Annotated in this window: 42 protein-coding genes (1 of these 42 cut by a window edge); 19 read left to right on the top strand and 23 right to left on the bottom strand. The window is 41.9% G+C overall.

The window, feature by feature from the left end; translation table 11 throughout:
- A protein-coding gene (locus FTV27_RS07995) for a hypothetical protein (protein WP_180077899.1) crosses the window boundary here: on the top strand, positions 1 to 81 show its end. It extends 303 nt beyond the left edge of the window; the window shows 81 of its 384 coding nt (coding positions 304-384); its start codon lies beyond the left edge, outside the window; it ends in the stop codon at positions 79 to 81.
- Between the two features lie 65 nt (positions 82 to 146).
- Here FTV27_RS07995 and FTV27_RS08000 read toward each other — a convergent pair whose 3' ends face one another.
- Entirely contained in the window at positions 147 to 1,277 is a 1,131-nt protein-coding gene (locus tag FTV27_RS08000) for a glycerate kinase (protein ID WP_180077901.1), read from the bottom strand.
- An 83-nt stretch (positions 1,278 to 1,360) separates the two neighbouring features.
- On the opposite strand from FTV27_RS08000, the gene FTV27_RS08005 reads away from it, so the two are divergent.
- Positions 1,361 to 1,810, top strand: coding sequence for a carboxymuconolactone decarboxylase family protein (locus FTV27_RS08005; protein ID WP_180077903.1), 450 nt, complete (start codon positions 1,361 to 1,363; stop codon positions 1,808 to 1,810).
- A 77-nt stretch (positions 1,811 to 1,887) separates the two neighbouring features.
- Here FTV27_RS08005 and FTV27_RS08010 read toward each other — a convergent pair whose 3' ends face one another.
- The 7 genes from FTV27_RS08010 to FTV27_RS08040 all read right to left on the bottom strand — a co-directional run bounded on the left by FTV27_RS08010 (position 1,888) and on the right by FTV27_RS08040 (position 8,821).
- Positions 1,888 to 2,460, bottom strand: coding sequence for an HdeD family acid-resistance protein (locus tag FTV27_RS08010; RefSeq protein WP_078189701.1), 573 nt, complete (start codon positions 2,458 to 2,460; stop codon positions 1,888 to 1,890).
- A gap of 126 nt (positions 2,461 to 2,586) precedes the next feature.
- Positions 2,587 to 3,345 (bottom strand): hypothetical protein, encoded by a 759-nt coding sequence (locus tag FTV27_RS08015; protein WP_180077905.1) that lies wholly within the window; start codon positions 3,343 to 3,345, stop codon positions 2,587 to 2,589.
- Between the two features lies 1 nt (position 3,346).
- Positions 3,347 to 4,150: an NYN domain-containing protein gene (locus FTV27_RS08020; protein WP_180077907.1), complete on the bottom strand. Its 804-nt coding sequence runs from the start codon at positions 4,148 to 4,150 to the stop codon at positions 3,347 to 3,349.
- Positions 4,151 to 4,240: 90 nt separating this feature from the next.
- Entirely contained in the window at positions 4,241 to 6,883 is a 2,643-nt protein-coding gene (gene topA / locus FTV27_RS08025) for a type I DNA topoisomerase (RefSeq protein WP_180077909.1), read from the bottom strand.
- A 38-nt stretch (positions 6,884 to 6,921) separates the two neighbouring features.
- Positions 6,922 to 7,371: an ammonium transporter gene (locus FTV27_RS08030; RefSeq protein WP_180005286.1), complete on the bottom strand. Its 450-nt coding sequence runs from the start codon at positions 7,369 to 7,371 to the stop codon at positions 6,922 to 6,924.
- Between the two features lie 70 nt (positions 7,372 to 7,441).
- Positions 7,442 to 8,443 carry a hypothetical protein gene (locus tag FTV27_RS08035; RefSeq protein ID WP_180077911.1) on the bottom strand — a complete coding sequence of 334 codons (1,002 nt, stop codon included), beginning with the start codon at positions 8,441 to 8,443 and terminating at the stop codon, positions 7,442 to 7,444.
- A 132-nt stretch (positions 8,444 to 8,575) separates the two neighbouring features.
- A complete protein-coding gene (locus tag FTV27_RS08040; protein ID WP_180077913.1) occupies positions 8,576 to 8,821 on the bottom strand; it encodes a SlyX family protein in 246 nt (81 codons plus the stop codon).
- A gap of 34 nt (positions 8,822 to 8,855) precedes the next feature.
- On the opposite strand from FTV27_RS08040, the gene FTV27_RS08045 reads away from it, so the two are divergent.
- From FTV27_RS08045 to FTV27_RS08060, 4 genes are all read left to right on the top strand, one after another.
- Entirely contained in the window at positions 8,856 to 10,760 is a 1,905-nt protein-coding gene (locus tag FTV27_RS08045) for an ATP-binding cassette domain-containing protein (protein WP_180077914.1), read from the top strand.
- A 186-nt stretch (positions 10,761 to 10,946) separates the two neighbouring features.
- Positions 10,947 to 11,708 (top strand): 3-oxoacyl-ACP reductase, encoded by a 762-nt coding sequence (locus FTV27_RS08050; protein ID WP_180077917.1) that lies wholly within the window; start codon positions 10,947 to 10,949, stop codon positions 11,706 to 11,708.
- An 87-nt stretch (positions 11,709 to 11,795) separates the two neighbouring features.
- Positions 11,796 to 12,731, top strand: coding sequence for an LpxL/LpxP family Kdo(2)-lipid IV(A) lauroyl/palmitoleoyl acyltransferase (lpxL, locus tag FTV27_RS08055; RefSeq protein WP_180077919.1), 936 nt, complete (start codon positions 11,796 to 11,798; stop codon positions 12,729 to 12,731).
- A 32-nt stretch (positions 12,732 to 12,763) separates the two neighbouring features.
- Positions 12,764 to 13,876, top strand: coding sequence for a glycosyltransferase family 4 protein (locus FTV27_RS08060; RefSeq protein WP_180010178.1), 1,113 nt, complete (start codon positions 12,764 to 12,766; stop codon positions 13,874 to 13,876).
- A 159-nt stretch (positions 13,877 to 14,035) separates the two neighbouring features.
- On the opposite strand, the gene FTV27_RS08065 is transcribed toward FTV27_RS08060, so the two are convergent.
- Together FTV27_RS08065 and FTV27_RS08070 are read right to left on the bottom strand one after the other, a co-directional pair.
- A complete protein-coding gene (locus tag FTV27_RS08065) occupies positions 14,036 to 14,341 on the bottom strand; it encodes a hypothetical protein (protein WP_257227488.1) in 306 nt (101 codons plus the stop codon).
- 370 nt (positions 14,342 to 14,711) lie between these two features.
- A complete protein-coding gene (locus tag FTV27_RS08070) occupies positions 14,712 to 15,839 on the bottom strand; it encodes an endonuclease/exonuclease/phosphatase family protein (RefSeq protein WP_180077923.1) in 1,128 nt (375 codons plus the stop codon).
- A 185-nt stretch (positions 15,840 to 16,024) separates the two neighbouring features.
- Between FTV27_RS08070 and asd the strand changes: the two genes are divergently transcribed.
- The 5 genes from asd to truA all read left to right on the top strand — a co-directional run bounded on the left by asd (position 16,025) and on the right by truA (position 21,929).
- Positions 16,025 to 17,143 (top strand): aspartate-semialdehyde dehydrogenase, encoded by a 1,119-nt coding sequence (gene asd / locus FTV27_RS08075; RefSeq protein ID WP_180005293.1) that lies wholly within the window; start codon positions 16,025 to 16,027, stop codon positions 17,141 to 17,143.
- A 143-nt stretch (positions 17,144 to 17,286) separates the two neighbouring features.
- Positions 17,287 to 18,717: a hypothetical protein gene (locus FTV27_RS08080; RefSeq protein ID WP_180077925.1), complete on the top strand. Its 1,431-nt coding sequence runs from the start codon at positions 17,287 to 17,289 to the stop codon at positions 18,715 to 18,717.
- 75 nt (positions 18,718 to 18,792) lie between these two features.
- The gene (locus tag FTV27_RS08085) at positions 18,793 to 20,103 is read left to right on the top strand and encodes a fimbrial protein FimV (protein WP_180077927.1); all 1,311 of its coding nucleotides are present in this window, start codon (positions 18,793 to 18,795) and stop codon (positions 20,101 to 20,103) included.
- A gap of 49 nt (positions 20,104 to 20,152) precedes the next feature.
- Positions 20,153 to 21,115, top strand: coding sequence for an asparaginase domain-containing protein (locus FTV27_RS08090; RefSeq protein ID WP_180077953.1), 963 nt, complete (start codon positions 20,153 to 20,155; stop codon positions 21,113 to 21,115).
- Between the two features lie 16 nt (positions 21,116 to 21,131).
- Positions 21,132 to 21,929 (top strand): tRNA pseudouridine(38-40) synthase TruA, encoded by a 798-nt coding sequence (truA, locus tag FTV27_RS08095; protein WP_078189716.1) that lies wholly within the window; start codon positions 21,132 to 21,134, stop codon positions 21,927 to 21,929.
- A gap of 131 nt (positions 21,930 to 22,060) precedes the next feature.
- Here the strand turns inward: truA and FTV27_RS08100 are convergent, their stop codons facing one another.
- Positions 22,061 to 23,068 (bottom strand): AraC family transcriptional regulator, encoded by a 1,008-nt coding sequence (locus FTV27_RS08100; protein ID WP_078189717.1) that lies wholly within the window; start codon positions 23,066 to 23,068, stop codon positions 22,061 to 22,063.
- A gap of 231 nt (positions 23,069 to 23,299) precedes the next feature.
- Here FTV27_RS08100 and infA point away from each other — a divergent pair, with 231 nt between their 5' ends.
- From infA to FTV27_RS08115, 3 genes are all read left to right on the top strand, one after another.
- Positions 23,300 to 23,521: a translation initiation factor IF-1 gene (gene infA, locus FTV27_RS08105; protein ID WP_001284370.1), complete on the top strand. Its 222-nt coding sequence runs from the start codon at positions 23,300 to 23,302 to the stop codon at positions 23,519 to 23,521.
- A 154-nt stretch (positions 23,522 to 23,675) separates the two neighbouring features.
- Positions 23,676 to 24,050: a hypothetical protein gene (locus tag FTV27_RS08110; protein ID WP_180077929.1), complete on the top strand. Its 375-nt coding sequence runs from the start codon at positions 23,676 to 23,678 to the stop codon at positions 24,048 to 24,050.
- 114 nt (positions 24,051 to 24,164) lie between these two features.
- Positions 24,165 to 24,611 (top strand): hypothetical protein, encoded by a 447-nt coding sequence (locus FTV27_RS08115; protein WP_306669970.1) that lies wholly within the window; start codon positions 24,165 to 24,167, stop codon positions 24,609 to 24,611.
- A gap of 74 nt (positions 24,612 to 24,685) precedes the next feature.
- Here FTV27_RS08115 and leuB read toward each other — a convergent pair whose 3' ends face one another.
- The 5 genes from leuB to FTV27_RS08140 form a co-directional block, all read right to left on the bottom strand.
- Positions 24,686 to 25,765 carry a 3-isopropylmalate dehydrogenase gene (gene leuB / locus FTV27_RS08120; RefSeq protein WP_078192754.1) on the bottom strand — a complete coding sequence of 360 codons (1,080 nt, stop codon included), beginning with the start codon at positions 25,763 to 25,765 and terminating at the stop codon, positions 24,686 to 24,688.
- A gap of 41 nt (positions 25,766 to 25,806) precedes the next feature.
- The gene (locus FTV27_RS08125) at positions 25,807 to 26,370 is read right to left on the bottom strand and encodes a hypothetical protein (RefSeq protein ID WP_078189720.1); all 564 of its coding nucleotides are present in this window, start codon (positions 26,368 to 26,370) and stop codon (positions 25,807 to 25,809) included.
- A gap of 109 nt (positions 26,371 to 26,479) precedes the next feature.
- A complete protein-coding gene (leuD, locus tag FTV27_RS08130) occupies positions 26,480 to 27,130 on the bottom strand; it encodes a 3-isopropylmalate dehydratase small subunit (protein WP_078189721.1) in 651 nt (216 codons plus the stop codon).
- Between the two features lie 24 nt (positions 27,131 to 27,154).
- A complete protein-coding gene (gene leuC, locus FTV27_RS08135; protein WP_180077931.1) occupies positions 27,155 to 28,603 on the bottom strand; it encodes a 3-isopropylmalate dehydratase large subunit in 1,449 nt (482 codons plus the stop codon).
- A gap of 157 nt (positions 28,604 to 28,760) precedes the next feature.
- Complete coding sequence (locus FTV27_RS08140; protein ID WP_180077932.1) at positions 28,761 to 28,961, bottom strand: hypothetical protein; 201 nt, start codon at positions 28,959 to 28,961, stop codon at positions 28,761 to 28,763.
- On the opposite strand from FTV27_RS08140, the gene FTV27_RS08145 reads away from it, so the two are divergent.
- Positions 28,960 to 29,196, top strand: coding sequence for a DUF2061 domain-containing protein (locus FTV27_RS08145; RefSeq protein WP_180077934.1), 237 nt, complete (start codon positions 28,960 to 28,962; stop codon positions 29,194 to 29,196). The two genes, FTV27_RS08140 and FTV27_RS08145, sit on opposite strands and share 2 nt — an antisense overlap.
- 128 nt (positions 29,197 to 29,324) lie before the next feature.
- Here the strand turns inward: FTV27_RS08145 and FTV27_RS08150 are convergent, their stop codons facing one another.
- Positions 29,325 to 29,534 carry a hypothetical protein gene (locus FTV27_RS08150; RefSeq protein ID WP_111884091.1) on the bottom strand — a complete coding sequence of 70 codons (210 nt, stop codon included), beginning with the start codon at positions 29,532 to 29,534 and terminating at the stop codon, positions 29,325 to 29,327.
- Between the two features lie 469 nt (positions 29,535 to 30,003).
- Here FTV27_RS08150 and FTV27_RS08155 point away from each other — a divergent pair, with 469 nt between their 5' ends.
- Positions 30,004 to 30,867, top strand: a complete 864-nt coding sequence (locus FTV27_RS08155) for a LysR family transcriptional regulator (RefSeq protein ID WP_078189725.1) — start codon at positions 30,004 to 30,006, stop codon at positions 30,865 to 30,867.
- A 198-nt stretch (positions 30,868 to 31,065) separates the two neighbouring features.
- On the opposite strand, the gene FTV27_RS08160 is transcribed toward FTV27_RS08155, so the two are convergent.
- The 3 genes from FTV27_RS08160 to FTV27_RS08170 form a co-directional block, all read right to left on the bottom strand.
- On the bottom strand, positions 31,066 to 31,308 hold the full coding sequence (locus FTV27_RS08160; protein WP_078189726.1) for a DUF2789 family protein: 243 nt from the start codon (positions 31,306 to 31,308) through the stop codon (positions 31,066 to 31,068).
- 96 nt (positions 31,309 to 31,404) lie between these two features.
- Complete coding sequence (locus tag FTV27_RS08165) at positions 31,405 to 31,878, bottom strand: DUF2628 domain-containing protein (RefSeq protein WP_180077936.1); 474 nt, start codon at positions 31,876 to 31,878, stop codon at positions 31,405 to 31,407.
- A 92-nt stretch (positions 31,879 to 31,970) separates the two neighbouring features.
- Positions 31,971 to 32,627, bottom strand: coding sequence for an HAD family phosphatase (locus tag FTV27_RS08170; RefSeq protein WP_180034967.1), 657 nt, complete (start codon positions 32,625 to 32,627; stop codon positions 31,971 to 31,973).
- A gap of 181 nt (positions 32,628 to 32,808) precedes the next feature.
- On the opposite strand from FTV27_RS08170, the gene FTV27_RS08175 reads away from it, so the two are divergent.
- Both FTV27_RS08175 and ptsP read left to right on the top strand, forming a co-directional pair.
- Positions 32,809 to 33,288: an RNA pyrophosphohydrolase gene (locus tag FTV27_RS08175; RefSeq protein ID WP_078192761.1), complete on the top strand. Its 480-nt coding sequence runs from the start codon at positions 32,809 to 32,811 to the stop codon at positions 33,286 to 33,288.
- A 77-nt stretch (positions 33,289 to 33,365) separates the two neighbouring features.
- A complete protein-coding gene (gene ptsP / locus FTV27_RS08180) occupies positions 33,366 to 35,660 on the top strand; it encodes a phosphoenolpyruvate--protein phosphotransferase (protein ID WP_180024480.1) in 2,295 nt (764 codons plus the stop codon).
- Position 35,661: 1 nt separating this feature from the next.
- Here ptsP and FTV27_RS08185 read toward each other — a convergent pair whose 3' ends face one another.
- Together FTV27_RS08185 and FTV27_RS08190 are read right to left on the bottom strand one after the other, a co-directional pair.
- The gene (locus FTV27_RS08185; protein ID WP_078192875.1) at positions 35,662 to 35,847 is read right to left on the bottom strand and encodes a hypothetical protein; all 186 of its coding nucleotides are present in this window, start codon (positions 35,845 to 35,847) and stop codon (positions 35,662 to 35,664) included.
- 193 nt (positions 35,848 to 36,040) lie between these two features.
- The gene (locus FTV27_RS08190) at positions 36,041 to 37,702 is read right to left on the bottom strand and encodes an acyl-CoA dehydrogenase family protein (protein ID WP_180077939.1); all 1,662 of its coding nucleotides are present in this window, start codon (positions 37,700 to 37,702) and stop codon (positions 36,041 to 36,043) included.
- 91 nt (positions 37,703 to 37,793) lie between these two features.
- Between FTV27_RS08190 and FTV27_RS08195 the strand changes: the two genes are divergently transcribed.
- Positions 37,794 to 38,402 (top strand): TetR/AcrR family transcriptional regulator, encoded by a 609-nt coding sequence (locus FTV27_RS08195; protein WP_111884098.1) that lies wholly within the window; start codon positions 37,794 to 37,796, stop codon positions 38,400 to 38,402.
- 491 nt (positions 38,403 to 38,893) lie between these two features.
- Here the strand turns inward: FTV27_RS08195 and FTV27_RS17345 are convergent, their stop codons facing one another.
- On the bottom strand, positions 38,894 to 39,283 hold the full coding sequence (locus FTV27_RS17345; protein ID WP_180077941.1) for a hypothetical protein: 390 nt from the start codon (positions 39,281 to 39,283) through the stop codon (positions 38,894 to 38,896).
- Positions 39,284 to 40,430: the final 1,147 nt, after the last annotated feature.

Consider the following 40,430-nt stretch of genomic DNA (forward strand, 5'->3'; position numbering starts at 1 on the left):
AATATAAAAAACATTGAAAATATAATTCCAAAAAATCAAAAACCAATGGAAAAATATTGCAAAGATTCTCAACCAAATTAATCTTATTTTCCAACTATGATTATCTTAAAACTCGCTAGATGCATTCATAAGTTTTACCTTGATTTTTATTTCAAACATCTCATCACATTTCGACAGCAATGCTCCAAATTTAGTTCCGCATTTTTTAATGCATCTTCCAACTTACAATCTGGTGGATTAATCCCAACAATCTGTGTGAAACCTAAATCATAGAGTTCTGCTATCCCCTCACCCACTAGACCAGCAAAGGCGATCACGGGTTTATTAAACTTTTTTGCAACCTGCGCCACACCAAATGGTGTTTTACCTAACTTGGTTTGATGATCAATTTTCCCTTCACCTGTCAGCACATAATCTGCCTGAGCTATTTTTTCCTTCAACTGACTTTGTTCAATGACCAATTCCACACCTGATTGCATCGATGCACCTGCAAAAGCCATCAACCCAAAACCTAATCCACCTGCAGCACCTGCACCTGCGACATCACGTAAAGTACAACCCAGTGTCGCTTCAACGACATTGGCATAATGATTGAGGTTCTGATCTAACTGACGCACCATCTCCTGCGTTGCGCCTTTTTGCGGGCCAAAAATATGGGATGCACCATTTTCACCACATAATGGATTCATGACGTCGCTGGCAATGATAATTTCTGTATGCGCTAAACGTGAGTCGAGCTGCGTCAAATCAATATTGTTAATTTGATCAAGACAACCACCACAAACTGCTATTTCCAAGCCATTTTCATCTAAAAATTGCGCCCCCAATGCCTGTGCCATACCTGCACCGCCATCATTGGTCACACTCCCGCCCAAGCCAATGATAATTTTACTTACTCCGAAGTCTAGAGCAGCCTGAATCATTTCGCCCGTACCATAAGTTGACGTCAGTAAAGGATTTCGCTGAGCCATATCGACAAGATGAATACCATTGGCTTTTGCCATTTCAATTACCGCAGTTTTTCCACCGTCGATCAAACCGAAATACGTCGTCACACGTTGATTGGGCAAAGGACCTGTAAGCGCTATCGTCACTTTTTGGCCGTCGCAAGCACTGAGTAACGCATCTACAGTTCCCTCACCACCATCTGCCATTGGCACAGCGATGACATTTGCATCTGGTATGAGCTTTAAAATTGCACGCTGCATCGCGTCACAGGCTTGTTGAGCACTCATACTTTCTTTAAATGAATCGGGCGCAAGAACAAAAGTGGTCATCTAAATGCTCAAAATAAAATTTATCCTCAACCATAACGGTTTTAAAATAGCAGGTATATCTAAAAACATCTGAAAGGTTCGAAATGTCACGAATCAACCTAGGTCAGTCTGCACCTGAGCTATATAAAAAAGTTGCAGAACTTGATGCACTGGCAATGCAAAAAATAAATGAAGCTGGCCTAAGTGAAGGATTAGCTCATTTACTCAAATTACGTGCATCCCAAATCAACGAATGTGCCTTCTATATTCGTATGCATGCACACGATGCACTGAAAACTGGTGAAAGCATTGAACGTATTAGCCTACTCAATGCATGGCGTGAAACTGCGTACTACGATGAAAAAGAACGTGCAGCTTTGAGCTTGATCGAAGCGATCACGTTAATTGCTGAAGGCCAAGTTCCCGATGCAGTTTATGAAGATGCTTTGCCCTTTTTAACAGATGAGCAAATCAGTGCCGTGGAATGGCTGGCTATTGTGATCAACACATGGAACCGAATTGCAATTAGTAGCCGCTATAGCGTGAAACCTTAACGGGTTGTACACATTAAAAGTGAATAAAAAAAGAGTACCTCAGCACTCTTTTTTTATTTATCAGATCCGCAAGCAGTTTACTGCTCTGCTGAGCTTTTCGGCACTTCACGTCGAATATAAGAAGCCAAAGTAAGGTAGTTGACCCCTTGGAATAAAATATCAACCGCCAAGAATAATCCTAATACCCAAAATGGCGCATCAGGCGACATCAAAATGATCACACCCGTAATCAAGGTCAATAGACCTGAAAATAGCGTCCATCCCCAACCTTGAAATGCTCTAAATAGCACAGCATTAAAGATACGAATGACCCCTGCAATGATCAAGATAATCGCCAATAAATTGGTCAGGACAATGGCTGTTTTGACAGGCGTTGTAAATGCATAATAGCCTGCAACCAAATACAGCACACCAAATAGTGCCCAGAACCAGCGGTAACCGCCTTCAAAAATTTTAAATGCTGCGATGAAGTGAATTACGCCACCTAACATCATCAGCACACCAAAAATATAAATTACCGTAAGTGTCGCAAATGGCAAAGCTGCCAAAAGGACCAATCCGAAGACCACCAATAAAGCACCTAAACCGAGATACCACTTACGGTTTTCATGGAGCTGACTGCGAATTAAATCGTTGCCTACTGTTCTCATGTTTTTTCTCAAGTTATTCGTTATTCAATGGATTATGCAACTTCATGATGAAGAAAAATGAAAGAAAAGTCCAAATCTTATCCACACTACCAATTGAAACTGTGGATAAGATACGTTTTATCCACATTATTTTTTCCATCCTACTTCAATCGCTGTGACGTCATTCACCACAGTATCAGCTAAATCTTCAGGCATTTTACTTTGCGTCTGTGAGGTAGGAATATGCCCCGCCATTAATTCAGCTTTGCTTTGTGGAAACAAAGGCTGCCGCTGGGGATCTGCATAACCGACAGGGAAGATTGGCTGACCTGTGGCCAAATCATATTTATCAGTTGCACCAAAAGCGTGTAATAACTCATGGGCTAAAACGATTTTATTCTGCGCTGTCTGTTTACTCGATGCAAATAAATTCACCGATCCAATTCGACCATTTTCCAAAGCTGTGGAATGTTTAAGTTCTTTGGTTTGGGTCGGATCGTAATAATTTAAAAATAGCGTGACACTCGAAACACCATCTACATTTTCATGCTGCTGCCAAGCATAGTAGCGGAATTTCAAACTCCATAAGATAACGTCCAACATACCGGCGTCATTGGGTACTTTGGGAGGTAAAACTTTCAGCTCACGACCTAACTTAAAATACACATAAGTCGGTTGCCCTCGGTATTTCTGTGCTGTCGCTTGTAAATATTGTTGAACATCATTTAAATCATTGACAGAGAGCTGCTGTATATAAGCTTGAGTGCTCTCTCGACCATCGGCATTAATTGGATGTAACAATACAAAGATCGGTTTACTCCAGTCTTGGTTTTTGTCTTTATAGGCATTGACTGCGACCACTAGTAGAATCAGCAGTAAACACAGTACCCGAATTTTTTTCCACATTTTAAATCGTACTCTGCTTTTTTATCTTTCTTAAATACATTTGACTCATTTCTATTTTTGTTTCAAATAAATTTAGCGTTTTAATTAGTCCAGATAATTTTGCTCGACCGTAGTTTCTAGAATCAAAGTCAGGTTTGACTGCGCTGATATATTGCCCAACCATACTTAAATTGGCCCATCCATTTTCATCCGCATTATCTTTCACAGCTTTATAAATCAAATTTAAAGTGGGTTTATCAATGATTTCAGTGATTGTATTCTCTTTAATCTGCACAGATGGCTTTGGTTCACTTACTTTTGTATTTTCAATGACTTCTTTAATTGGTGAATTAATAAGATCTTCTTCAGTATTTTTTAGCTCATTATCTTGCAGTAAGTTTTCAACATAAATAAATTTATCACATGCTTTTTTAAATGCCTCTGGCGTCGACTTTTTTCCAAAACCGTAAACACTTAGCCCATTTTCACGAATTCTAGATGCTAAAGGGGTAAAATCACTGTCGCTTGAAACAATACAAAAGCCATCCAATGCACCTGCGTACAGCAAATCCATCGCATCAATGATCAAAATCATATCCGTTGCATCTTTGCCCTTTGTGTAAGCAAACTGCTGAACAGGTGTGATTGCATGAGGAAGTAAGACTTCACGCCAATTTTTTAAGGTTTCGCTGCTCCAATCTCCATAAACTCGTTTAACACTTGCGATTCCATATTTTGCAACCTCTTCCAACACAGATGGAATAGCATTGGTCGATGAGTTATCCGCATCTATGAGTACAGCAAACTTTTTCGTTTGAATTTCCACTATTCCCCCAATCATTTTTATCATTTAAATTTTGATTAATTCTGACATAAAAAATGCCGACCGAAGTCAGCATTTTATTGATTTTAAAGCTTAAGCCTCAACCCACTTACCGTCTTGGTACACCAAAGACCATTTGGTTTGTTTTCCTTCAGCATTTTCAGAACCAATATATTGCGCTTGGTTCTTACGGCTGAATTTCACCAATGTTGGGTTTCCTTCAGGATCGACATCCGGCGCTTGCAAGATGAACTGATATTTTGCATCCAACTGATCTGCGACAGAACGTAGTTCAGCCACTTTCGGTGCACGAGTTTCACGTACTTTCGGGAACTTACTTGCAGCTAAGAATAAACCTGCTGCGCCATCACGAAGGACAAAGAAGTCATCATGTTTTGTTGAACGTAAGTGCTCCATTTTAATTGGATCTACACGTGGAGGTGCAGGCTGACCGCTCTTCAACACTTTACGTGTATTGTCACAGCTATTACATGCAAAGTAAGGACCGAAACGGCCTGTCTTCAATTGCATTTCGCCATCACATTTGTCGCACGGAATGGTTGGACCATCATAACCTTTGATTTTGAACTCACCTTCTTCAAGCTCAAAACCAGCGCAGTCTGGGTTATTACCACAGATATGCAACTTACGCCCACCATCAATCACATAGCTATCCATGGCTGTTTCACAGATTGGACAGCGTTTTTTCGACATTAAATCTGCTGTTTCTGCCGAGTCATCGTCAGACAGTGCAGCCAATGATTCTACAGGTGTCAGGTTCAAAGTCCCCTTACAACGCTCTTTTGGCGGTAAGTTATAACCTGAACAACCCAAGAACACGCCTGTAGTCCCTGTACGAATCTGCATCGGACGATCACATTCTTTACAGTGCACAGCATCCACTTCTACAGGTAAATTACGGCGCATGCCATTTTCACCCTGAGCTGTGGTTAAGCGTGTTTTAAAATCACCGTAGAAGCTATTGAGTAACTCTTTCCAATTACGATCACCATCCGCGACTTTATCCAACTGACCTTCAAGATCTGCCGTGAATGCATAGTTCATCAAGTTATTAAAGTTTTCATCGAGACGGTCTGTCACGATTTCACCCATTTTCTCGGCGAACAAACGACGGTTATCGAGCTTCACATAACCACGGTCTTGAATGGTTGAGATAATTGCCGCATACGTCGATGGACGACCAATCCCTTTTTTCTCAAGCTCTTTGACCAAAGATGCTTCAGTGAAGCGCGCAGGTGGTTTAGTAAAGTGTTGAGATGGATCTAATTTTTCTAGCTTCAGTACTTCCCCAACTTTTACGGCAGGTAGCAGTACATCATCATCCGATTTGTTTTGGCCACGCACTTTAGTGAAACCATCAAAGACCAATGTACGGCCTTTGGCTTTGAGTTCAACACCATTGGCATTGACTAAAATCGTTGATGATAAATATTCTGCTGGGGTCATTTGACATGCAACGAACTGACGCCAGATCAGGTCATAAAGACGCTGCGCATCACGCTCTACACCCACCAAACTATCGCCTTTTAGCGCTACATTTGATGGACGAATCGCTTCATGGGCTTCTTGCGCACCAGCTTTATTGCCGTAGCGATTTGGCTTCGCCGGCAGATATTTTTGACCAAATTCAGACTCAATATGACCACGTACCATATTGACTGCGTCATCACTCAAGAATGTTGAGTCTGTACGCATATAAGTAATAAAGCCGGCTTCATATAACCGCTGTGCCAACATCATGGTTTTCTTCACAGAAAAACCTAAACGTGTACTTGCTGCTTGTTGCAATGTAGACGTGATGTAAGGCGCGCTTGGATTAACCTTGGTTGGTTTGTCTTCACGTGCTGAAACTGTGTAGTCGGCATCTTTAATCAGGTTCAGTAAAGCATCCGTTTCAGCTTTATTGTGCAGTTTTAAAGTCTTGCCATTTTGCTTCACCGCTTCTAAGCGGATATCGTCTTTCTTCGACTTGGTATCTGCAAAAACTTGCCAAAATTCTTCTGGAATGAAGGCACGAATTTCACGTTCACGCTCAACCACAAGTTTAACAGCCACTGATTGCACACGACCTGCCGATAGACCACGGGCGATTTTTTCCCATAAGAGTGGCGAGATCATAAAGCCCACAATACGGTCGAGGAAACGACGGGCTTGCTGAGCATTGACTTTATCTGTATCGAGGCGAGAAGGATGTTTAAACGCTTCTTGGATGGCATTTTTGGTAATTTCGTTGAACACCACACGTTGATAACGTGAGTCGTCACCGCCAATCACTTCTTTTAAATGCCAAGCAATTGCTTCTCCTTCCCTATCCATATCCGTTGCGAGATAGACCTCGTCAACTTGCGATGCAAGCTTTTTCAGTTCCGCAACAACATGTTCTTTACCCGGTAGGACTTCGTACTGTGCCTTCCAGTCATTTTCAGGGTCTACACCCATACGATTAACCAAAGCTTTTTGTGCTTTTTTGGCTTTTTCAGCTTCAGTTAATTTTGCACGAGTTACTGGCTTTTTATCTGCTGTTTTACTCGAGCCGCCTGTAGGTAAATCACGGACATGACCCACCGATGATTTTACGATGTAATCAGAGCCCAAATATTTATTGATTGTTTTCGCTTTTGCAGGCGATTCCACAATCACTAACGCACGCTTTTTCCCAGCATCGGCAGATTTTGCTGTGGTACTTTTAGATGTGGACCGAGGAGCGTTCGCCATAGTTAACCATCATTCCTGTTTAATAGGTTTTTTAAAATTTAAAGTTCAGCCAATGAATGTAAAAATGCTTTCATATCTTCAAGCTGTGTGGCTCTTAAGTCAGATTCTTCGTTCCAATAGAGTCCTACACAGTTTGCCTGCATATCAATAGCATAAATGCCCTTTAATGTAATGGCTAAATCCTTGAACTTGTCATCACCATGCACCAGTTCAAGTTTGTCATCGACCACTAAAGCACGCATTAAAGGCAAACGCGCATCTGGAATCAGCACACTGTAATACGCCACCATACTGGCACGTTTTTCAGAAGCCATTGGAATCTTGGTCCAAGCAGGTGCAGCCACTAAACGTGGGTGCAGCCCCATCTTACGCGCCTTCTCGCGCATAATGCCCAAGGCTTTTTCTCTAGGATTTACTCGAAGTCCAAAAATCGACCCAAGTACAAAGACCACAATAAAAACGGTAACCCAGATTCCAGTATTTTCCATAGCACAACCTTTATATTCCTTTATTAGAGTTGCATAAGCGCAATATAAAACGCAAGTTCACTCGATAAAATTAATTCAGGAACATCTCGTGGCTATACAGCACTTCGTGACCATTCCAGTAGATATATCCTTTTTCGATCAACTCTTTAAGTAATAATCGAACGTCAGATTGCGGGAACATTTGCTCCAATAAATCACGTAAGGCGTAGATATCTTTTGGTTTATCTGATTTTAATTCATGCAATTTTCGGATCACTTCCATTTGCACCGGGTCAATTTTATTGAAATTTTTAAATAAGCCTTGCTGTGCAGCCTGAATCATCGACGCCGTATCATCAGTATTTGAGGTTTGTTCTTCGAGTGAAGCAGTAAATGCATTCAGGTCTGTTTTTATGGGCAATGCTGTTTCAGCAGTCGTATTTAAATCTAGCTGCACCCATTGTTTGAGTACTTTTTTTCGAATCGAAATCTGCTTATCAAAGCGTTTGACGATTTTTAGATTGATCAACATACCGACCAAATGCTGAGCTTTTTCGCTAGAGACTTGCAAAATATTCATCAATGAGTTTTTCAGTTTATCTAAACTGTTGGGTTTGCCACTGAGTTTTTCCAGACCATCACAATAGTGTTTAATCAGTAATAAATCAGGTTTATTCCGAATGGTTTCTAGGTCAGGAATCTTATACTTCACTTTATGTGAAACTTCTTGTTCTGACTGAATTTGAATGAGATGTGCACTGAGTCCAGAGCCATCCAATTGTTCCATCAGTAATTCAATATCAGGCATAGCTGAAATGACTTCAATATGCGCATCTAGATCCATCAAGGCCATCAGTTGCCCCACAATCACCGCATATTCAAATTCTTTTTGCGGCGTTTCTGGAATATCCAAAACCACCAATTGACCACTCGCAATCCACCCTGCAATTTCAGTCAAATCTTCAAGTGCATATTCAAATTTTCCGCTGCAGCTAAACACATACAAAGTACTGTAATGCTCAATGATATTGCGCAATAGATTTGCTGTGGGCGGGTTATTTTCCAAATCTAGCAGGACAACTTTTTGACTCATGAGATGAAATAATGGGTTTCGATCAGCAGATGCGGTGCATTAGACCTGTCACGCTGCAAAAGGTCAAATAAATTTACACCAATCCACAGCTTTGGCGCTGATTCGTCATCTGCCTGTCATTCAAAATCGACATTAATAATGCGGTGGGCGGTTGGTCATCGGGTCAAATGCCACGATGCCTTCAGATAAATCTGCCGATTCAATACGACGATACAACATCTGCATTTGTTTCTTTAAATCAGCGATTTCGGCGTTTTGACGCGCAACTTGATCATTCAGTTGGTCAACTAAATCATCTAAAAATGCAATTCGGACTTGCAAATCTTCAATGGGTGCGGAAAATGACGCCTGTTCATCAAGATTTTGTTGTGTAGTCAATTTACACTCCTCATATAAGATTTCAGGAAACATTATGGCCTATATTACTTTAAGGGACGTCCAGCTTGCGTTTGGCGGACCTTCCCTACTCGACGGCGCGAACTTCAGTTTAGAACGTGGCGAGCGAGTATGTCTAATCGGTCGTAATGGTGAAGGTAAGTCTACTTTACTTAAACTGATTGAGGGAACTTTATTGCCAGATGGCGGTGAAGTTTCATTGCAAAATGGCATTACGATTTCAATGCTTGCTCAAGATGTACCCATGGATTCGGGCAAAGTTGCTGATATTGTTGCCGATGGTGCAGGTGAAGCTGCAACTGTTCTACGTGCTTATCATGAAGCCAGCGAAGCCTGCGTACTTGGTGATATGGACGCCTGTGAGCGCATGGGTAACCTACAACATCAGATGGATCAAATGGATGGCTGGTCACTTGAAACCAAAGTGAATGCCATCCTCAGCAAAATGGGCCTAGACCCAGAAGCTGACCTTGCAGATTTGTCTGGTGGTCGTAAGCGTCGTGTTTTGTTGGCACGTGCTCTCTTAACGCAGCCCGATGTATTGCTACTCGACGAACCAACTAACCATTTGGACGTTGAAAGTATTGAATGGCTCGAAAAATTCCTGCTTGATCAAAACAACTTAACCCTGTTGTTTATTTCGCATGACCGTTCATTTGTCGACAACATCGCAACCCGTATTGTGGAACTTGACCGCGGTATTTTGCGTAGCTATGAAGGTAACTATTCACGTTACCTCGAACTCAAAGCTCAGCAAATGGAAGCGGAAGAAAAGCAAAATGCACTATTCGATAAAAAACTCGCTGAAGAAGAAGTGTGGATTCGTCAGGGTATTAAAGCGCGTCGTACCCGTAACGAAGGTCGTGTTCGTGCCCTAAAAGCATTGCGTGAAGAGTCTAAAGCACGCCGTTCACAACAAGGTAAAGTGAGCATGGCAACGCAAGATGCGCAGCGCTCAGGTAAAGTGGTCTTTGAAATTGAAAACTTAGCTGTGCAATTTGGCAACAGCTCACCAATCATCAAAGACTTCTCGGCACTGGTATTACGTGGTGACCGTATCGGCTTAGTCGGTGACAACGGTGTGGGTAAAACCACTCTTATCAAAGCTATTTTGGGTGAGCAAGAACATACTGGTACAGTAAAAACAGGTACACAGCTTGAAATTGCTTACTTTGATCAGCTTCGAAATGCACTTGATCTTGAAAAATCAGTGAAAGATAACGTCTCTGAAGGCTCAGACCATGTCGATGTCAATGGTAGCCGTCGTCACATCTACAGTTATTTACAAGATTTTTTATTCTCTCCAGAACGCGCACGTACACCGGTTAAAGCACTGTCTGGAGGTGAGCGTAACCGTATTCTGTTGGCTAAGCTTCTACTAAAACCATCGAACCTTATCGTGATGGACGAACCGACCAACGACTTGGATATGGTGACGCTTGAACTGTTGGAAGAAATGCTCAGCGCTTACAAAGGCACACTGTTACTGATTTCGCATGACCGTGCCTTTATGGACAACGTGGTGACTTCGACTTGGGTATTTGATGGTAAAGGTCAAATCGATGAATACATCGGTGGTTACCAAGACTATTTGGAACAGCGTCCTGACCAAACTGTCGTGGATCAAAAAAGCGATGTGAAAAAAGCCATGGCTAAAGCCGAAGCAGCGGCTGCCGCTGCGGTGCCTAAAAAAGTGAAGCTTAGCTATAAAGACCAACGTGCCCTAGAACAACTGCCGACTGAAATTGAAGCATTGGAACAAGAGCAAGCTGAATTGTCTGAAAAATTAGCTGACGGTTCTTGGTTCATGACTGATGCTGATGCTGCGACCAAAGCATCACAGCGTCTTGCTGAAATTGATGACGAAATGCTAGAAAAAATGGAACGTTTAGATGAGCTAGAAACGCTCGCTAAAGGCTAAATCTACAAATATTCCACACAGAAAAAGCCGTATTTCGATACGGCTTTTTTTATGTCATATGACTCGACTGGATGGCTAACCTAAATGACGCTGTTTCAAATTGGAGCATACAGCGTCTGTAAAGACGATTCCGCAAATGTGAAAAGCTTGCTATGGTGACGTTCAATATAAGATTGAGTCACGAGTATGCAAATTTCAGATCAAATTGTCTTGGTTACAGGAGGCGCACGTGGCCTCGGTTTGGCAATTAGCCAAACTTTAATAGCTGAAGGCGCACGCGTGGTCGTGAACTATCTATCCAGTCAAACTGCGGCAGAACAGTTGGCGACCGCATTTCCTCAGCAAGTGTTTGCCTATCAAGCAGATGTCACAGATAAAGCTCAAGTAGAACAGCTTTTTGCCGCAGCAGAAGCACATTTTGGTACCGCGATCACCTCTGTCGTAAATAATGCCCTCATCCATTTTCAATTTAATGGCGATGCCCGTCCTAAAATGGAAGAACTGACTGCACAGCACTTACAGCAACAGTTTGATGGCGCAGTCGTCGCTGCACTCAACACCACGCAAGCGGCGCTTCCCAAGATGAAAGCACAGGGTTTTGGTCGCATTGTCAATATTGGTACCAACCTGGTACAAAACCCTGTCGTGCCTTACCACGACTACACTGCAGCAAAGGCAGCTCTGTTGGCCTTCACCCGCACAGCGGCGCATGAGCTAGGTGAGTTTGGGATTAACATCAATATGCTTTCAGGTGGCTTATTACAAAGCACCGATGCCAGTAAAGCCACACCCGATGCCGTGTTTGATTTAATTGCGGCATCGACACCTTTACGCACAGTGACCACGCCTGAAGAATTTGCTGCGGCCATCATGATGTTCTTGTCCCCTTACTCACGTGCGGTCACCGGGCAGAATTTGATTGTCGATGGCGGTTTAGTCAAAGGTTAAGTCTGATGCAGCATGAGGTTGAACTTTCTCTTTCAATTCAGCTTCATGCTAAACTGAACCCTATTTTTTAATCTTTGATTTAGCCCTATGAGTCAAAAGCCAACATATCAACCCGGAAAATTCCAATGGTCTTTCTTACTTCCTCAGTATTGGGGAATTTGGATAGGGATTGTATTTCTTATGATTTTGGCGATTCTTCCGTGGGCAATTCAGTATCGACTTGGGCAATTCCTCGGTTCTGTCGCATTTAAAAATCTCAAATCACGTCGTAAAACCACGATTCGCAACTTGGAAGTTTGCTTTCCTGAATGGACAGCAGAACAGGTTGAGGCCAATGCACGACAGGTTTTTATCGACCAAATGATTGGCATTTTTGAAACTTTAAATGCATGGTACAGTCCGCAGTGGTTCAAAAATCGGGTGCAAATTGAAGGCTTAGAACATATTCAAAATGCACAAGCTGAAGGCAAAGGTATTTTACTCCTCGGCACACATTCTACCCTGCTCGATGCTGGTGGCTACTTATGCGCACAGTTCTTTGAGCCGGATGTGGTTTATCGTCCGCAAAATAATCCGCTGTTGGATATGTTGATTGTGCGTTGCCGTGCCACCATCTATGCCAACCAAATCGACCATGACGATATGCGTGGCTTGATTCGCAATCTGAAAAATGGCCATGCCATTTGGTACAGTCCCGATCAAGACTTTGGTTTAAAACAAGGGGTCATGGCACCATTTTTTGGTACTCCAGCAGCCACTGTTACTGCACATCGTCGCTTATTAAAAATTGCTAAAGCCGAGGCGATCCCGTTGTATTTTTATCGCGATGGCGACATCAGCAACCCTCAATATCATGTGCTGATTGAACCTGCTTTGGATAATTTTCCGAGTGAAGATGAAGTTTCGGATGCTGTTCGAACCAATAAAATTATTGAAAATCAGCTACGAATCGCACCGACACAATACATGTGGTTCCATCGCCGCTTTAAAACCCGCCCACAAGGCTATGACAAAATCTATTGAGTTCAACTCAGCACATAAAAAAGAGAAATGCTATGAAAGTAATGCAGCTTTTACCTGAATTGAACAGTGGTGGTGTCGAGCGAGGAACCTTAGAAATAGCTCGTGCTTTAGTGACCGCCGGTCATGAGTCCTTAGTGGTTTCAAATGGTGGTCGCATGGTAACTCAATTGGAAGCTGAAGGTTCAACTCACCTCACGCTCGCAATCCATAAAAAAGCCTTATCAAGCTTATGGCAAATTCGTCCTCTACGTAAACTGATTGAGCAACATCAACCAGACATAGTGCATGTGCGCTCACGTGTCCCTGCGTGGCTCACGCATTTTGCCCTCAAAGGGATTCCTGCAAACAAGCGACCTCACCTGATTTCAACTGTACATGGTTTTTATTCGATTAATCGCTATAGTCAAATCATGACGCAGGCTGAAAAAGTCATTGCGGTCTCGGATAGTGTTGTCAAATACATCACGGACAACTACAAAAACTGTCCTACCAAGGACATTGTGCGTATTTATCGTGGCATTGACCCCGCTGCTTTTCCACATGGTTATCAACCCTCAGCACAGTGGCTCAATCAAACCCTAAAAGATTTCCCTGAACTAGAAAATAAGCGTCTGATTTGCTTACCAGGCCGTATCACCCGTTTGAAAGGTCATGAAACCCTGATCCATTTAATGGAACAGCTACAAACACAGTATCCCGACGTACATGCGGTGGTGGTCGGTGGTGCAGATCCGAAAAAAGCGGCTTATTTACAAGAAATGCAAGACAGTATTGCGGCTAAAGGGCTGAGTGATCGGATTACTTTTGTCGGTCATCGTTCAGATATCCGTGAATGGTTAGCTTTTAGCGATTTGGTTTTATCTTTGTCGAGCCAAGCGGAAACCTTTGGACGGACTGTACTTGAAGCACTGTCTGTAGGTACACCTGTGATTGGTTGGAACCGTGGTGGTGTAGCTGAAATTTTATCCAATGTCTATCCGCAAGGTTTAGTCACTGTCGATGATGAAACACAATTACTCGACACCTTAAAGTTGCATTTAGACCAACCACAACACGTGCAGCCTATCAGCATGTTTAGTTTAAAAGAGATGTGTGATCAGACTTTGGAGTTGTATACGCAAGTGGTCTCTCAGCATTCAGCTTGATTGACTACACGCCATAGATCTTTGCTGTGCAGGATAACGCTCTGGAAATCTTTTTAATTCGGCAACTAGATCAGCATCTAGAAAGGATATTGTGAAATGCACAATATCCTTTTTTATTATGAACGACTCAATGGTTATTATGAATGACTCAATGGTGATTCAACCCTTCCATACACGGTATCGGGCCATCAACCAAAGGATCAGCGGCAACAACATGACATTTAGAATATGTTTCAAACTTTGCCCTATACGCCAAAAGCCTCTATCTAAAATATCATGGCGTGCATTAAACAATTCCAATCCCATTGCGACGACCACAACCGTCCAAATCGCATAAGGTGATTTCAATTGGCGGTGATGGCAAAAGGCCACAAAAAAGAACAGTATTAAGCCAAGGTAAATGGAAAGTGCATCGGTGGATAAGTGTGTAATCTGCAATATTTTTTGGTGCCATTCGGACAGCATAGAACGTCTCATACCTATATTTTTATTGGAAATTCATCGTTTTTTCTTGGCACACTGTATAAAGAAATTGATCAGAAGAAAAGCAAAAAAATCTATATCACAAAAGCAAAACCCGAGTTCTGCATCCTGCAAAACTCGGGTCTATGAGGTTGTGCTTTCACAAGTATTCTTTTTATTTTTTATTGGCTTTCCTTTCCTGCATCCGTTCCGTGATGCTTCCATCGGCTTCGTCTTCCTTAGTGGGATGTTCCGTTCCCAGTTCCATGTGCCGATGAACAAAGAATAAGTCAATACACTTGACCTGACCATTCGTCAGAAGCCGAAAGCTGTGTAAGCTATTTCTTACACTTTTCTCTTAAATCAAACAAAATCAAGGTGCCTTCGTACCATCCTTATAATCACGGGCGATTTCATCAGTCACAATCTTCTCCTCTTCCTCAGCTTTTTCTATACCCTCCTGAATTGCCTCTTGCGCTTCTTGTTCATCTTCATCTGTTTGCTCTAATTCTTCTTGGATTTGCTCAAATACCCTGCCTGTTTGCAGCACCACATAGACTGGAAAATGGTCTGAACCGATATTGGGCAAGCGTTCCATATGTACCAATGCAAAATCTGTACTATGAAAAATATGGTCGAGCGACCAACGCAGCAGTGGATAATTGGCATGAAAGGTATTTACGAAATGACGTCCAACACGCGGGTCTAAAAGCCCACTGATTCGTTGAAAGAGTCGTGTAGTACGTGACCATGCCACATCATTCAGGTCCCCCATAACGATGCAACTTTCATCTAAATCTTTAATCTGATCGCCCACAATCAGCAATTCTGCATCGCGTAAAGTTGAATCTTTGGCTTCTGTTGGACTTGGCGGTTTGGGATGTAAACAATACAGTTGAACCTGATTTCCTGATGCTAAGGTGACTCGGGTATGGATCGAAGGAATTTCATCACTGAGAATAAATTTGACTTCAGTTTCACTAAGTTCTAACTTGCTATACAAATGCATCCCATACAAATTATCCAAAGGTACGGGTACGCGATAAGGATAATCAGCTTCAATCACTGCCAATTCATTTTGCCAAGTTTGATCGGTTTCTAGCGTGAGTACTAAGTCAGGTTGATGCTTTTGTATTTGTGCCAATAATAAGTGATATTGAGTATTCGGCGTAAGTACATTTGAGACAATGATTGAAATTTGTTTCTGTTTATCTAACTGGTCTGAACGAACTTTTTTGACTTGTTTTTTCCAAATAAAGGTATAAGGCAAAACCATTTTTAATTGATATGCCAAGGCAGCAATCAACCCAATTAAAATGATTTCACGCGCCAAGTCCCATTCAGCATTCCATAAAATTAAGCCTATGAAGGCAAATATGCCCAAAGCCAAGATTTGCAGACGCGGAAAATCTGCACCACGAAACCACCATTCATCTCGTGGTATGAGTGACCAAAATGTCAACCAAATGACGAAGCCAGCCAGTATTTCAATCCAAACCATTACGCCTCCCTTATATTCTTTATTTTTTATTGATTCATAAATTTATATCAGTTTTGCATGTAACATAAACAAGATATATTGCACAATATTATTGGTGTTTTCATTATGTAGCGCTTGCAGTTATGCGCCCTTTTGGTACACTCGAACCCCCTTTTTATTTTTTTAACGCACCGAGGCAAAGTGACATGAAAGTAGGTCTGGTCGGTTGGCGCGGGATGGTTGGTTCCGTCCTTATGCAACGTATGGTTGAAGAAAACGATTTCGCTCATTTCGAACCGTTTTACTTTTCTACCAGTAATGCAGGTGGTGAAGCCCCTGCGTTTGGTGGTAAGACTGCCCCAGCACTTATGGATGCAACGGACATTGATAGTCTGAAGCAAATGGATGTCATTATCACCTGCCAAGGTGGCGATTATACGACTGAAGTTTTCCCTAAGCTTAAAGCTGAAAACTGGAATGGTTACTGGATCGATGCTGCATCGACTTTACGTATGGACGATGAAGCAATCATCGTACTTGACCCAGTAAACATGAATGTAATCAAAGACGGCTTAGTAAAAGGTACAAAAACATTCGTGGGCGGTAACTGTACCGTTTCACTTATGCTGATGGGTTTAGGCGGTCTATTCCAAAATAATTTAGTGGAATGGGCAACGTCTATGACGTATCAAGCGGCTTCTGGTGCAGGCGCGCAAAACATGCGTGAACTGATTTCAGGTATGGGCTACTTGTATAACAACACCAAAGACTTGCTGGATGACCCACGTTCACCAATTTTAGATATCGATTCTAAAATTGCACAGTTACAACGTGGCGAAGGTTTCCCATCTGCAAACTTCGGTGTGCCTTTAGCGGGTTCTCTCATTCCTTATATCGACAAACAGCTTGAAAGCGGTCAGTCGAAAGAAGAATGGAAAGGGCAAGTTGAAACCAACAAGATCTTAGGCAACCAGCAAATCGTTCCAATCGATGGCCACTGTGTCCGTATCGGTGCAATGCGTTGTCACTCACAAGCATTGACTTTAAAACTTCGTAAAGATGTTCCACTGGATGAAATCGAAGATATCATCGCAAGTGCCAACGATTGGTCTAAAGTAGTTCCAAATACCCGTGAAGCGTCAATGACTGATTTGACTCCTGTTGCTGTAACAGGCACCTTGTCTGTTCCAGTTGGTCGTCTACGTAAGCTCAACATGGGTAAAGAATACCTAGGTGCATTCACTGTAGGTGACCAATTGCTTTGGGGTGCTGCTGAACCTTTACGTCGTATGCTAAGAATTCTCATTGATTATAAAAATGCTTAAGCATTTTTAAGTCTCTGAACAGGAAGCCGATCACAATTGATCGGCTTTTTTATGTAACTGTCGTGTAAATATTTTACAATTCTTTGACAACTCGCTAATCTATAATTTTCGCCATGCGACATATATTCGAGCTAAAGATTAAGATGACCGTATATAACAAATTAAAGATCGCCATTTTAGCCGTTATTGCATCTCAAAACATTCAAGCGATCAGCATTGATCCTGTACAAGTCCAGTCAGCACCCGGGGAATTGCTGTACGCTGAGATTCATTTTCGCCACTCAAATACATCTGTGCCGCTCAATGCAAGTTTAGCCACTGCAGAGGATTTGTTGAGTATGGGTACAGGGCATCAACCACCGGGGCATTTAAACTTCTTTACGCGTCGTGATGGTGCGGGCAATGGGGTAATTACCATTACCTCTTCGCGTCCAGTGACCGATGCTGAGCTTAATTTTATTGTTAATATTAAAGAAGGTAATGCTTCACGCCTGCAACAAATTCGTACCCCATTAAAACGCAATCCAACCACATCGAATGCGAATCAAACCGCCAATGAGCGTGCTTTAACACCTGTCGTGATTGTAAATGAAAAAGAAATTGCCTTAAATTTACCTGTTAGCACCCTCTACACCGCAAAAGCACCTGTAGCTGTAGAACAACCCTTACTACTCAGCACCAAAACACCGCCGAAGTTAGCACAATTAGCAACGTCAACGCCTGTTGCGATTGAACCTGTCACGCATGTGCAAAATTATAGCGTTGCACCTGCGGAGCAAAATAGCGCAAGTACTTCATCAGGTTCTGAAACATCAATTTCGAAAGTTACAAAAACCAATTCGACCGGCTCTGTCAGTTCAGAAATGCAAGCCACACAAACTGCAACAGCATCAACTGCAAGATCTCAAGACCCATTGGCACAAAAATTTGCTGCGGAGCAGGCAGCACAAAAACGTGAAAATCCAACAACGACAACTCAAACAGCATCTACACCAAAACCAACAAGTACTGCAGCTGCATCAACAGCAACACCTGCGGCAAAATATGTGGTTCGCTCAAATGAAAGCCTTTGGGGGATTGCCTCACGTATTGCGACAGAACAAAACCGCCCTGTCTCTGAAGTCATGCAACAGATTAAAAACAGCAACGAACATGCATTCATTCAGGGCGACGTAAACCGTCTGCGCCGTGGTGCGGCATTAAATCTGCATGGTATGCAGCAAGCAAAACAGCCTGTAAAAGTCTCTGCGGCAGAACTTGCCAAAGTGCCTTCGAAGCAGTCAGGCAAAACCAAATACCGTTTGAATCAAGCTGAAATGAGTCTGGTTGCAGAGAAAGCGCAAGATTCGGCACAATCTTCTGCCAACAGTGCGGCAGAAAAGAATAAAACTTCGAAAGAGTTGTCATTAAAAGTTATGACATCTCGTGAAAAAACCGTTAAATTACAGAGAAACGTAACTCAATTAGAATTGGCGCTAAATCAAAAGGATCACAGAATTCAATTATTAAATGCTCGTCTTGCTCAACTGCAACAACAGTTGAAAGCTCAACAAGCAGATAAAAGAAGCCAATAAACTAAAACGTTACCAATCAAGATTTTATAGGGATGAGTGCAACTTTATATCGCTCTATCTCCAAGGGGTTAAAACATGCTGATTTATGTGATTCCATTAGTGATCTTAGTGATCGTATTGGTTTTTTTAAACAAACGCCAAAAAGGTCAAGAATCAGATAAAGCCAAACCGACATCCACTAAAACCAAGAAAACGGGTGTTTCGGCCAAAGCGACTCCGAAGAAAACTCAAGTGGTTGAAAGCAGTGTCATTGAAAAAAAATCAATGACGCCATTAACGACCGATGCTCGTGGCAAAATTGAAAAATTAATTGCGGAACGTAATTTCTTTTCTGCTGAAGCGCAAATCAATCAATCATTAAAACGTGATAACTCACAACATGAGTTATATCTATATCTATTAGATATTCACATTTTACAAAAAGACGAATTTGCCATCAGCCAATTGCTGAGCCATATTCGTTCACTTGAACTCGATGAAATTTTAGAACAAGCTGAAGCAAAAAAAGTAGAGTTTGAAAATTCTCAAAATGTAAAAGATGATGCCATTAACTTTGTATCACCGATCACTGAAGAGGCTCCATCAAAAGTTCAAAATACCTCTGATTTTGATGCTTTAATGCAAAGTTCAACTGCTGCACCTGTTGAACCCAAAGCAGCAGAAATTAAACCTCTAGATTTTAATTTCACCACTGAAACGCCAGCAAAAGCAGACATTTCAACCCCAGTTGAAAGTGCGCCTGCTGAAAAAATACAGACGCTTGAATTTGACACGCTTTCAATTTCACCAGAACCTGCACTTGAAGTAACACCGAAAACTGAAGAGATTGCTCAGCCATCTCCTGCCGTTGAAGAAATCAAACCGATTGATTTTGTAATGGACTTTGCCCCAAGCACTGAAGCTGCGGCTGAAACCAAAACAGAAACTGTAGAAGAAAAAATCGAGCCTTTAGATTTTTCATTTACAACAGAAACATCGGTTGTAGAAGAAAACAAAGTTGAAGCTCCAACCTTAAACTTTGACTTAGGTGCTTTTGAAACAGCAAAAACAGAAGAAGCGGTTGTTGCTCCTGCAACAGAGTTTAACTTAGAGTCTACACCTGAAGAAAAACCTGCCGCACCTGCTTCAAGTGGTGTGAGTTTTGACATTAGCGGTTTAGGCACACGGTCAACCCCATCTGCTACAGACCAAAACGATCCATTGGTTCAATCTTTCCCTGAACTGGTTGAAGTCAATGAAATTGAATTGAATCTTGAATTGGCAGCGCAATACATTAAACTGGGTGCTTATGACGCTGCACGTGAAATTTTGACTGAAAAAGAAGCTGAGTTTTCTTCAGCTCAACATCAACAAGCAGATCAGTTACTGAATCAAATCGCATCTTAAGCAAAAGAGATTTAAACTAAAGCAGTCTTTCAAGGCTGCTTTTTTTATGATGAAAAAAATTGCTCTTATTTATATGGGTGGTACATTCGGTTGTATCGGTGAACCGTTAAGCCCCATGCCAGCGAATGCGTTTTTACCTAAATTACAGCATGTCCTGCCACTGCACCTAAATATTGAGTGTTTTGTCGCACCTGTCATTCGCGACAGTAGTGCTTGTACTGCACCCGACTGGCTGGCGCTGATTCAGCAAATCCAAAGCTTGCAATTACAACAATTTCAGCATTTCGTAATTATTCATGGCACAGACACGCTTAGCTATGCCAGCGCAGTACTTGCACACTTTATGGCACAGTCTGCTCATATCGTGCTAACAGGCAGCCAATATCCGCTGTTTAATGTGGCTGGTGACAACACCCGTGAATTTACCGATGCCATCGACAATTTAAATTTTGCATTGGAATCGGTACACCAATCGAGTGTTGGGGTTTATTTGGCCTTTCATCATCAACTGATGCATGCTCAATCCGCACTAAAAGTACATACAACCGATCTGAAAGCCTTTGATGGGCTGCCAGCCACACAGCCACTTTCAATGCTGACATCGCCGTATATTGTTCAAGCCAATGATTTAGACAAAGCAGCTCATTTCAATTGCCTGAATTGGATGTGGCAACCGATAGCAACTGATCTACACAGTCAAAATTTAGCCACCCTGCTTACACACACGCCAGATGTTTTAATTTTGCAAGGTTTTGGCACAGGCAACATTGCCGTTGATGCTGAGTTACTCAATGTATTGAAGGCTATACAACAAAAAAATTGCAAAATTATTTTAAGTACACAGGTTGTTCATGGCGGTATAGATCAACGCTATGCTGTGAGTGACTGGGTCAAAGACAGTGGAATATTACTAAGCAATTGTTTGGGTCATGCAGATCTTTATGCCAAATGTTTGAAAATGTATTTACAATACGGCAGTGCCGCAGACTGGACTGCGCATTGGAACGATTAAGTCATTTGAGGTAACTATGCAACGTTTTGCGATTGGGATTGAGTTTTGTGGCATGCAATACAAGGGATGGCAAACTCAGCAACCGGGCGTACCAAGCGTGCAAGAAACCATTGAAACCGTCCTCAGTAAAGTAGCCAATGAGCCGATCATGTTGCATGGCGCTGGCCGAACAGATGCGGGCGTCCATGCAACCAATATGGTGGCACATTTCGATACTCAGGCGATTCGTCCCATTCGTGGATGGTTAATGGGCAGTAATAGCCAATTACCCCGTGATATTTCCATCCAATGGATTAAGGAAATGGATCAGGACTTCCATGCCCGCTTTAAGGCGCAAGCGCGCCGTTATCGCTATGTGGTCTATAACAATCCACAACGTCCAGCTTTACTGCACAAGCAAGTGACTCATGTTTATGCCAAGCTAGATGTGCTAAAAATGCAACGTGCCGCGGCCAAATTTGAAGGCACTCATAATTTCGAAAGCTTCCGTGCCGCAGCCTGTCAGTCCAATCAGCCTGTTCGTCATGTCAGCCATTGCCGTCTGATCCAACACGGATGCTACTTGGTCCTAGATATTCAGGCCGATGGTTTTTTACATCATATGGTGCGTAACATCATGGGCTGTTTGTTGGAAATTGGGCAAGGTATGTATGACGTTGACCATATTGACGATATTTTTGCTGCTGAAGATCGTAAAGCAGCAGGTGTCACCGCACCACCCGATGGACTATATTTTATCCATGCAGACTATCCAGCTCAGTTTGAACTTCCTCAAGTTCCGTTAGGACCACATTGGCTAAATATGCCTGAATAAACAATCCCTCCCAACCTCACTTTCACAGTGGGAGGAGTGTCATTTTCTCCATTATTGCTAAGCTTTAAAATGAAAGTCCCCCTTTGAAAAAGGGGGGATTCTGTTTAGGGAATACTTTTAAATGTTCAACGTTAACGCTGCTTTCGTTTACGATATTCCACAGGCGTTTCATTGGTCCAGCGTTTAAATGCACGATAGAACGTACTTGGTTCAGAAAAACCCGTTAAGTACACAATGCGCTCCACACTTTCATTGGTATTGGCCAATAATTTTTTAGCCAAACGACAGCGATAGTCTGACAAAATTTGCTGAAAACTGGTATTGGCTTCTGACAACTGAGTCCGTAAACGACGCGGGGTAATGTTGAGCTGCGCAGCGACCGTTTCAAGCGTGGTTTCACCACTTTCTAGCGTTGAACCAATAGCACGGCGAACTTCACCGACCAAATCATAACGCGCCAACTCCTGAAGTTTTTCAATCGCCAACTGCTCATGCAATTGTAATAACTCAGGTTCTGCCTGCCACAATTGATACTCTAAAATAGCCGGATCAAAATACAATCGGGTTTCTTTCTGCCCTAAGCTCACAGGGCATTCATAAACACGGAAATACTCATCATCTGGCGCGCCCTGACTAAAGTTAAAGTCGATATAAATCGGCTGAAAACGCCCTTCAGTAATAAACTTAAAGAAACGCAAAACACCGGACATCGCGCATTCAGAAAAATGACGATTCACGATATTTTCTGCCCAAGGCTGATGACCATTGGTCAAATAGCAGCGGTCATCTTCAATCACCAATTGCGCATGAAAGGCATCGCTAATTAGGCGTTGATAGGCCAAAGCCCGCTTTAAACCTTCACCGAAATTCTCAGATGAAATAAATAAGTGTTCAATCACCTGCCCTCGATATAAAGGCAAATGCTCTCCCAGATGCAAACCAATATCAGGATCCTTACTGACTTCTTCTGCAGCCACCCAGAATGCAAATTGTGCATTCAATGGGGTACGGTCATTGGTTTCAACCTGATTTAATGCCACACCCGCTTTTGTTAAAATTTCTTCTGTTGGCAATCCGGCACGACGAATCGCTTGATACCCTAAACGCAACACAACAGATGCATCAGTTAGCTGACCCACTCCAGAACCTTCCTTGTATGTACTTCATTTATACCTAAAAAGATTGATTTTAGATTAACTGCGATTGACCAAACTGACAACAGTTACTGCACATTTTTTGTTGAAAATATTTAACTGAATTGTTCGCTTATTTTACTGACAGTCGATCAGTTCAAAGCCTTTTACGGCTTGTATTCTGAAAAAAAATTGACTATAATTTGCGCCTTGCTAATTTATTCATTCAGGTAGGCTATGGCCAATAAAGAGGAACTCATCGAGTTCGAAGGCGTTGTCACCGAGACGCTTCCTAATACTATGTTCCGTGTACGTTTAGAAAACGGTCATGAAGTGATTGCTCACATCTCTGGCAAAATGCGTAAACACTATATCCGTATTTTGACTGGCGACAGTGTTAAAGTAGAAATGACACCTTATGATTTGACTAAGGGTCGTATCACTTACCGTGCGCGCTAAGTTTTAGCGAAGCGAAAAAGCCACTTTATAAGTGGCTTTTTTTGTATTTATTTCAATACAATGATAAAAATTGACTGCAAATTTGCTTTCCTTTACAGTCTAAAAACATAAAAAATTCGATTATAAAATTCAAAATATAAGGACATAAAATCATATGAAATATCTAGGATTAGTCGGTGCTATCTTTTGTGTTGCTTGCGCCACGACAGGCCAAAAGCAACTCAATCAATCCCTACAACACTATATTGGACAGCCAGCTGATCAAGTTCGTAAAGAGCTCAACTTGAGTCAATTGGGCTACAAAGTGATGGGAGCACCTGTACAAAGCAATGAAAAACTCAGTTATACCATTTTACGCTCAATGCCAATTCCGATAGGTACACCGAATATCGGCACCAGTATAGCCATGGGCGCCCCTATCCCAACGCCGTCTAAAGGTGGTGTCACTGTCGATATGGAATGTAAAATCGAGTTCAAATTACGCAATCAAATAGTTGAATCCATTGACTATGTTGGCAGAGCTTGTTGATCCTACGATAGAATACTAGAGGCTAATCTTGCTCGGATGACCGTGTATCAAATGACTACAGCGTTATACAGACCGATCTGACTAAACTGAATTTATTTCGTGAGAAACTGACCCATGGAATTTATTTTAGAACATCAGGTTTACAAAGATCAGCGTTTTATTCGTCCGATATTGAGCATGGGATGCGTTCTAAGCATTGTATGCTTGGCTGGCTGTAGCACGACATCAACGATATCCTCCGTTGAACGTGAACGCTATTTAACCTCATTTATTGGTCAATCGAGCCAAACGATTCAAGCAGAACTCGACCTCAGCAAACTCGGCTATCAAAGAACCTCTCCCGTAGAGGTCAGTTCAGACTACCTTCGTTATCGTGTTACACGCCCGATCAGTATTCCTTTACCGATGGCGGAAAATCCTGCGATGAGCATGGGCAGCGGCGCTGCTGTGCCGATTCCCAGTGGAAATACACGCTATGAGGTTGAGTTAAACTGCCTTATTCAATTTCGCTTAAAGCATAATATTGCAACTGATGTCCGATTAACTGGTCGCACCTGTTAGCGCATCAATTCTAAGATTGATAATTTCTAGGCACAAAAAAACGCAGCATAAACGCTGCGTTTTTTGATTCGCCATTAGTTCAATGCAGAAACTACAGCTTGACCCATTTCTACAGTACCGACTTGAGTACTGCCTTCTGACATGATGTCACCTGTACGTAAGCCTTGATCTAAGACGTTACCTACTGCATCTTCAATTGCTTTTGCCGCCGCTTCTTCACGGAAGGTATAACGTAGCATCATAGCAACAGACAGAATTGTAGCTAATGGGTTCGCAATGTTTTGACCTGCGATGTCTGGCGCTGAACCGTGGCAAGGTTCATACATACCTTTACCATTTTCATCTAAAGAAGCCGATGGCAGCATGCCGATAGAACCGGTTAACATCGCCGCTTCATCAGACAAGATATCGCCGAACAAGTTACCTGTCACGATTACATCAAACTGTTTTGGCGCACGGACCAATTGCATGGCAGCATTGTCAACATACATATGAGACAAGTTAATTTCAGGATACTGCTCTTCTTTTAACGCAGTTACAGTTTGTTTCCAAAGCTCAGTCACTTCTAGTACGTTGGCTTTATCCACTGAACATACCTTACCACCACGTAAGTTCGCCATTTCAAAAGCAACTTTGGCAATACGCTTGATTTCAGATTCAGCATATACGTCAGTATTGAAACCTTGTTTTTCGCCGTTTTCGAGTTCACGAATACCACGTGGTTGACCGAAATAGATCCCGCCAGTTAACTCACGTACGATCAAAATATCCAAACCTGCTACGATTTCAGGTTTTAAGCTCGACGCATCTGCAAGCTGCGGATAAAGAATTGCTGGACGTAAATTGGCAAATAAATTTAGTTCTGAACGAATTTTTAATAGGCCACGTTCTGGACGAATTGAACGCTCAATGGTATCCCACTTAGGACCACCCACTGCACCCAATAAAATCGCATCAGCAGTCTTCGCTTGTGCTGCTGTTACTTCTGGATAAGGTGAACCGTGCGCATCGATCGCTGCACCACCTAAAAGACCTTGTTCCCAAGTCAAACCTAAGTTGAATTTCTCGTTTACACGTGTCAGCACTTGTTCAGCCGCTTTCACGATTTCAGGACCAATACCATCACCTGGTAAAATCAAAATATGTTTTGACATGAGTCTTTCCATTTATACGCTGGCTTGATTACCAGTCAGATTTAAAGTTTCTTTTCTACAAACTCACCAAGTCCTGTGAGGACATTGTACGGTCGGCAGAAACGTCGAATCGTTTTTGCACCTTGCTTTAAGTCTACACAGAGCGGATCAGGCGCAGATTTATCCAGTAAACTGCCTCTGTTTTTTGAACGCTCACGGTACATTTTAAAGGTGTACTCGTGTTTGGACCTAAAGTTGTGAATGACATGCAAGCGCTCTGCTTTTTCCTGAGAAATTGGATAATAGCGAATCACGACTTCATGCTGACCTGAAGGTACAGACAAATACAAAGGATTAGGCTCAGACAATGAACGACCATTCAACCGTACAATGCCTGCTTTAATCGCAGCACGTTGTACATGTTGATTATTTGGATCAACCACCTGTATTTGATCAAAACGCTCAAATTCACAATGCGCTGTACCTGCACAGTAAATCAGAGCATTATTTTTTGTACTTTCAGTTTCTTTCACATTTTTAATGCGTGCCGTGTCAAAGCTTTGACAGGCAGAGAGCGTTGCGAACAGCGCTCCCGTTACAACCAGCTGACCGAAGAACTTTTTCATTTTTCGAACCCAACCTGATAAATTCTGGCTAACGTATAAATTTTGTTTCGCCTGATATTAGCAAGACTTAAGCCGACTGACTACTAAGAAGTTCTACAGTGACACTGACTTAAGCTTTAATTTCTGCAAATACCCAAGGGCGAGATGCTTTGGTTTTTTCTTCATAAGCACGGATATCATCGGCTGCTTGTAAAGTTAAACCGATATCATCCAAGCCATTCAATAAGCAGTGTTTACGGAATGGATCGACTTCAAATGTAAATGCTTCACCACTCGGTGTACGCACTTCTTGCGCAGCCAAATCAATGGTTAATTGATAGCCTTCAGATGCAGCACATTCTTTAAATAACTGATCAACGATCTCTTCAGACAAGATCACTGGCAACATGCCATTTTTAAAGCTGTTATTAAAGAAAATATCCGCATAGCTTGGTGCAATGACAGTACGGAAACCATATTCTTCTAATGCCCAAGGCGCATGCTCACGGCTCGAACCACAACCAAAGTTTGCACGAGAGATCAAAATCGACGCACCTTGATAACGTGGTTTGTTCAATTCGAAATCTGGGTTAATTGGACGTTTTGAAATGTCCTGACCTAAATAGCCTTCATCCAAATAGCGCAACTCATCAAATAAGTTGGCACCAAAGCCTGTACGCTTAATAGATTTCAAAAACTGTTTTGGAATAATTAAATCTGTATCCACATTGGCACGGTCTAATGGTGCAACGATACCTTGTTCAACGGTATATTTTTTCATGCGATTTGCTCCTATTAGCCCTGATTAGAAGGTACGAACGTCAACGAAGTGACCTGCAATTGCCGCAGCTGCTGCCATTGCTGGACTCACCAAATGCGTGCGACCACCATTACCTTGACGACCTTCAAAGTTACGGTTAGAAGTCGAAGCACAATGCTCACCCGGTTGCAATTTGTCGGCATTCATTGCCAAACACATTGAGCAACCCGGCTCACGCCATTCAAAGCCTGCTTCAATTAAGATTTTATCTAAGCCTTCTGCTTCTGCTTGTGCTTTCACCAAACCTGAACCCGGCACCACCATGGCTTGCTTAATCGATGCCGCCACTTTTTTACCTTTGGCCACTTCAGCCGCTGCACGAATATCTTCGATGCGTGAGTTGGTACATGAACCAATAAATACACGGTCTAATTGAATATCAGCCAATGCCTGACCTGCTTCTAAGCCCATGTAATTGTATGCACGTGTCCAGTCATTACGCTGTACATCATCTTTAGCTTGTTCTAAAGTTGGCACTGCTTGAGATACAGGAATCACCATCTCAGGAGAAGTCCCCCAAGACACTTGCGGCTCAATCTCTTCACCTTGCAACACCACAACAGTATCAAAATGCGCGCCTTCATCAGACACTAAAGTCTTCCAATATTCTACTGCAGCATCCCACTGTTCGCCCTTCGGTGCATATGGACGGTCTTTTACATAGGCAATGGTTTTGTCATCGACAGCCACCATACCCACGCGCGCGCCACCTTCGATCGCCATGTTACACACCGTCATACGACCTTCGATCGACATATCACGGAATACTTGACCACCAAACTCAATTGCGTGACCTGTACCACCTGCCGTACCGATTTTACCGATAATCGCTAAAACCACGTCTTTCGGTGTTACGCCTTGACCCAATTGACCGTCAACACGCACCAACATGTTCTTCATTTTCTTTTGAACTAAGCATTGAGTCGCCAACACGTGTTCAACTTCAGATGTGCCAATACCATGAGCCAAGCAACCAAAAGCACCATGCGTTGCAGTATGTGAGTCACCACACACCACGGTCATACCTGGCAAGGTTAAACCTTGTTCTGGCCCAACCACATGCGCAATCCCTTGGCGTACATCGTTGATGTCAAACTGGGCCACATCAAAAGTTTTACAGTTGTCATCTAAAGTTTGCACTTGGATACGTGAGGTATCATCTTCAATACCCGCAATACCTTCAGCACGCTCCTTAGTAGAAGTAGGTACGTTATGGTCTGGCGTTGCAACGTTAGCGCTTAAACGCCATGGTTTACGACCTGCAAGTTGTAGACCTTCAAAAGCTTGTGGAGAAGTCACTTCATGCAATAAATGACGATCGATATACAATAATGAAGAGCCATCATCTCGTTGTTTTACTAGATGGTCATCCCACAATTTGTCATACAAGGTTTTTTTTGTTTGGGTTTCCGCTTTTTGGGTTTCGCCTGCCATGTCGATTTGCTCCACTGGACTGGGTAAATTCTTTCGTTAAATCGATTATAACCACGTATTCACATAAATCTAATTTATCATTTTTATTAGTTTAAAAACTTATAGGAATGATATTTAACTGCTGATTTCCGCTGCATTTTAAAGACCATTAATGCGTTTAAAACACGCTCACTTCAACACTTTCAGCAGATGAGACTTTAGAATTTTCTCCGACTTTTTGTTCACTTTCTGCCATTTTTAAACAGTAATTTAAAAATTCAATGATCATAAATTGAATTTTCTCTTTTACATTGCAAATAAGAATCATTATTATTAACTCATTGCCAAGATTTATCAATTTAACAAGGAGCATTTTCATGGCACACATTAACAATTTCGTCGAAAATAATCAGCGCATGTTCAAAAAAACCTTGAGCTATTACATCATGCATATCACGGTTGCGATGTTGGTTGGTTATTACGTGACAGGCAGTATTGCAATGGCCATTACCTTAAGTTTACTTGAACCAACTGTTCAAGCGGTTGCCTTTTTCTTCCACGAAAAAGCATGGGAAAAGAAAGATAAAGCTGTAGAGGAAAATATCCCCGCTTAATCCAACCCTGCTCCTTGTAAAAAAACCACCATCACGGTGGTTTTTTAATGACCTTAAAACGTTCTTTTACTCTATCCACTTTAACTTTTTATCGATTTCATCCTATAGATTCAAATGTAGACAGCTCATCAAAGCTTGGTTTTTTGCTGTAAGGCCAGCTGTTCATGCGCCTCAACCAATTGTTCTATCGCAAGAATCAGTTTATTTTTTGCCGCATTACACTCAGCAGCTGCACGGTTTTCGTCGTCTTCATCATCTGCGATTTCATATATCGCACAGCGCTTTTCGACTGTCCCTTCAAAAATATCCAATAAATTTTTAATGTGTTTAATATCCATCGCCTTCTCCCTGTGAGATAAAACATAGCTAAAAGATGCTGCCCTGACTGTACCTGTTGCTATAATTATTCACTGAAAAGTATGTTCTCCAAGCCATCAAAACTTGAACTCATTTTTTGTTCTAGTTTAAAGCTGAGTTAAAAAGAAAAGCCATCTCTCCTCTTTAATTCAAACGGTTAAAAATACTTTTCAGCCCTATATTTTTTATATTATGCATAACTGTGGTTTCTGTTTAAAAAACAACTTTGTAACAGCGCATTTGAGCTGAAAACGTCACAGCTCAATCTCGAATCATGCAACAATCAAGCACTCGAATAACGCTATAGAACTCGGAAAATCCCCTCAGATTTAACGCGTAGTATGGCTTGAACGCCTAGTTTTAAATCAAAAGATACAACTTTTCCTTTGATTTATTCTTAAAATATTATAACAATGAGACTGCGCATAAAAATTCTTTATAGGAATGAAGATGAATCTCGCAGCCTTTGAAGCCTTTGTAAAAGTTATGGAAACTGGTTCGATCTCCTTGGCAGCAGATCAGCTCTTCATTACGCAACCTGCTGTGACCAAGCGTATTCACAGTTTAGAAGAATACTTCGGTGTCAAACTTTTTGAATCAGCGGGTCGTGGTGTTCAAGCGACGCATGCAGCAAACTCTCTCTTGCCAAAAGTGAAAAGCTGGCTGAATGAATTGGGCGATATTCACCATACGCTCAGCCATGAGCAAGGTCAGGTTCAAGGTAAACTGAAAATTGGTACCAGTCATCATATCGGCTTACACCATTTACCAGCGCATTTGCGTCAATATGTGCAACAGTTTCCGGAAGTAACCTTAGATGTACACTTTGTTGATTCTGAACAGGCCCATGAGCAAGTTTTGGCTGGCGACTTAGAATTGGCATTTTTAACTTTACCGCCACAAGGTGACAGCCGTTTAAAATACATCACGACATGGAATGATCCACTGGTATTCGTGGTTGCACCTTTCCATCCTTTGGCGCAAGTTGAGCATTTAACCTTAGAAGATTTGATCCAATACCCAAGTCTATTGCCTGCGGCGCAAACCTATACCAGTCAAATTACCTTAGCTGAGTTTGAAAAGTATGGACTCAAGCCCAAAGTCACCATGAGCAATAACTCACTTGAGTCGATTCGTATGTTGGTTTCCATTGGTCTTGGTTGGTCAGTCCTTCCTAAAACCTTATTGAACCAAGATTTAAAACAACTGAATTTACCTTCAAACATGAATCGTCAATTGGGCATGGTATGGCACCCAGGCCGTACTCAGTCACTTGCTGCACAAAAGCTGGTTGAATTGATGAAACACATCTAATTCATTTTTTTGCCTACAAAATTCAATTATTAATCAAGCCACCGCTATGGTGGCTTTTTATATTCATCTGTTTAAGCATTTAGAAAAAGCGAATAATTTTCTATATGTTGAATGGTCGCTTAAATTTCTTTTGCATTAAAAATGGGATCGCCTATTTCAGCCGATCCCATTAAAAAAACCAAGGAAGACCTGTCGGTTTTATTTCGTCAATGAATCTTCATGTAATGATTCATTCAATTGATCGACAATAATCGCCCACTCACCATCTGACTTAATTTTTTCGGCCAAGAACTGGCGCTGAGCATCTGTCCAATAATCTGCTTCGGTAATTTTAGTTTGGGCACTGAGTTGATGCGTCACGATAAATAAAGCAATCGCGTCTTCACTCGAATCTAAACCCAGTTGTTCAAATAGATGAGTCATGCGTGGACGTACACTCATTGTCATTCTCCGTGTTAAAACTTATTGTTTATGGATACAAAATTATTCTGTTTTAAGGATATAACACGGAACGAACACGCACTCAATTACAGAATACTATAGCGGTGAAAATTGAATAAAAGGCAAACTGAGCATAATCATCACGACAGATTGAATAAATACCAACAATAAAGGCAGCCCCCAGTTCACTCCTCCTTCTTCAGCAAACACCTGTTCACTATATTTCGGCTGCTGCATATAGGCTTTGGTCTTTTGCACAGCAAAATCGCTATAAAGCCGCTTTCCGATCCCTGCGAGTATGAGGTTAGGAATCAAGGCTAGCCCCATCAAGACTTGTTCAGGCACACCGATGATGAGTGCCAACATGCTAATCAAAAAACCAACCGCAAAGAATAAGAAGAAATAGCGGTACATCTTTCGATAGAGTAACCAATAGGGTCCAAAAATTAGCCCTGCCCAACTCAGACCATTGTTCTGTCCAACTTGTTGTTCAATGAAATTTAAATAAGATTGAGCACGTGGCCCAATAAAGATTTGAATTAAATGTTTAAAAGAAGCTTCTGTCTGCATACGGAGCGATAGTTCAAATAAGTGAGTCGAGGGTTAATCAAAAGAACATCAAATAAAAAAGCATCTCAAGATGCTTTTTTTCCTGTTCATCTTTAGGCTTGAATTGACCAGTCTTGAATGTCCCAACCTTGTTCTTTTGCTAGGACCTCTAAGCGATCATCTGGATTGACTGCAATTGCATGATCCGCATATTCCAATAAGAATCGATCATTGATTGAATCTGAATAGGCCCAGGATTCTGTCACATCACGACCTTCTAACCATTGATTCAAACGGACTAATTTGCCCTTTTGATAGCACGGAGTATTAATTACTTTACCTGTATATTTCCCATTCACAACTTCGGCATTGGTCGCAATGATTTCAGTAATGCCGAATTCACGAAAAATCGGTGCGGTAATAAAATCAGACGTTGCGGTGATCCCGACCAATTGATGCCCTGCATCTTGATGGCGCTGAATGGCAGCATAGCCCTCTGGACGCATTTGCGCACGAATAACTTTTTTCATAAACAACTGATGTAACTCAGTTAAGTAGGCATTGTCATGTTGGGTTAAAAACTCAAATACAAATTCGTTATAGGCAATCGGGTCAAGCTGGCCTTTTTTATAATCATCATAAAATTTGTCATTCATGGCACGATGACGAATTGGATCAACCAAGCCTTCATTGACCAAAAACTCCCCCCAAGAATGGTCTGAGTCGGTATTTAATAAGGTGTGATCAAGGTCAAACAGTGCCAATTTCATGAAAATACTCGTAAAAGCTGAAATTTAAGAAAAAAATTGTAAATCTATCTCCGCTAGTCGATAGAAATTCGTTAAGATCATAACAATTTTAACATTTTTACACTTTGCTTTTTCGAGATGGACACAGAAATAAACGTCCCCGCGAGCAAAGTCATAAATTACACAATATTTAGGTAGCCAAATGATCGATTCAGAAGGTTTCCGACCCAACGTCGGGATCATTTTGGCAAACGACATTGGACAAGTTTTATGGGCAAAGCGCATTGGTCACAATGCCTGGCAATTTCCACAAGGAGGTATCCAACATGGAGAAACCCCCGAACAGGCACTTTACCGTGAGCTGAGAGAAGAAGTTGGCTTACTGCCCGAACACGTCCAGGTGATAGCACAAACCCAAGGGTGGTTGCGCTATCGTTTGCCACATCGGTATATACGTACCGATTCAGCCCCCGTTTGTATTGGTCAAAAGCAAAAGTGGTTTTTATTGAAACTGACAGCTTCAGCACAGCATATTCAGCTTGATTTGTCAGATCCACCTGAGTTTGATCAATGGCAATGGGTCAGCTATTGGTACCCATTAGGACAAGTGGTGAATTTTAAACGCGATGTATATCGTAAAGCCATGGTGGAACTGTGCAGTCAGCTTCCACAAAAGCCGTAAAAATTTGCAGAATGGATGCAGATTTTTAGGATGAGTGTTGTTATAAATAAAGCAGAATAAATTTTGGAGCAGACACGATGTCGAACATGCAGCTGGATACATTAAGACGCATAGTCCAAGAGATTAATGCGTCAGCCAGTTTGCATGAATCTTTAGACATAATGGTCAATCAAGTGGCAGAAGCCATGCATGTGGATGTCTGCTCAATCTACTTGCTTGATGAACGAAACCATCGTTATTTACTGATGGCTTCTAAGGGTTTAAACCCTGAAGCCGTTGGGCATGTCTCTTTGCATACCAGTGAAGGTTTGGTCGGCTTAGTTGGACAACGTGAAGAAATCGTCAACTTAGACAATGCTCCCAAACACGAACGCTTTATGTATCTGCCAGAAACGGGAGAAGAAATTTACAATTCCTTCCTCGGTGTTCCGGTAATGTATCGCCGTAAAGTTATGGGTGTCTTGGTGGTTCAAAACAAAGAACCTCAAGACTTTAGCGAAGCTGCCGAATCCTTCCTCGTGACCCTATGCGCTCAACTTTCAGGGGTGATTGCTCATGCACATGCCGTCGGCAATATCGAAGTCTTTCGTAAGCCGAATAATCTGCCAGCGTACAAAACCTTCCAAGGCATTTCAGGTTCAGGCGGTATTGCCCTAGGTCGAGCAGTTATCCTATATCCACCTGCTGACTTGGCGTCAGTCCCTGATCGTGAAGCCGATGACATTAGTGAGGAACTCGAATTACTCGACAATGCCATAGACGCAGTTCGCCAAGAAATTCAGTCGCTTGATGAAAAAATGCAAGATGCCCTCATGGCTGAAGAACGCGCATTATTTAGCGTGTTCTTACGGATGCTCGATGCCAATGCCCTCCCCGCGGAAATCAAAAGTGAAATTCGCGACGGTAACTGGGCACAAGGTGCTGTTCGCATTGTCATTGATAAACACATTGCGCTCTTTGCACAGATGGAAGATGACTATCTCCGTGAGCGTGTTTCAGACTTAAAAGATCTGGGGCGTCGTATCTTGGCCTTTTTGCAAGAAGCAGATGCTAGTCACCGTGAAATCACCGATGAAAGTATTTTAATTGGTGAGGAAATTTCTACAGCTGCTTTGGTTGAACTCCCAGTCGATAAAATCGCAGCGATTGTGACCACTGAAGGTGCCATGAACTCACACATGGTGATTGTGGCGCGTGCCCTCGGCATTCCAACTGTAGTCGGTGTGACTGAACTGCCAATTAACACCCTCGATGATGTCGAAATGATTGTCGATGCACATCAAGGTCGTGTATTCATCAATCCACCTCGTCGTTTACGCACACGTTATAAAGAGATTCAAAAAGAAGAAGAGCAAATTGCTAAAGATCTGAAGCAATACGAAACCAAAGATGCCATCACCCCTGATGGCGTCGCGGTTCGATTGTTTGTAAATACAGGCTTGATGATCGATGTAGTTCGCGGTGTACAACGTGGCGCCAAAGGTGTCGGTCTATACCGTTCTGAAATTCCATTTATGCTGCGTGATCGCTTCCCAGGTGAAGAAGAACAGCGCGCGATTTATCGTCAACAGCTCAGTCATTTTGCCAATAAACCCGTAGTGATGCGTACCCTCGATATTGGTGCAGATAAAGACCTACCTTATTTCTCGATTGAAGAAGAAAACTCTGCACTGGGTTGGCGTGGGATTCGCTTTACCCTCGATCATCCTGAGATTTTTTCAGCCCAAATTCGTGCCATGCTCAAAGCCAGTATTGGCCTGAACAACTTGCATATTTTGCTGCCGATGGTGACCAGTGTCAGCGAAGTCGAAGAAGCGTTGTATTTGCTCGATCGTGACTGGCAAGCGGTGCAAGAAGAAGAACAGGTGAAAATTACCAAACCCAAAATCGGCATCATGGTCGAAGTACCGAGTGTGCTGTTACAGATCGATGAATTTGCTGAATTGGTTGACTTCTTCTCAGTGGGATCAAACGATTTAACCCAATATTTACTTGCGGTTGACCGTAATAACCCACGTGTTGCCAATGTCTATTCACACTCACACCCAGCCGTACTTCGTGCGCTGACTCGTTTGGTGCAAGAATGTCATAAATACGACAAGCCGATTAGTATTTGTGGGGAAATGGCTGGTGATCCACTCACCGCTATTTTATTGATGGCAATGGGCTTTAATACCCTATCGATGAGTTCGAGTAATATCCTGAAAGTTCGTAAAGCCATCTGCCATGTGCCGATGCCAGATGCAAAAGAGCTCTTGGATCGTGCCTTAAGCATGAATAATCCACTGATGGTGAAAAGCTTAATGGAGTATTACTTTAAGACTCATGGTCTAGGTGATATGGTGAAATCAGCGACACGAATAGTCAGTTAAATTATAAAAATACAGACCAATAAAAAGGGAGATAGTCATTTGAGTATCTCCCTTTTTTATGCTTGTCATAGCCACGTTTCGCATTTTTCTTTCGATCTACAAAAGTTTGGCTTTTGTTAAAATCATTCATGTGTTTTGCCACGAAGTTGCGAACTTCAACTTCTGGCAGGACTTTTTTCTTTGCCATTTGCATTCACCTTTTGCCTATACAGCACCTTCGTGCTGTAGTGCATATATTGGTCTATTTTTAGATTTTTTCAAGCACTTTCCTATGGCTTTTTGATACAGCGTAGTTAGTCCCATGTCCATAAAAAATTGTTTTCCCACATTATTCCCATCTCCGAAACCCTCTCCCATTAAGAGAGGGAAATACATTGTATTTAACTTGCGAAAGCCCGTTCCAACAAACGCTCTACATCGACCATTTTGGCATCCAACATCCCCACCACTTGCCCGTATTTCGCACTATAACGGCTTTGAATAAAACCATTTGCTACATAATCAGGCGCATAGCGTTTCAATAACACCGCTTGTGCAAGTACCGTTAAACGGCTGACTAGGCTACGCCCCATAAATTGTAAATCTTCAGGCGATTGATGGAACAACCTGAACAAGTCCTGCAATTCTGTTTGCAAGCTTTCATCTGTACTTGCTGTACTGGCCAAATCTTTAAACAGCACCTCAATAGATTTAGGATCACGCCCAATCGCGCGCAGCACATCTAGGCACATAACATTGCCTGAACCTTCCCAAATGGTATTCACAGGTGCTTCTTTAAAAATGCGCGCCATGATGCCGTTATCAACATAGCCATTGCCGCCAAAGACTTCCATCATCTCACCAGTTAGTTCGACTGCACGTTTACAAATCCAAAACTTAGCTGCTGGGGTCATAATGCGTTTCCATGCCACAGACAAGGCATCATCTGATTCATAGCACTGCGCCAAATGGAAACTGAGCTGCGTCGCTGCTTCACTCTCTAAAGCCAAATCTGCCAAAACTGCACGCATTAAGGGTTGTTCAATCAAATGTTTACCAAAAGCCTGACGCTGACGGGTATAGGCAATGCATTGCACCAAAGCTTGACGCAGCATGGCGCTCGAACCGACCGAACAGGTCAGACGGGTGTAATTCGCCATTTCAATAATGGTTGGAATGCCACGCCCTGCCTCACCAATCATAATGCCCCACGCATTTTTGAATTCGACTTCCGAGCTTGAATTACTGCGGTTACCGACTTTTTCTTTTAGGCGTTGCACCTGAATATTATTCTTCGTGCCATCTTCCAACCAACGTGGCACAAAGAAACAAGCCAAGCCATCTTGTTCGGTTTTTGCCACCACCAAATGCGCATCACACATTGGTGCAGAGAAAAACCATTTATGCCCTGTCAGCAAATAAGCTTTGCCTCGTCCTGTTTCTGCCATAGGCACAGCTATAGTTTCATTAGCACGTACATCTGAACCGCCCTGCTTTTCAGTCATGCCCATACCGAGCCAAATCGACTTTTTCTGCGCAATCGGTACATCGCGTTCATCATATTCAGTCGATAGTAGTTTCTCTCCAATTTTGGCCCACAGTTCAGGTTCACGCTGAATGAGTGGAATACTGCCGAGTGTCATTGAATTTGGACATAAATTGCCGCACTCGACCTGACCTGCTAAATAAAAACGTGCTGCCCATTCCACCCATTTTGCCTTGGAATTTGGCTGATTAAATGGATGTGCATGGGTATCAAACTGGCGGTTGAGTCCCATCCATTTATGCCATGAAGGATGAAACTCGATAAAGTCAGTACGGCGGCCTCGCGCATCGAAGGCATGTAAAATTGGGGTATGTTTGTTGGCTAAAGCCCCATGCTGAAAGTATTCACTCGAACCTGCCACTTTGCCCATTTCGCATAAAGTCGGCTGATCATGGCTGCTGCAGCGTTTTAAGATTTCATGTAAAACCGTATCGCTTGAAAATAGATTGTAGTTTTCTAGTTCATCAAATTGGTTGCTGATTTGATGCGTCATCCATGGCTGTTCTAATGTATTCATCGTCTATATTTTCCACTTGTTCTTGTTTGCTTTTCATTTCAGTATAGAGAAAATTTAAAGCATAGACGTTCGGTTTTCAGCGCTTAACAATATGAAGAATTCAGCCATTCAGATACGGCGTAAGCCTCGTCAATCACGTGCAAAGCTCACCCAAGAAGCCTTACAGGAAAGTTTTGTTCGGCTTTTGCATGAGCGCCCTGCCGACAAAATTACCATTCGTGAAATTACCGACCTTGCAGGCGTTGGCTTAGGGACATTTTATGAATATTTTTCCAAGAAGGAAGATTTGATTGCGCTAACCATTCATTTGCATGTGAAACACAATGCCGAACAGATGAAAACTTATGCACAATCGCTGATGAAGTTATCCACAGATTTGGATTTTCAAGAGTATTTACAGCAAATCATCCACTTTCAAATTGAGCAAATTCAAGCGCAGCAGTTTTTATGGTCACAGGTGTTTTTATTGGAACGGCGGATTTCAGATATTGAAAGTTACCGTAAAAGTTATGTCATGATGGTGCAAATGTGGCAACACATGCTTAAGCCTTTTATAAATAACGAGGAAAAGCTCAAGCCAATGGCTTTAAATATACAAAGAGTGTGTTATGGCTTTGTGTCGCAAAGCTTGTTGATCGTACCCAACTTTACTGAATGGGATGAATTAAAGCGAGATATAATTCATATGTTGCGCGATTAGACTTCGAGGACAAGTCTAATGACGTTTCAAATGCATCGGTGAATAAAATAAAGTCATGTTATTTACAAAAAAAACCCGGCTCTTAAACCAGTTATTTTAGATATTTAGGAAATTCATTTTTACGGTAGAAGAAAATCATTCATCACTTGGTTCATCCTTCAATAAAAGTGCTTTAGAAGTTAAGCTTTTATTGCCAGCTTACTTATCTCATTTATACGCCTTTGCAATGCTGGCCAGTTGTAAGCTCTTTAAAAATTCAGCCGTATATTTTGGACTATGGCCTAATGCACCCCGATGATAGCCATTTGGGATCGCCTGATAGACTACTGGCAATTTTTATTTGCACAATTTCTGGTAATAACTTTGAGTACCAAGGTGATCGAGTAAATGGTCTGCGGCGCCTTAAACAAACATCAGTGTTACGGTTAGGGTCTTATATTCAATCGACTGCCGTTTTAAATAGCTTAAGGATGGCCTTAAGTCTGAATTTTTTAAAAGATTGGCTGAGGTGCTTGTTTTAACTCAGTTTGTAGTTCTGACAAACAGCGTTTACGGGCCTGATTTAATAAAGACCGCATATCTGGACTAACCAGTTGATTTACATTGATCGATGGATCTGCTGCGGCTGCTCCCAACAACACGATTGGGAAAAATGCCGCTACATTGGTATCTGGATTTGGATTGGTTTCTACGTATTCAGCAATACATTCATATTGATAACCACCCGGTGCCAAGGGTATTGCAGCTTTAAGATTCAATTCAAGCGCATCTTTTTGTCCCTGAGCTGCAACCGCAATAGCAGCTGCACCACCTTGACTACGCCCCGTCAGCATCCAGTCTTTACTAAATTGCCTCGGCTTCCAAGAATGCAATGCACGCACAGAATGCACCAAATTATAAACTTAACTGACTACATTCATATGAGGGTGCAGTTTTGGCTTACCCAGTCCTTATAATCTGTTGCAACCACTACATAGCCATGCCTCAAACAACTGTCGATTGCACCATCTATGACTAGTTGCAAACTATATACAGGCCCATTGTATAATCACTTGAAGGAGCACTTGTATCAGCCACATAGTCGTGCCATGTGCTCATGCCAATACGGTCCAGTCTTGTTTTAGTGCTTATCCTTTTGGGAGTAAAATATATCCCGAGGTCAAAATGGGTTCGCCATTAACCCCCTCAACTACGATATGCGATCACGTAAGGTTGCCTAGTATGTTAATATGATGTAGGAATCGATTCAAGCTGGAGTGACACCACCTGACCTGACAACAATAAAGATAGGTGTGCCCACCATCACCCCATAAAGAATTTATTTACAATTTTCTAAAACAACTTAGACCACTTGCCAATATTTCTTCAGCTCTATTTTTAGCTTATTTTAAGTATTAAATAATGTCTTTAATGTTGAAAAACTCTGCAATATTAACAACATAAAAATGTCTTTCATTAACTAGAATCAGCTAAAAAAACCTATATTAAGGCCAAAATCCATAATAAAAATATGGGTTTAAATATTTCATCCTGTTCTACCTATCATAGCGATATATTTGAGTTTAATTCATCGATAAAATATTAAAACAAAATATATAAACAAATAATTTAAATTCAATAACTTGATTCATCGAATTAACCATTTATTCAAAACTATTTTTCCATTTGTCAAAAGCCACAGAAAGCTTTAGAGTCAATGAGTAAATAAAGATTTTTAAGCTTTTAACGGCTACAGTTTTATGACTTCTCTTCGATTGATTGCTGCTTGAAAAATTTTAGAATGAGAGAAAAACTGTTGTCACATTGTCACTTTAAAATGAATTAACAAAACGGTTAATGTCATGTGCTGTTGAGCGTGTTATCAATTGAAAGGTTATAACTCCCAACTTTAATACATGATTCTCTGTACACGACAAATTTCACAGAACCCTTATCCTATCAGGATTCTGCTTTCTTAAAATTGCCAAAATTTCCTTAAACTCTTCTTTTTTCCCAAAACCAATTAAACGCTGAATCGCCATTTGAACA

Origin of the sequence: Acinetobacter sp. YH12251 (genome assembly GCF_013417465.1) — a bacterium.
In the GTDB taxonomy this organism is placed as follows: Bacteria; Pseudomonadota; Gammaproteobacteria; order Pseudomonadales; family Moraxellaceae; genus Acinetobacter; species Acinetobacter amyesii.

Excerpts from the sequence above, each read along its gene's own strand:
- FTV27_RS08030 (WP_180005286.1), bottom strand. The coding sequence starts at position 7,371 with ATGGAAAATACTGGAATCTGGGTTACCGTTTTTATTGTGGTCTTTGTA.
- FTV27_RS08145 (WP_180077934.1), top strand. The coding sequence starts at position 28,960 with ATGGCACACATTAACAATTTCGTCGAAAATAATCAGCGCATGTTCAAA.
- FTV27_RS08150 (WP_111884091.1), bottom strand. The coding sequence starts at position 29,534 with ATGGATATTAAACACATTAAAAATTTATTGGATATTTTTGAAGGGACA.
- ptsP (WP_180024480.1), top strand. The coding sequence starts at position 33,366 with ATGTCGAACATGCAGCTGGATACATTAAGACGCATAGTCCAAGAGATT.
- FTV27_RS08175 (WP_078192761.1), top strand. The coding sequence starts at position 32,809 with ATGATCGATTCAGAAGGTTTCCGACCCAACGTCGGGATCATTTTGGCA.
- FTV27_RS08050 (WP_180077917.1), top strand. The coding sequence starts at position 10,947 with ATGCAAATTTCAGATCAAATTGTCTTGGTTACAGGAGGCGCACGTGGC.
- FTV27_RS08170 (WP_180034967.1), bottom strand. The coding sequence starts at position 32,627 with ATGAAATTGGCACTGTTTGACCTTGATCACACCTTATTAAATACCGAC.
- FTV27_RS08060 (WP_180010178.1), top strand. The coding sequence starts at position 12,764 with ATGAAAGTAATGCAGCTTTTACCTGAATTGAACAGTGGTGGTGTCGAG.
- FTV27_RS08045 (WP_180077914.1), top strand. The coding sequence starts at position 8,856 with ATGGCCTATATTACTTTAAGGGACGTCCAGCTTGCGTTTGGCGGACCT.
- FTV27_RS08015 (WP_180077905.1), bottom strand. The coding sequence starts at position 3,345 with ATGTGGAAAAAAATTCGGGTACTGTGTTTACTGCTGATTCTACTAGTG.
- FTV27_RS08035 (WP_180077911.1), bottom strand. The coding sequence starts at position 8,443 with ATGAGTCAAAAAGTTGTCCTGCTAGATTTGGAAAATAACCCGCCCACA.
- lpxL (WP_180077919.1), top strand. The coding sequence starts at position 11,796 with ATGAGTCAAAAGCCAACATATCAACCCGGAAAATTCCAATGGTCTTTC.
- FTV27_RS08165 (WP_180077936.1), bottom strand. The coding sequence starts at position 31,878 with ATGCAGACAGAAGCTTCTTTTAAACATTTAATTCAAATCTTTATTGGG.
- FTV27_RS08070 (WP_180077923.1), bottom strand. The coding sequence starts at position 15,839 with ATGGTTTGGATTGAAATACTGGCTGGCTTCGTCATTTGGTTGACATTT.
- FTV27_RS08110 (WP_180077929.1), top strand. The coding sequence starts at position 23,676 with ATGAAATATCTAGGATTAGTCGGTGCTATCTTTTGTGTTGCTTGCGCC.
- infA (WP_001284370.1), top strand. The coding sequence starts at position 23,300 with ATGGCCAATAAAGAGGAACTCATCGAGTTCGAAGGCGTTGTCACCGAG.
- leuB (WP_078192754.1), bottom strand. The coding sequence starts at position 25,765 with ATGTCAAAACATATTTTGATTTTACCAGGTGATGGTATTGGTCCTGAA.
- FTV27_RS08185 (WP_078192875.1), bottom strand. The coding sequence starts at position 35,847 with ATGGCAAAGAAAAAAGTCCTGCCAGAAGTTGAAGTTCGCAACTTCGTG.
- asd (WP_180005293.1), top strand. The coding sequence starts at position 16,025 with ATGAAAGTAGGTCTGGTCGGTTGGCGCGGGATGGTTGGTTCCGTCCTT.
- FTV27_RS08195 (WP_111884098.1), top strand. The coding sequence starts at position 37,794 with ATGAAGAATTCAGCCATTCAGATACGGCGTAAGCCTCGTCAATCACGT.
- FTV27_RS08005 (WP_180077903.1), top strand. The coding sequence starts at position 1,361 with ATGTCACGAATCAACCTAGGTCAGTCTGCACCTGAGCTATATAAAAAA.
- FTV27_RS08125 (WP_078189720.1), bottom strand. The coding sequence starts at position 26,370 with ATGAAAAAGTTCTTCGGTCAGCTGGTTGTAACGGGAGCGCTGTTCGCA.
- FTV27_RS08115 (WP_306669970.1), top strand. The coding sequence starts at position 24,165 with ATGGAATTTATTTTAGAACATCAGGTTTACAAAGATCAGCGTTTTATT.
- FTV27_RS08155 (WP_078189725.1), top strand. The coding sequence starts at position 30,004 with ATGAATCTCGCAGCCTTTGAAGCCTTTGTAAAAGTTATGGAAACTGGT.
- leuD (WP_078189721.1), bottom strand. The coding sequence starts at position 27,130 with ATGAAAAAATATACCGTTGAACAAGGTATCGTTGCACCATTAGACCGT.
- FTV27_RS08085 (WP_180077927.1), top strand. The coding sequence starts at position 18,793 with ATGCTGATTTATGTGATTCCATTAGTGATCTTAGTGATCGTATTGGTT.
- FTV27_RS08140 (WP_180077932.1), bottom strand. The coding sequence starts at position 28,961 with ATGAAAATGCTCCTTGTTAAATTGATAAATCTTGGCAATGAGTTAATA.
- FTV27_RS08190 (WP_180077939.1), bottom strand. The coding sequence starts at position 37,702 with ATGAATACATTAGAACAGCCATGGATGACGCATCAAATCAGCAACCAA.
- FTV27_RS08080 (WP_180077925.1), top strand. The coding sequence starts at position 17,287 with ATGACCGTATATAACAAATTAAAGATCGCCATTTTAGCCGTTATTGCA.
- FTV27_RS08010 (WP_078189701.1), bottom strand. The coding sequence starts at position 2,460 with ATGAGAACAGTAGGCAACGATTTAATTCGCAGTCAGCTCCATGAAAAC.
- FTV27_RS08090 (WP_180077953.1), top strand. The coding sequence starts at position 20,153 with ATGAAAAAAATTGCTCTTATTTATATGGGTGGTACATTCGGTTGTATC.
- FTV27_RS08000 (WP_180077901.1), bottom strand. The coding sequence starts at position 1,277 with ATGACCACTTTTGTTCTTGCGCCCGATTCATTTAAAGAAAGTATGAGT.
- truA (WP_078189716.1), top strand. The coding sequence starts at position 21,132 with ATGCAACGTTTTGCGATTGGGATTGAGTTTTGTGGCATGCAATACAAG.
- topA (WP_180077909.1), bottom strand. The coding sequence starts at position 6,883 with ATGGCGAACGCTCCTCGGTCCACATCTAAAAGTACCACAGCAAAATCT.
- FTV27_RS08160 (WP_078189726.1), bottom strand. The coding sequence starts at position 31,308 with ATGAGTGTACGTCCACGCATGACTCATCTATTTGAACAACTGGGTTTA.
- FTV27_RS08065 (WP_257227488.1), bottom strand. The coding sequence starts at position 14,341 with ATGCTGTCCGAATGGCACCAAAAAATATTGCAGATTACACACTTATCC.
- leuC (WP_180077931.1), bottom strand. The coding sequence starts at position 28,603 with ATGGCAGGCGAAACCCAAAAAGCGGAAACCCAAACAAAAAAAACCTTG.